This is a genomic window from Arthrobacter sp. UCD-GKA (assembly GCF_001863355.1).
Taxonomy (GTDB): Bacteria; Actinomycetota; Actinomycetes; order Actinomycetales; family Micrococcaceae; genus Paeniglutamicibacter.
In genome coordinates this window covers 681,664-739,334 of record NZ_MOLR01000004.1, presented here as the reverse complement: position 1 = coordinate 739,334, position 57,671 = coordinate 681,664, and the positions used below count along the sequence as shown (strand labels likewise).

At 63.7% G+C, this 57,671-nt stretch carries 50 protein-coding genes (1 of these 50 running past the window's edge); 35 read left to right on the top strand and 15 right to left on the bottom strand.

All coding sequences use genetic code 11. The annotated features are described in order from the left end of the window. Nucleotides 1–635, bottom strand: partial view of an ABC transporter ATP-binding protein gene (locus BLJ79_RS09585; protein ID WP_071214544.1) — the 5' portion only. 205 nt of this gene lie to the left of the window's left edge; 635 of the gene's 840 nt are visible here — the first part of the coding sequence; the start codon lies at nt 633–635; the stop codon falls past the left edge of the window. Nucleotides 636–1,033: 398 nt separating this feature from the next. On the opposite strand from BLJ79_RS09585, the gene BLJ79_RS09580 reads away from it, so the two are divergent. The 4 genes from BLJ79_RS09580 (at nt 1,034) to BLJ79_RS09565 (ending at nt 4,697) form a co-directional block, all read left to right on the top strand. After that, on the top strand, nt 1,034–1,852 hold the full coding sequence (locus tag BLJ79_RS09580; RefSeq protein ID WP_175475433.1) for an SDR family NAD(P)-dependent oxidoreductase: 819 nt from the start codon (nt 1,034–1,036) through the stop codon (nt 1,850–1,852). A gap of 57 nt (nt 1,853–1,909) precedes the next feature. Continuing rightward, nucleotides 1,910–2,752, top strand: coding sequence for an ABC transporter permease (locus tag BLJ79_RS09575; RefSeq protein ID WP_071214457.1), 843 nt, complete (start codon nt 1,910–1,912; stop codon nt 2,750–2,752). A 98-nt stretch (nt 2,753–2,850) separates the two neighbouring features. Continuing rightward, nucleotides 2,851–3,660: an SDR family NAD(P)-dependent oxidoreductase gene (locus BLJ79_RS09570; protein ID WP_175475432.1), complete on the top strand. Its 810-nt coding sequence runs from the start codon at nt 2,851–2,853 to the stop codon at nt 3,658–3,660. Nucleotides 3,661–3,794: 134 nt separating this feature from the next. Beyond that, nucleotides 3,795–4,697, top strand: a complete 903-nt coding sequence (locus BLJ79_RS09565) for a LysR family transcriptional regulator (RefSeq protein ID WP_071214455.1) — start codon at nt 3,795–3,797, stop codon at nt 4,695–4,697. A 356-nt stretch (nt 4,698–5,053) separates the two neighbouring features. Here the strand turns inward: BLJ79_RS09565 and BLJ79_RS09560 are convergent, their stop codons facing one another. After that, nucleotides 5,054–6,403 (bottom strand): MFS transporter, encoded by a 1,350-nt coding sequence (locus BLJ79_RS09560; protein ID WP_217641866.1) that lies wholly within the window; start codon nt 6,401–6,403, stop codon nt 5,054–5,056. Between the two features lie 715 nt (nt 6,404–7,118). Between BLJ79_RS09560 and BLJ79_RS09555 the strand changes: the two genes are divergently transcribed. The 11 genes from BLJ79_RS09555 to BLJ79_RS09505 all read left to right on the top strand — a co-directional run bounded on the left by BLJ79_RS09555 (nt 7,119) and on the right by BLJ79_RS09505 (nt 21,249). Beyond that, entirely contained in the window at nt 7,119–9,389 is a 2,271-nt protein-coding gene (locus tag BLJ79_RS09555; RefSeq protein ID WP_083411146.1) for an acetate--CoA ligase family protein, read from the top strand. Continuing rightward, nucleotides 9,386–10,960, top strand: a complete 1,575-nt coding sequence (locus tag BLJ79_RS09550; RefSeq protein ID WP_083411145.1) for an acyl-CoA carboxylase subunit beta — start codon at nt 9,386–9,388, stop codon at nt 10,958–10,960. Before BLJ79_RS09555 ends, BLJ79_RS09550 begins: the two co-directional genes overlap by 4 nt. A 10-nt stretch (nt 10,961–10,970) precedes the next feature. Beyond that, nucleotides 10,971–12,356, top strand: a complete 1,386-nt coding sequence (locus tag BLJ79_RS09545; protein WP_071214453.1) for an acetyl-CoA carboxylase biotin carboxylase subunit — start codon at nt 10,971–10,973, stop codon at nt 12,354–12,356. Between the two features lie 2 nt (nt 12,357–12,358). Continuing rightward, nucleotides 12,359–12,580, top strand: a complete 222-nt coding sequence (locus BLJ79_RS09540; protein ID WP_071214452.1) for a biotin/lipoyl-binding carrier protein — start codon at nt 12,359–12,361, stop codon at nt 12,578–12,580. Between the two features lie 2 nt (nt 12,581–12,582). Next, nucleotides 12,583–13,599: an NADPH:quinone oxidoreductase family protein gene (locus BLJ79_RS09535; RefSeq protein ID WP_217641865.1), complete on the top strand. Its 1,017-nt coding sequence runs from the start codon at nt 12,583–12,585 to the stop codon at nt 13,597–13,599. Between the two features lie 71 nt (nt 13,600–13,670). Further along, nucleotides 13,671–14,798 (top strand): ABC transporter substrate-binding protein, encoded by a 1,128-nt coding sequence (locus BLJ79_RS09530; RefSeq protein ID WP_071214451.1) that lies wholly within the window; start codon nt 13,671–13,673, stop codon nt 14,796–14,798. Then, on the top strand, nt 14,795–15,889 hold the full coding sequence (locus tag BLJ79_RS09525; protein WP_217641864.1) for a phosphotransferase family protein: 1,095 nt from the start codon (nt 14,795–14,797) through the stop codon (nt 15,887–15,889). Before BLJ79_RS09530 ends, BLJ79_RS09525 begins: the two co-directional genes overlap by 4 nt. After that, on the top strand, nt 15,890–17,131 hold the full coding sequence (locus tag BLJ79_RS09520) for an acyl-CoA dehydrogenase family protein (protein WP_071214449.1): 1,242 nt from the start codon (nt 15,890–15,892) through the stop codon (nt 17,129–17,131). Between the two features lie 559 nt (nt 17,132–17,690). Then, a complete protein-coding gene (locus BLJ79_RS09515) occupies nt 17,691–18,746 on the top strand; it encodes an ABC transporter substrate-binding protein (protein ID WP_175475431.1) in 1,056 nt (351 codons plus the stop codon). Between the two features lie 255 nt (nt 18,747–19,001). Then, nucleotides 19,002–20,018 carry a PDR/VanB family oxidoreductase gene (locus BLJ79_RS09510; protein ID WP_083411143.1) on the top strand — a complete coding sequence of 339 codons (1,017 nt, stop codon included), beginning with the start codon at nt 19,002–19,004 and terminating at the stop codon, nt 20,016–20,018. A gap of 13 nt (nt 20,019–20,031) precedes the next feature. Continuing rightward, nucleotides 20,032–21,249 (top strand): cytochrome P450, encoded by a 1,218-nt coding sequence (locus BLJ79_RS09505; protein WP_071214447.1) that lies wholly within the window; start codon nt 20,032–20,034, stop codon nt 21,247–21,249. Between the two features lie 168 nt (nt 21,250–21,417). Here the strand turns inward: BLJ79_RS09505 and BLJ79_RS09500 are convergent, their stop codons facing one another. The 4 genes from BLJ79_RS09500 to BLJ79_RS09485 all read right to left on the bottom strand — a co-directional run bounded on the left by BLJ79_RS09500 (nt 21,418) and on the right by BLJ79_RS09485 (nt 24,723). Next, a complete protein-coding gene (locus BLJ79_RS09500; protein ID WP_071214446.1) occupies nt 21,418–22,620 on the bottom strand; it encodes an acetyl-CoA C-acyltransferase in 1,203 nt (400 codons plus the stop codon). 47 nt (nt 22,621–22,667) lie between these two features. Beyond that, the gene (locus BLJ79_RS09495) at nt 22,668–23,153 is read right to left on the bottom strand and encodes a MaoC family dehydratase (RefSeq protein WP_071214445.1); all 486 of its coding nucleotides are present in this window, start codon (nt 23,151–23,153) and stop codon (nt 22,668–22,670) included. Next, nucleotides 23,150–23,908: a 3-oxoacyl-ACP reductase FabG gene (fabG, locus tag BLJ79_RS09490; RefSeq protein ID WP_071214444.1), complete on the bottom strand. Its 759-nt coding sequence runs from the start codon at nt 23,906–23,908 to the stop codon at nt 23,150–23,152. The genes BLJ79_RS09495 and fabG overlap by 4 nt, the downstream gene beginning before the upstream one ends. 65 nt (nt 23,909–23,973) lie before the next feature. Beyond that, the gene (locus BLJ79_RS09485; RefSeq protein WP_286135324.1) at nt 23,974–24,723 is read right to left on the bottom strand and encodes a histidine phosphatase family protein; all 750 of its coding nucleotides are present in this window, start codon (nt 24,721–24,723) and stop codon (nt 23,974–23,976) included. A gap of 123 nt (nt 24,724–24,846) precedes the next feature. On the opposite strand from BLJ79_RS09485, the gene BLJ79_RS09480 reads away from it, so the two are divergent. Both BLJ79_RS09480 and BLJ79_RS09475 read left to right on the top strand, forming a co-directional pair. Then, nucleotides 24,847–25,689 carry an oxepin-CoA hydrolase, alternative type gene (locus BLJ79_RS09480; protein WP_071214442.1) on the top strand — a complete coding sequence of 281 codons (843 nt, stop codon included), beginning with the start codon at nt 24,847–24,849 and terminating at the stop codon, nt 25,687–25,689. 475 nt (nt 25,690–26,164) lie between these two features. Next, nucleotides 26,165–27,373, top strand: coding sequence for an acyl-CoA dehydrogenase family protein (locus tag BLJ79_RS09475; protein WP_071214441.1), 1,209 nt, complete (start codon nt 26,165–26,167; stop codon nt 27,371–27,373). 570 nt (nt 27,374–27,943) lie between these two features. On the opposite strand, the gene BLJ79_RS09470 is transcribed toward BLJ79_RS09475, so the two are convergent. The 3 genes from BLJ79_RS09470 to BLJ79_RS09460 form a co-directional block, all read right to left on the bottom strand. Further along, nucleotides 27,944–29,380: an IS1380 family transposase gene (locus BLJ79_RS09470; protein ID WP_071214440.1), complete on the bottom strand. Its 1,437-nt coding sequence runs from the start codon at nt 29,378–29,380 to the stop codon at nt 27,944–27,946. A 184-nt stretch (nt 29,381–29,564) separates the two neighbouring features. After that, a complete protein-coding gene (locus BLJ79_RS09465; protein WP_071214439.1) occupies nt 29,565–30,179 on the bottom strand; it encodes a TMEM175 family protein in 615 nt (204 codons plus the stop codon). A gap of 138 nt (nt 30,180–30,317) precedes the next feature. Next, nucleotides 30,318–31,265, bottom strand: a complete 948-nt coding sequence (locus BLJ79_RS09460; RefSeq protein WP_071214438.1) for a CHAD domain-containing protein — start codon at nt 31,263–31,265, stop codon at nt 30,318–30,320. 192 nt (nt 31,266–31,457) lie between these two features. Between BLJ79_RS09460 and BLJ79_RS09455 the strand changes: the two genes are divergently transcribed. Genes BLJ79_RS09455 through BLJ79_RS23350 form a run of 3 tightly spaced genes read left to right on the top strand, consistent with a single transcriptional unit; the run spans nt 31,458 to nt 33,220 of the window. Next, the gene (locus tag BLJ79_RS09455) at nt 31,458–32,189 is read left to right on the top strand and encodes a tyrosine-protein phosphatase (protein ID WP_071214437.1); all 732 of its coding nucleotides are present in this window, start codon (nt 31,458–31,460) and stop codon (nt 32,187–32,189) included. Further along, complete coding sequence (locus BLJ79_RS09450; RefSeq protein ID WP_071214436.1) at nt 32,186–33,016, top strand: metallophosphoesterase family protein; 831 nt, start codon at nt 32,186–32,188, stop codon at nt 33,014–33,016. Before BLJ79_RS09455 ends, BLJ79_RS09450 begins: the two co-directional genes overlap by 4 nt. A 60-nt stretch (nt 33,017–33,076) precedes the next feature. Beyond that, complete coding sequence (locus BLJ79_RS23350) at nt 33,077–33,220, top strand: hypothetical protein (protein ID WP_175475430.1); 144 nt, start codon at nt 33,077–33,079, stop codon at nt 33,218–33,220. 763 nt (nt 33,221–33,983) lie between these two features. On the opposite strand, the gene BLJ79_RS09445 is transcribed toward BLJ79_RS23350, so the two are convergent. Beyond that, nucleotides 33,984–35,660, bottom strand: coding sequence for an IS200/IS605 family element transposase accessory protein TnpB (locus BLJ79_RS09445; RefSeq protein WP_071214435.1), 1,677 nt, complete (start codon nt 35,658–35,660; stop codon nt 33,984–33,986). A 156-nt stretch (nt 35,661–35,816) separates the two neighbouring features. On the opposite strand from BLJ79_RS09445, the gene BLJ79_RS09440 reads away from it, so the two are divergent. The 5 genes from BLJ79_RS09440 (at nt 35,817) to BLJ79_RS09420 (ending at nt 40,246) form a co-directional block, all read left to right on the top strand. After that, the gene (locus BLJ79_RS09440) at nt 35,817–36,995 is read left to right on the top strand and encodes an ABC transporter permease (protein ID WP_286135323.1); all 1,179 of its coding nucleotides are present in this window, start codon (nt 35,817–35,819) and stop codon (nt 36,993–36,995) included. A 25-nt stretch (nt 36,996–37,020) separates the two neighbouring features. Continuing rightward, complete coding sequence (locus tag BLJ79_RS09435) at nt 37,021–38,151, top strand: ABC transporter ATP-binding protein (RefSeq protein WP_071214434.1); 1,131 nt, start codon at nt 37,021–37,023, stop codon at nt 38,149–38,151. Then, nucleotides 38,148–38,708 carry a histidine phosphatase family protein gene (locus BLJ79_RS09430; protein ID WP_071214433.1) on the top strand — a complete coding sequence of 187 codons (561 nt, stop codon included), beginning with the start codon at nt 38,148–38,150 and terminating at the stop codon, nt 38,706–38,708. The genes BLJ79_RS09435 and BLJ79_RS09430 overlap by 4 nt, the downstream gene beginning before the upstream one ends. Before the next feature lie 66 nt (nt 38,709–38,774). Further along, entirely contained in the window at nt 38,775–39,164 is a 390-nt protein-coding gene (locus tag BLJ79_RS09425; protein ID WP_139194798.1) for a VOC family protein, read from the top strand. A gap of 134 nt (nt 39,165–39,298) precedes the next feature. Then, the gene (locus tag BLJ79_RS09420) at nt 39,299–40,246 is read left to right on the top strand and encodes an aldo/keto reductase (RefSeq protein ID WP_071214431.1); all 948 of its coding nucleotides are present in this window, start codon (nt 39,299–39,301) and stop codon (nt 40,244–40,246) included. Between the two features lie 90 nt (nt 40,247–40,336). On the opposite strand, the gene BLJ79_RS09415 is transcribed toward BLJ79_RS09420, so the two are convergent. Then, nucleotides 40,337–41,704 carry an MFS transporter gene (locus BLJ79_RS09415; protein ID WP_217641863.1) on the bottom strand — a complete coding sequence of 456 codons (1,368 nt, stop codon included), beginning with the start codon at nt 41,702–41,704 and terminating at the stop codon, nt 40,337–40,339. Between the two features lie 199 nt (nt 41,705–41,903). After that, a complete protein-coding gene (locus BLJ79_RS09410) occupies nt 41,904–42,401 on the bottom strand; it encodes a flavin reductase family protein (RefSeq protein WP_175475429.1) in 498 nt (165 codons plus the stop codon). Between the two features lie 230 nt (nt 42,402–42,631). Between BLJ79_RS09410 and BLJ79_RS09405 the strand changes: the two genes are divergently transcribed. From BLJ79_RS09405 to BLJ79_RS09390, 4 genes are read left to right on the top strand one after another with little or no spacing between them, the layout of a single operon-like run. Further along, the gene (locus BLJ79_RS09405) at nt 42,632–43,159 is read left to right on the top strand and encodes a cupin domain-containing protein (protein ID WP_071214430.1); all 528 of its coding nucleotides are present in this window, start codon (nt 42,632–42,634) and stop codon (nt 43,157–43,159) included. Next, complete coding sequence (locus tag BLJ79_RS09400; protein WP_139194797.1) at nt 43,156–43,617, top strand: nuclear transport factor 2 family protein; 462 nt, start codon at nt 43,156–43,158, stop codon at nt 43,615–43,617. Before BLJ79_RS09405 ends, BLJ79_RS09400 begins: the two co-directional genes overlap by 4 nt. 8 nt (nt 43,618–43,625) lie before the next feature. After that, on the top strand, nt 43,626–44,861 hold the full coding sequence (locus BLJ79_RS09395) for an acyl-CoA dehydrogenase family protein (protein WP_071214428.1): 1,236 nt from the start codon (nt 43,626–43,628) through the stop codon (nt 44,859–44,861). 13 nt (nt 44,862–44,874) lie between these two features. Further along, complete coding sequence (locus BLJ79_RS09390) at nt 44,875–46,224, top strand: carboxylesterase family protein (protein ID WP_071214427.1); 1,350 nt, start codon at nt 44,875–44,877, stop codon at nt 46,222–46,224. On the opposite strand, the gene BLJ79_RS09385 is transcribed toward BLJ79_RS09390, so the two are convergent. After that, nucleotides 46,148–47,077: a PaaX family transcriptional regulator gene (locus BLJ79_RS09385; RefSeq protein ID WP_083411140.1), complete on the bottom strand. Its 930-nt coding sequence runs from the start codon at nt 47,075–47,077 to the stop codon at nt 46,148–46,150. The two genes, BLJ79_RS09390 and BLJ79_RS09385, sit on opposite strands and share 77 nt — an antisense overlap. Nucleotides 47,078–47,288: 211 nt before the next feature. Between BLJ79_RS09385 and BLJ79_RS09380 the strand changes: the two genes are divergently transcribed. The 3 genes from BLJ79_RS09380 to BLJ79_RS23555 all read left to right on the top strand — a co-directional run bounded on the left by BLJ79_RS09380 (nt 47,289) and on the right by BLJ79_RS23555 (nt 48,825). Beyond that, nucleotides 47,289–47,735: a carbohydrate kinase family protein gene (locus BLJ79_RS09380; RefSeq protein WP_071214425.1), complete on the top strand. Its 447-nt coding sequence runs from the start codon at nt 47,289–47,291 to the stop codon at nt 47,733–47,735. A 136-nt stretch (nt 47,736–47,871) separates the two neighbouring features. Further along, complete coding sequence (locus BLJ79_RS23560) at nt 47,872–48,378, top strand: alcohol dehydrogenase catalytic domain-containing protein (RefSeq protein ID WP_286135322.1); 507 nt, start codon at nt 47,872–47,874, stop codon at nt 48,376–48,378. Nucleotides 48,379–48,393: 15 nt separating this feature from the next. Further along, on the top strand, nt 48,394–48,825 hold the full coding sequence (locus BLJ79_RS23555; protein ID WP_286135321.1) for a zinc-binding dehydrogenase: 432 nt from the start codon (nt 48,394–48,396) through the stop codon (nt 48,823–48,825). Nucleotides 48,826–49,230: 405 nt separating this feature from the next. On the opposite strand, the gene BLJ79_RS09370 is transcribed toward BLJ79_RS23555, so the two are convergent. Further along, entirely contained in the window at nt 49,231–49,458 is a 228-nt protein-coding gene (locus BLJ79_RS09370) for a DUF2188 domain-containing protein (protein ID WP_071214424.1), read from the bottom strand. Between the two features lie 702 nt (nt 49,459–50,160). Beyond that, nucleotides 50,161–51,348 carry a YDG/SRA domain-containing protein gene (locus BLJ79_RS09365; RefSeq protein ID WP_175475428.1) on the bottom strand — a complete coding sequence of 396 codons (1,188 nt, stop codon included), beginning with the start codon at nt 51,346–51,348 and terminating at the stop codon, nt 50,161–50,163. 491 nt (nt 51,349–51,839) lie between these two features. Here BLJ79_RS09365 and BLJ79_RS09355 point away from each other — a divergent pair, with 491 nt between their 5' ends. Genes BLJ79_RS09355 through BLJ79_RS09345 form a run of 3 tightly spaced genes read left to right on the top strand, consistent with a single transcriptional unit; the run spans nt 51,840 to nt 56,550 of the window. After that, nucleotides 51,840–52,451 carry a hypothetical protein gene (locus tag BLJ79_RS09355; protein ID WP_217641858.1) on the top strand — a complete coding sequence of 204 codons (612 nt, stop codon included), beginning with the start codon at nt 51,840–51,842 and terminating at the stop codon, nt 52,449–52,451. Continuing rightward, a complete protein-coding gene (locus BLJ79_RS09350) occupies nt 52,448–54,067 on the top strand; it encodes an Eco57I restriction-modification methylase domain-containing protein (RefSeq protein ID WP_071214421.1) in 1,620 nt (539 codons plus the stop codon). Before BLJ79_RS09355 ends, BLJ79_RS09350 begins: the two co-directional genes overlap by 4 nt. Continuing rightward, a complete protein-coding gene (locus BLJ79_RS09345) occupies nt 54,064–56,550 on the top strand; it encodes a GIY-YIG nuclease family protein (RefSeq protein WP_071214420.1) in 2,487 nt (828 codons plus the stop codon). The genes BLJ79_RS09350 and BLJ79_RS09345 overlap by 4 nt, the downstream gene beginning before the upstream one ends. Nucleotides 56,551–57,671 lie beyond the last annotated feature (1,121 nt).

Below are 57,671 nucleotides of genomic sequence, written 5' to 3'. Positions count from 1 at the left end.
AGGATGGCCTCTTCGAGGTCGTGGGTCACGAAGATGACGGTGGGACGCTCGGCTTCCCAGAGGCGCGTGAACTCCTCCTGCTGGATGGCGCGGGTCTGTGCGTCAAGGGCCGCAAAAGGTTCGTCCATCAACAGGACCTTGGGGTTCTGCACCAGTGTCCGGGCAATTGCCACGCGCTGGCGCATGCCCTGGGACAGGTGTAGGACGTCGGAGTCGGCGAATTCGTGCAGGCGGACCTTGCGCAACCACTCCTCGGCGCGCACGCGGCGCTCTTCCTTGGGAACCCCGCGGATCTCCATGCCGAGTTCCACGTTGCTGCGGACCCGGCGCCAGGGCAACAGGGCATCGCGGGCGAAGAGGAAGGCGGCCTCGTTGCTGTCGGGGCGCACCTTGTGGCCGTCGATGAGGACCTGTCCTGCGCGCGGCTTCAGGAGGTTGCCGACCATGCCCAGGGCAGTGGTCTTGCCGCAACCCGACGGGCCGACAATGCTGACGAACTCCGAGGGTTCGATGCGCAGGTTGAAATCGTTCAACACCCGCACCGGCCGGTTGCCGTGGAGGAAGCTGTGGTTCACCTGTTGGAACTCGACAGAGACCCCTCGGGCCGTGGAGGACGGGGCCGCCTTTTCGGTCATGGAAGTCTCGCTGTCGGAAGTTGCGCGGAGGGTTGTATTGGGCATTTTCGCTCCAGTCACTGGTTTGCGGGGCCGACCCGTTTGGCAGTTTGCGTTGGTCAAGGATTGCTGAGCCGGCGCCAGCGATGGTCACGCTGGAACAGCTATGAACACGAGGGAACCGGACGGCTTGTGCTTGTGGTGCACGTCACCAGCTGGTCCATGAATCGTTGAACACCCCGGCGGCAGAGTCAAGGAAAAGACGGGCAATCCGGGGCTATCGCATCGATAGCGATTAGTTCATTGCTACCGGGAACGAATGGATGGAAGCTTTCTCAAACGCACCATTTCCATGTGGGCCCGCCGTGTGCGATCCACCCCAGCACACCGGGCAGGCATCAATTCAGAAGGATTCCAGGATGACGAAAACAGACACCGCCAACAGCAAAAAAGTGGGACAGGCCACGTTCGATTTCACGGGCCAGGTCGTCATCGTGACGGGCGCTTCGGGCGGTATCGGTTCGGCACTTGCCGACAAGTTTGCCGCGGCGGGCGCGGACCTGATCCTGCACGGTCGCAAGGCCGAGACGCTCGAGGCCAAGGCCCAAGAGATCCGCGCACTCGGCCGAAGGGCCGAGGTCGTTACCGGCAACATCAAGGAGCCCGAAACCGCCGCACTGCTGGTGGCCACCGCCGTGGAAAAGTTCGGCCGCATCGACATCCTGATCAACAACGCCGGCGGCAACTTCGCAGCACGCCTCGAAGACCTGTCGACCAACGCCTGGAACGCCGTGATCGGCACCAACCTCACTGGCTCATTCCAGACCGCCGTGGCCTGCCTGCCCGTCTTCACCGAGCAGGGCGGCGGAAACATCATCAACGTCGGTTCCAGCTCGGCCAACCACGCCCACCCGATGCGTGGCGCCTACGCCGCCGCCAAGGCCGGCATCGCCTCGCTGACCAAGACCATGTCGTGGGAATGGGCAGACCGTGGCATCCGCGTCAACTGCGTGGAGCCCGGTGCCACCCTGACTCCCGCTTCCCGCTTCAATTCCCCCGAGGCCGAGAGGACCTTCGGCGAGAACATTGCCCTCGGGCGCGTGGGCCGGCCCGAAGAGGTCGCGGACGCCATCATGTTCCTGTGCTCCGGCGGTGCAAGCTTCATCACCGGAACCATCGTCCAGGCCACCGGCGGACCACACACCTCGTCACTCTCGGACATCAAGCTCATTCGTTGAGCATCGCACCGAATCATTCATCAAGCACCAAACCTTCCTGGAAGGAAAGGGCCCACCATGGAAACCATCGCTCAAGCCGCCACTGAGGCCGGACCCGTCGCCTACACGGACAGCACGATTCTTGCTGAACGCACCCGCACACGCCGCAAGGAAAAAGCAACCGTCTGGGCACTTCGGCTGGGCGCGCTCGCGGCCTTCGTCCTGGCGTGGTCGTTTGTCACCCGCCAAGGGATCATGGATTCGACCCTGGTTTCCACCCCGATCGATGTCGGGACATCCTTCATCAAGCAGTTGTCGGATGCCACGTTCTGGACGGACGTGTCCGCGACGTTCAGCGGTGCCATGGCCGGCCTGGTTTCCGGCGCGGTCCTCGGCATCCTGGCGGGCGTCACCTTTGTGCGGGTCCCTGTCCTGCACGTTGCGGCCAGGCCGTTCCTGACCCTGATGAACAGCCTTCCCCGCCCGGCGCTGGCACCGATTTTCATCCTCTGGTTCGGGCTCGGCTTCGGGCCAAAGGCCCTGGTCGCCTTCAGCGTCGTGTTCTTCGTCCTGATGACCAGCACCATGGGGGCCCTGCAGGCCCTGGACCACGACATCAAGCAGTTGACCCAGTCCCTGGGCATGTCCAAGGCGCAGCGATTCTTCAAGATCGAGCTGCCCTCGGCACTTCCGGCCATCGTCGGTGGTTTGCGGCTCGGTGCTGTCTACTCGGTGCTCGGGGCGGTGGTGTCGGAAATGGTCGGCGCCTACACCGGTCTGGGACAGCGACTGGTGGTGGTGACCAACAACTTCCAGGTCGCCGAGACCTTCGCGATCCTGCTGGCCATGGGCTTGCTGTCGATGGTTCTGGATCTTTCCATTTCGGGCCTACAAAAACTCGTGACCAAATGGACCCGCTAGAACAACACTGACTCGGCAAACCAAGGAATAGACATATGGCGGTCAGGGACGAGAAAACTTGTCCCTGGCCGTTCATGTGCATGCTGGAAGGAAACGCCATGCCCAGGGAACAACTCACCCGCCCACTTCCCGCCACGGAGGTTGACCACGCAAGGCTATTCAGGCTCGACGGCAATAAGTACGTGGTGCTGGGCGCGGGAGGCGGCATCGGGGAACATGTCACCCGGACGATCGTTGGCCTCGGCGGACGGGTCCTGGGCGCGGACATCGATGCGGAGGCCCTCGCCGGTGTTGCCGGCTCGGTGGGGATGCCCTCGGTGGTCGCGGACGCCACCACCGAGAGCGGCATGAAGCTGGTTGCCGAGGCTGCGCGCGCCGAATTCGGGACGATCAACGGATACATCGACGTCATCGGACAGATGCACAGACGGGGAATCGCCGAGTACTCACTGGCCGATTGGGATCTTGATTTCAGGACCAACCTTGGCCATGCCTTCTTCTCTGCCCTTGTCCTTGCACCCTTGGTGGAGCATGGATCGATAGTCCATGTCTCCAGCGTGGTGGCCTCGCGCGGGGGCCTGACGGCGCCGGGCTACGGTCCGGCCAAGGCGGCACTGCAGGTGTGGGTCAAGCAGTTGGCCGCCGAACACGGGTCCCGCGGCGTGCGTGTCAACGCGGTGGCGCCCGGGCTCTTCCTCTCGCCACGTTATGTCGCTGCGGGCCGAAGCACCGCCGATTCACGGGCGCATGCCTCAAGGCCCCTGCTCGGCCGGCTTGGGCAGCCCCATGAGATTGCCGCCGCGATCGTCTTCCTGCTGACACCGGCGGCCGGATACATCACCGGGACCACGATCCCCGTCGAAGGCGGGGCCCTGTCAAGGGATGCAACGGGAATCGATGGACCCTAGCGCCAACACCGGCCCGGCCCCCCAGGTCCAATGCTACGCCGCCATTAACGGGCGTTTCCCCACCGGGCATGTGATCGCGGTAACGTTGGCCACCGGTGGTCTGGAGCCGCAACAAAACATAAGGAGAGCACGCCATGAGATTTGCGCAATTGCGTTACCTGGAGGCTGCTTTGCGGACGGGTTCCTTCCGCCAGGCAGCCAAGGAACTGGGCATTTCCCAGCCCACGATCACCAACCAGGTGCAGCGTCTCGAAGAAGACCTCGGTGTCATCCTGGTGACCCGCGGCGCCAAGGGCGTGCGCCCGACCTATGCGGCCGAGCGGATCCTGCCCCACGTCGTCGCGGCGGTCCAGGCCGAGCGCATGCTGCGTGAGGAAGCCAGCGCCATCGGAGGCCTGAAGCTTGGAACGGTCCGGCTGGGCACGGTGCCCGCCGGATCCCAGACGATTCTTCCCGGGGTGGTCAAGCGACTGCTGACGGAATTCCCCAATGTCCGTTTCGAGGTTGACGAGGGTCCCTCGAAGATGGTGGCTCGGGGTGTCATTGCAGGGAACCTCGATGTTGGCTTGGTGACCCGGCTGCCGGGAATCGAGATGGCACCTGGCGCTGACGCCTTGCTGCACCACATCGACCTGCTTGCCGGCCGCCTGGTCCTGGCGGTGCCCGAGGGGCACCGGCTGGCCGAACAGGACGAGTTCAATCCCGCCGACCTGGAGGGCGAAGCGCTGATCTTTCCGGCGGAATCAAGCATCCTGGGGCAGGCCTGGGAACGGTTGCTCGACGGTGTTGAGGCCAAGGTCGTTTTCACCACGCCCAATGCCGAGGCCTCGCAGTCAATGGTGCGGGCCGGTGTCGGAATTTGCATGGCGAACACGCTGCTGGACTCCACGGTCAGCGGCAACGGCGTCTCCCTGGTGCCCCTGCCCTACGAGTGGGCACATGTCAGCACCTCGGCAATCGTCAGGAAGGACGAGGCCAGGTCCTCGGCGGTGCAAGCGTTCCTGCGCCTCCTGAAGGAAACCGCCAAGACACTCTAGGGGTTGTTTGGTTCCAACGCGCCCCGCCGGCAGTACCTGAGAACGTCTGCCGGCGGGGCGTTTGGCGTGCCGGTGCCCAAGCCCCGCCGGGGTCACCGGCGAGGTGGTGTCCCCGAGGCAGGCACCCCTGGCGGCATCCGCTCTTCACCTTCCGGCATCGGATGGCCCGGGGTTCCTGTTGGTGGCAAACGCGGGCCGGGCCAGGAATCCAACCTGGACCTGGCCTGCGTGGGGCCTGAAACGACTCGGCACATCCGCACGGTGCCACCCAAAGGGCGCTCCGCGAGCCGAATCCCACCGCCGTCCCGGCAACGCTTGGCTCCGGCCATGCGACCACGCCATGTCGTCCTGGGGGATCAGCGGGCGGCGTTCTGGCGGATGGCATGGATCACCGTGTAGTCAAGAAGCCTGGCCCGGGCGCGGGCCGGATTCAGCATCAGGCCGCCGGCCACGGCAAGGACGCAAATGATGATGCCGACGATCAGGAACCCGTTGGCATAGCCCTCCGCAGGTGTTGCCGCACGCTCAACAATGATCCCCAGTGCATAGGGTGCCACCATTCCGGCCACCGAGTAGGCGGCGACGATGCAGCCAAAGAACGCTGCGCGTTGGTGGGCGGGCAAGAAGTCCGAGGCCCCGGCGAAACCGATCGCGAAGGCGATCGAGTTGACGGAAAACGCGGCAACCACGAACACCAATTGAATCGGGCCGGCGGGGAGCTGGGTGAAGGCGATCATGCTCAGTCCCGCGAACACCAGGCAGGCCGTGGTCAGGAACGACCGTGCCACACGTGAGGAGAAGCCCCGCTTGAGCAGCCAGCCGGAAAGTGCGCCCGTGCCGAGGAGCAAGAACATGGCACAGACATAGGGGACCGCCACCAACGTGCCCACGGTTTGCATGGAATAGCCCAGGCCCTCATTCATGAAGGCAGGCAGCCACGTGACCTTGAGCGAGGTGATCAGGTAACCGGCAAAGGTCAGCAGGGCCAAGCCCCAGAAGCTGGGAAGCATCAGCAGCCGGTAGAACGGAACAACGATGTCGCCGTTGGGATCGACGATCGCTTCCCTTTCCTCGGTGGTTTGGGGACGCTTCTTGAACGGCAGGCGGTCCGCGAAAAAGAACCACACGACCGTCCAAACCACGCTGACGCCAACCAGGAAGATAAACGATGCATGCCAGTCCCACCTCATGATGATCCACGTCAGCGTCGGAGCTGCGAGCAACGGGCCGATCGAGGTTCCGGCGGTGACAATGGCACCGGCGGTGGCGCGCTTTTGGGCCGGGAAAAGCCCGTGGACGATTGACTGGCACAAGGCATGAGCCGGTCCCTCAAAGAATCCCAGGGCAATGCGGCTGGCCAGCAGGACACCGAAGGTGGTTTGCGTGGTCAACGGAAGCATCGTCAAAACCCAGGTGAACATCAGGATGCCGACGGCCCAGTTGTATGAAATCCTCCTGAACACCGCGGTCAAAACCACGGCACCCACGGCAAAGAGCCAGAAGAAGGCACTGGACAGCAGGCCATATTGGCTGGCGCCCAAGTCCATGGTTTCGCGGATCGGCTTGCTCGCCAGCCCGATTGCTGCCTTGTCGGCAAAATTGAGCATGGAGAAAATCAGAAGCATGAGGACAATGCCCCAGTTGCGCCGACTCGTGGGCGTGCTTGGCTGCATGACGCTGCCCCGCGGGCTCGTGGAAAGGGACACGCTGGTCTCCTGGCGTATTGGGTGTCGATGGACGGGAGGCCGAGTGTGACATGCCGCACACCGTGATCCTCATTCTACAAGTAGAGCCGGGGCACTGCTGCCGTTCAACGGCGCTTTGGCTATCGCGCTGATCGGGAATCATGCTGGACAACCGGGCCGATCTCCCGGCCCTTGGACGGCCACGGCGCCCAGGCCGTGAGGGAGTCCGCTTGGCAGCCATGGCGGCTCGGCGGTCCGGTTGCGAATTTCCGCATCCCGGATCGTGCCGGGGATCTCCCGTGGGTTCCCGCACCGGGACCGGAAGGCGACCATCGCGGGATCTTGCCTGTCCATCGCGTGGCGAGCCGCCGGATGCCTGAAGGGGGATTGCGGGCCATCGATCTGCCCCGCCCGGCCGGCCGACGGCATGGCATCCCCGGCGGCATCGGAAAACCGCGGCGTTTGCCTTCGGGAGTCCGTGTTTCCGGACGACCCTCGGGGTGGAGCCCACCGTGCCGGAGCCGCGCCGTCGGTCGGTGTCGCCCGATCGAGCCCACCTGCTTTCCTTCCCCGGGCAAGCGCCCCGGACTCCCCACCCGGCCGGGTTTTCCGTGACCGGAGGAGTTTGGAAGTGCGGGTGATAAGGATTTCCGATAGCGCACCGGTATCACCGTGCCAGCGCGGAAATGCTTCACAGATGTGAATTGGCTAACGAGACTGATCTCACGCCGGACGCATGCCATGCCGTCCGATCCAACGTTCAGTGAGGTGCCCCCAGTTGTTAGTCGAAACAGCCAAGCCTAGTAACTCCGACACCATCGTTGGGTTCATTGCCCAGGCGAAAAACAGGGAATCGGCCATGTTCACCGAAGCAGAAGGAAAATCCCTGCTCTCGGCCTTCGGCATCGACACCCCCCAGGGCGTGGAAATCCCCGTGGGAGGGGAACTTCCCGGACACCTTCGCGAGCCCCTGGTCGTCAAGGCGATTTCCACGACGCTTGTACACAAGTCGGATGCCGGCGGAGTCCGCGTCGGGGTGACCCGCGCCGAACTCCATGAGGTCGCAACGCAGATGCGTGACTCCCTCGCCGACTTCGGGCACCGGCTCGAGGGCCTGCTGGTCGAGGAAATGATTCCGGCCGGCCACGAAATCATCGTCGGCGCCGTGCGCGCCCCCGGACTGGGCTGGACCGTCATGGTCGGCCTGGGCGGAGTCATGGTCGAGGTCTTCGAAGACGTCGCCTTCGGCCTGGCCCCGCTGTCCGAGACCCGGATCAACGGCATGCTGCAGGAACTGCGCGGCCTGAAGATCCTCAACGGCGCACGCGGCGGCCTGAAGGCCGACGTTTCATCGCTGGTCACCCTGATTTCCCGGCTCGCCGGCCCGGACGGACTGCTGGCCTCGCTGCCCGCGGACGTCACGGAAATCGACCTGAACCCGGTCATCGTCTCCGACACCCGCGCGGTGGCCGTGGATGCCCGCTTCGTCGTCGGGGAAGCCGACCCGGCCGATACCGCCGCCATTCAACGTTCCGAGGTTGCGGCAACCGATTTCTCCGCACTGTTCGAACCCCGCCGCGTCGCCGTCGTCGGTGCCAGCGGCAAGCGCCCGAACATGGCCAACCGCTTCATCCTCAACATGCTCGCCAACGGCTTCACCGGAACCATCATCCCGGTGAACCCGACCGCCGACACCATCGAAGGCCTTCCGGCCATCGCTTCGCTGGCCGAGCTGGACGAGCCGGTCGACTACGCATTCGTGGCCATGCCCGGTGCACGCGTTGCCCAGGCGCTGGCCGCCGGCGCCGGCAAGGTGCGCTTCGCGCAGGTCATCTCCAGCGGCTTCGGAGAAGTCGAGGACGGCAAGGAGCTGGAAGCAGAACTGGTGCGCACCGTGCGCGAAGCCGGCATCCGCTTGATCGGCCCGAACTGCCTGGGCACCCACGCCTCGGCCTCACGCCTGTCCTTCCTGCCCGAGGCGCCGCTGACCCCGGGGTCGACGGCAGTGGTATCCCAGAGCGGCGGACTGAGCGTGGACATCCTGCGTGTGGGGGCCATGCGCGGCATCGACTTCCATTCCGTGGTCAGCATCGGCAACAGCGCCGACGTGAACGCGGCCGAACTGGTGAAGTCCCACCTGGCAAACGACGACGTGCAGGTCATCGGCCTGTACGTTGAATCCCTCGGGGTGGCCCGCGAGGTCATGGACGTGCTCGGGGCCGCAGCGACCCGCAAGCCGGTGGTGCTGCTGGCCGGCGGCCGGACGGCCGAAGGCTCGCGTGCAGCAACCAGCCACACCGGCGCCCTGTCCGGGAACCACCGGCTGTGGCCGGCCATTGCCCGGCAGGCAGGGATGACGCTGGTCGACTCGCTCGAGGACTTCGCCACGGCCCTGCACGCACTCTCGACGCTGGACCTCGGCGTGCAGACACGCGGCCGCGAGGCCGTCCTGTTCGGCAACGGCGGCGGCGCCAGCGTGCTGGGCGCCGACGCACTTGACCGCCAGGGCGTGGGATCCCCGCCCCTGCCCGACTCGGTGGTCAACCAGCTTGAATCCCTGGAGCTGCCACCGGGCAACGGCTTCCACAACCCGATCGACGTGCCGGCCGGGACGCTGGCGGTCAAGAACGGCGCTGTCGCGCAGGACATCCTCAAGACTGTTCTCGCCGGCAGCCACCCGGCCTTGCTGATCTCCCACCTGAATGTCGGGATCATCCAGCGCAACCTCGGGGAAACGCACGGCGACGTGACGGGCAACATCATCGACTCGATCGGCAAGGCCCGCGACGAATCGAAGCCCGGCACCCACCAGCTGCTGGTCCTGAAAACCGATGGCAGCGCCGAAACCGAGGAAATGATCAAGGCGTACGCACAACGTGCCCGCCGGATCGGCATCCCGGTATTCCCGACCTTTGAAGACGCGGCACTTGCCGCGCGGGCAGTGCTCGAACAGGGCCAGCAAATCCACCAGGCATCGCTTGGCGCAAACGGAAGGCAAGAAAGATGACAACCGAAGCAGTCAAGAAAGACGTGGCCGGCCTCGCAGAAGCCACGTGCACCCGCGAGCAGGAGCACGAAAAGAAGCGCGCTGCTGCATTGGCCATGGGCGGGGTCCGGAAGCTTGAGGCCCGCCGGGCCAAGGGCGAGCTGAACGCCCGCGAGCGCATCGCGCTGCTGCTGGACCCTGGAACCTTCCGCGAGTCCGGGCTGTTCGTGACCTCGGCCGTGCCGGCGGACCGCGACAAGACCCCCGCCGACGGCAAGATTACCGGTACCGGCGAGGTTGACGGCCGGCGCGCGAGCGTCGTGGCCTACGACTTCACCGTCAAGGGATCCTCTTCGTCCCCGATCAGCAACAAGAAGATGTCCCACTTCAAGGAATTGGTGGTCAAGACCGGCCAGCCACTGGTCTACCTTTGCGAATCCACTGGCGTGCGCATGCCCGACGCCATGGGCGGCACCGGCATGGGATCGGCCAACGGCAAGACCCGGTTCCTGCGCCAGCGGGAAAGCCCCTGGGTTTCGGCCGCCTTCGGCTACTGCTTCGGATCGGCGGCCTGGCACACCATGGCCTCTGACTTCGCGGTGTTCCGCAAGGGCGCCGTGCTTGCGGTCTCCAGCCCCAACTTGGTCTCCCGCGCCACCGGCCAGCAGGTCGACGCCCAGGAGCTCGGCGGCTGGAAGATGCACTCCGAGGTCACCGGCTTCGCCGACGCGGTGGCCGACTCCGACGAGGAAGCGATCGAACTGATCCGCCGCTTCCTTTCCTACCTGCCCTCGCACAACGGCCAGACCCCGCCGCTGGCCCCGGTCCCCAGCGGATCCGGGGACCGCGCCGAGGAAATCAAGAACATCGTTCCCGCCGAACGCACCAAGACCTACGACGTGCGCAAGGTCATCGACATCGTCGTGGACACCGGCTCGGTGTTCCCGATCAAGGCCCGCTACGGCAAGTCCCTGGTGACCTCGCTCGCCCGCATCGGCGGCCAGTCGGTCGGCATCATCGCCAACAACCCGATGTTCAAGGGAGGCGCCCTGGACGGCGCCGCCTGCGACAAGGCGACCAGCTTCCTGGTCCTGTGCGATTCGTACAACATCCCCGTGGTGATGCTCGTTGACCAGCCCGGCTTCCTGATCGGCCTCGAGGCCGAGCGGAGCAAGGTGGCCGGCAAGATAATCAACTGGATGAACGCTCTTTCACTGGTCACCGTGCCGAAGATCGCCGTCACCATGCGCAAGAACTACGGCCAGGCCCTGATCAACATGGGTGGCGGCGGCACCGCCGACGCCACCGCCGGCTGGTGGTCCTCCGAGGTGAGCTTCATGGATCCGACCTCGGCTGTATCGGTGGTGCACGGCATCGACAAGGAAACCGACCCGGAAATGTACGAACTGCGTCTCGCGGAGATGAACAAGGGCACCACCGCCTACGACGTGGCCCAGGTCTTCGGATTCGAGCAGGTCATCGATCCGGCCGAAACCCGCGAGTTCATCCTCGGCGCCCTCAAGGACCACTACCGTGCCCGGACCAACGGTGTCGGCGAACACCTGTTGCGCACCTGGCCCACGAGCTTCTAAGGAGCCCATAATGAATTCATTTCCCGAATGCCTGCTGGTCGCCAACCGCGGCGAAATCGCCCGGCGCATCATCAAGACGGCCAACCGCCTCGGTGTGCGCACCGTCGCCGTCTACCACAAGGTCGACGCCGCCCTGCCCTACGTGGCAGAGGCTTCAGTGGCCATCGAGCTCACCGGCGACATGCCGGTGCAGTCCTACCTCGACCGCGCACAGATCATTGCGATCGCCAAGGAAGCAGGGGCCACCGCCATCCACCCCGGCTACGGGTTCCTGGCCGAAAATGCCGGATTCGCCCGCGAGGTCGCCGAGGCCGGATTGATCTGGGTGGGTCCCTCGGCCGAGGTCATCGAGGTCATGGGGGACAAGGTCGAGTCCCGCCGCGCCGTGGCGGCAGCGGGCGTGCCGATCAGCGGCGACGCCGGTGCCGCACTGAAGACCGGCGATGAGGCCGTCGAGGAAGCCGACCGCATCGGATACCCGGTGATGGTCAAGGCCTCCGCCGGCGGCGGAGGCATCGGCATGGCCGTTGCGCACAACGCCGAGGAGCTTCGCAAGGCCTTCGAGAACACCAAGTCGATGTCCGAGCGCAGCTTCGGCTCCGACCGCGTCTTCGTCGAGCGCTTTGTCCAATCCGCGCGGCACATCGAAGTCCAGGTCTTGGGCCTGGACGACGGCACCGTGGTGGCCCTGGGCGAGCGCGACTGTTCCACCCAGCGCCGTCACCAGAAGCTGATCGAGGAATCCCCGGCGCCGCACCTGGACCCGGCGGTGCGCGAACGCCTCATCGAATGCGCCATCGCCTCCGCCGCAGCGGTCGGCTACCGCAATGCCGGCACCGTCGAGTTCCTGCTGGACACCGTGACCGGCGACTTCGTCTTCCTGGAGATGAACACCCGCATCCAGGTGGAGCACCCGATCACCGAGATGACCCACGGCGTCGACCTGGTCGAGCAGCAGCTTTCCATCGCGGCCACCGGCACCACCACGGAGGATTTCGCACCAGTGGCCCGCGGCCACGCGATCGAGTTGCGCATCTGCGCCGAGGACCCGAAGAAGTTCTTCCCGCGCCCCGGCCCGATCGACGGCTGGATCGAACCCACCGGCGAGGGCATCCGCGTCGACTCCGGCTACCAGGCGCACACCGAAGTCACCCCGCACTTCGACTCGCTGATCGCCAAGGTGTGTGCATTCGGTGCCACCCGCGCCGAAGCCCACGCCCGCGCCATCAAGGCGTGCGAGGAATTCGATATCCAGGGATTGGTCACCAACCAGCAATTCCTAGAGGAGATCCTCGCCTCCGGGGAATTCACCGAGGGACGCTACGACACCGGACTGGTGGAACGCATCCAACTACGACTTAAAGAAGAGGCCAAGCTGGCCAAAAGGAGTGCATGAAAATGGCAGAGACAATTGCGGCGGACATGGGCGCAAACGTGTGGAAGATCCTCGTTGCACCGGGTGACCACGTGGAGGAAGACGATGTTTTCATGATCCTCGAAGCCATGAAGATGGAAATTCCCGTCACGGCCGAGGAAGCCGGCACGGTGCTGTCCGTCGACGTGGCCGAGGGCGACGTGGTCGCCTCCGGCCAGGCCCTGATCCAGTTCGAGTCGGAGTAGCCATGTCGATCCCCAGCACCCTGAAGGCGTGGACGGTCACCCGGCTGGGCGAACCCGTCGATGCACTGCAACTGGCCGACATCGAGGTTCCCGAACCCGGGGCGGGGCAGGTGCTTGTGCGCGTCCTGGCTTCCGCGGCCAACTTCCCGGACGTCCTGATGTGCCGCGGCATCTACCAGGTCAAGCCGGAACTGCCGTTCACTCCCGGACGCGAAGTCTGCGCCGAGGTGATCGCCGTGGGCCCGGGAACCACCCGGGCGGCGGTCGGCGACCGGGTCCTGGGCCTGACCACCCTGCCGTACGGCGGGTTCGCCGAATACGCGCTGATGGACCAGGACAAGGTGCACCAGGCACCGGCCTCGCTGGATGACGCCCAGGCCTCCTGCCTGTTCATCGGCTACCAGACCGGCTGGTTCGCACTGCACCGCCTGGCCCGGATCCAGCCGGGGGAGACGCTGCTGGTCCACGCCGCCGCCGGCGGCGTGGGCAGCGCCGCGATCCAGCTCGGCAAGGCTGCCGGAGCGAGGGTCATCGGCGTGGTCGGTGGCGAGGCGAAGGCCGAATACGCCCGCAAGCTCGGCGCCGACCTGGTCATCGACCGGCGCAAGGACGACTTTGTCGAGCAGGTCAAGGTGTTCACCGGCGGCCAGGGAGCCGATGTCATCTACGACCCGGTGGGCGGGGAGACCTACCAGCGCTCGACCAAGTGCATCGCGTTCGAGGGCCGGATCATTGTCGTCGGCTTTGCCGGGGGAGAAATCCAGAGCGCGAAGCTGAACCACGCGCTGGTGAAGAACTACTCGATCATGGGCATCCACTGGGGCCTTTACAACACCAAGAACCCGGCACTCGTGGACCGGTGCCACCAGGAATTGACCAGGTTGGCGGACTCCGGGGCCATCGACCCCTTCGTCAGCGAAAGGTTCACCCTGGACGGCGTGCCCGCCGCACTCCAGCGGCTGGCAGATGGAAAGACCGTGGGCCGCGTGGTCATGGAACACGCCGAGAACCAACACTAGTCAGCTCACCGTCGCACCGGGCCACGGACGGCCGGGGCCGGCAGGTACGAATCAACCACAATGGAGTGAAGATGTTTGAGTCACAGAACGGCGGATCGCCCCTCGGGGCCCGGCGGATGTTGGACGGCGGCGTATCGCGCCGTTCGCTGTTGAAGTATCTCGGCCTTGGCACGGCCGCCCTTGGTTCGGCCTCGCTGCTGGCAGCCTGTGGTGGGCAGGCCGGGGGCGCGGCGGGCGCCTCCGGGGCCGCCCAGAAGTTCGGGGTGGCGTCCTTCCCCGGCGACGCGTACTTCCTGGACACCGTGAACCTGGCCAACAAGGACTACGCCCAGCACTCGCTGGAAGTGCCCAAGCTCCTGACCCCGCAGAGCGGCGTCCAGGCGTTCCAGCTCCTGGTCGCCGGTGCAGTTGACGGCTACGCCGCCGACACCGGGCTGCTGATGGCCACCCACGCGAACAGCTCCAAGGGCAAGCGCCCGGTGCTGGTGGGCTTCCGGACCATGGAGACCACCTACGGAATCGTTGGCAGCCCGGATGTCTCCTGGCCCGCGGCCGATGCCGGCTTCGAGGAGAAGATGCGCTCCCTGAAGGGCAAGAAGATCGGCGTCACGGCCGTTGGCGCCGGCGGCGACCTGCAACTGCGGCTGGCCCTGGAACTGGCGGGCATGAAGGCCGGCGACGTCACCGTCCTTGCCGTCGGGCCCACCGTCCAGGCGATCCCCAACATCAAGGCCAAGCGCATCGACGCCTACGTCTCGGTCCAATGGACCTCCACGCGCCTGATCGCGAAGGAAGCCGGCGGAAACATCCTGCTCGACTTCGCCGCGGCCAATGTCCCGGAATTGCTGCGCAACCAGGCGGTGGTGGCGATCGGCGTCCGCGAGGAATTGGCACAAAAGCAGCCCGAAGTCGTCCAGAACTGGCTGGTCGCCCAGGAAGATGCCAGCAATTGGATCCTCGCGAACAAGGCGGCGGCAGCGAAGTTGCTCAATGACAACGGCCTGGGCGGCAAGGCCCCGGAAATCGCGGCGGCCTATGTGGACCACTACGTCACGGCGGTCCAGCCAAAGATCAAGCCGATGTTCAAGGCCGACGAGGCAACGGTTGAGAACATGGCCGAGCTTGCACTGCGCTTCGGCAGCGTCAAGAAGGGCGACATCACCTTTGAGACGCTCGTTCCGGAGTTCGCACGGGCATGAGTGAAACGACAGACATCATGAAAACCGCACACGAATCCGGCGCAGCGGCGCCGGCCGGCTCACCCACCGGACTCGATCTTGGCCGGCTGAAGGCCTGGCTGGAGACGGAGAAGCCAGGCCTGGTGGCCGGGGACCTGAGGGCAACCCTGATCCAGGGCGGCCGTTCCAACCTGACCTACGCCATGGGCGACGGAACCCGGCAGTGGATCGTGCGCCGCCCGCCCCTGGGCGAGATCATGGCCACCGCGCATGACATGAACCGGGAATACGCCATGGCCTCGGCGCTGGAAGGCACCGACGTCCCGGTGGCGAAAATGATCGCCTACTGCGGTGACAAGGACGTGCTGGGCGCCGACTTCTACGTCATGGAACTCGTCGAGGGCGTGCCCTACCGATACGCGGACGAGTTGAAGCCGCTGGGCGAAAAGCGCACCCGCGCCATCGCGGACCAGCTGGTTTCCACCCTGGCCAAGCTGCATTCCGTGGATCCCGCCGAGGTTGGCCTGGGCGACTTCGGCCGCCCCGAGGGCTTTCTGGGTCGGCAGGTCAGCCGCTGGAAGAAGCAGCTGGATGCCTCCTTCACGCGGGAGCTGCCCGGGGCAGAGGAACTTTACCGGAAGCTGGCCGCGGCGGTGCCCGCCACGTCGGCCTCCGGCATCGTGCACGGCGACTTCCGCCTGGACAACGTGCTGATGGGGGCCGACGATGTGCCGGCCGCCGTCATCGACTGGGAAATGGCCACGCTCGGGGACCCGCTGCTCGACCTTGCGCTGATGCTCACCTACCAGCGCCGGGCGGAGGTCGTGGCCGGCTGGGAATCGACCGATCCCGCCACCCACGACGCAACCCTGGCGCCGGGATACCCCTCCCAGGAGGAGATCATGGCGCTGTACGCGAAGGAGAGCGGACGTTCCCTGGACGGATTCGGGTTCCACCTCGGGTTGGCCGCCTTCAAGCTGGCCGGCATCGCCGAGGGGGTCCGCTACAGATACATCAACCGCCAAACGGTTGGCGAAGGTTTCGAAAACGCCGGCAACACCGTACCGATGCTGCTGGAACTCGGGCTTGAATCACTGAAGGAGTACAAGTAAATGGATTTCTCGACGGATGAGCGGACGGAGCTGCTGAAAAAGGAGCTCGTCGATTTCATGTACGGCCACGTGTACCCGGCGGAAGCCGAGTACGAGCAGGAATTGGAGGCCATGGAGGACCCCTTTGCGTTCTCGCAGTCCCCGACCCTGCAGCGGCTTCGCGCCGAGGCCCGCAGCCGCGGGCTGTGGAACCTGTTCCTGCCGGGCGAGGAAGGAGCCGGGTTGACCAACCTGCAGTACGCGCCGCTGGCCGAGATCACCGGCCGCAGCCGGACGCTGGCTCCCGCCGCGCTGAACTGCGCGGCCCCGGACACCGGGAACATGGAGTTGCTGGCCGAGTTCGGCACCGAGGAACAGAAGGACAAGTGGCTCAAGCCGCTGCTTGCGGGCGAAATCCGGTCGGCCTTCGCCATGACCGAGCCGGCCGTGGCCTCCTCGGATGCGACCAACGTGGAGACCTCGATCGTGCGCGACGGGGACGACTACGTGATCAACGGTCGCAAGTGGTTCATCACCGGTGCGGTGAACCCGAACTGCGAGATCTTCATCGTGATGGGCAAGACCGACCCAAGCGCCCACCGCCACCGCCAGCAGAGCCAGATCCTGGTTCCGCGAGACACCCCCGGCCTGGTCGTCAAGCGGGCCATGACGGTCTTCGGGTACCAGGACCACTACAACGGCGGCCACGGCGAGATCGAGTTCAACGATGTGCGCGTCCCGGCAACGAACATCATTGGCGGGGAAGGCGAGGGCTTCGCCATCGCCCAGGCCCGGTTGGGTCCGGGCCGCATCCACCACTGCATGCGTGCCATCGGCATGGCCGAGCGTGCCATCAACTCGATGTGCGAGCGTGCCGACGAGCGCGTGCCCTTCGGCAAGCCGCTGTCGGACCAGGGAGTGGTCCGCGACTGGATCGCCGAATCCCGGGTTCGCGTGGAGCAGCTGCGCCTGATGGTGCTCAAGACGGCCTGGCTCATGGACACCGTGGGCAACAAGGGCGCCCACACCGAGATCCAGGCGATCAAGATCGCCACCCCCTCGACCGTGGAATGGATCCTTGACAAGGCCATCCAGGTCCACGGGGCCGCCGGGCTCTCGCAGGACACCTTCCTGGCTCCTGCCTTCGCCTATGTGCGCAGCCTGCGGTTCGCCGACGGTCCGGACGAGGTGCACAAGAACGCACTGGCCCGCAACGAGCTCAAGCGCCAGCGCGCCCGCCGTGAGGCCCGCGCCAACGCCTAAGTTGGTTCGGCTCAGCGCCGCTGACCCAGTCTGAATCGACGTCCCCCGCCACACCTCGTGGCGGGGGACGTTGTCATGTCCGGGGACAGGCGACGTTCCGATAGCGGATGCATATCACCCTGCCATGGGCCGTGCACTTCCTGCGGCCAGCTCCGCAAACGAGACTTGGCTCACACCGGGGGTGCGGGAGCGCGGGATCGACGTCCAGATCCGACGTCCAGTGAGGCGTCCCGGGTCGCCAATCGAAACCGCCCTGGCGGATGGCCCCGGAGCGCAAGGCAAAGCCGTGCATTGGCCACCAACACTCGACCACGGGGGTCAACCAGGACTGTGCATCACGAAGTTCCCGCCAACGGCCTATGTCCCCAGCAGGTGCGCGGTTCGCCGGTCAACGGGCGCCCGGCGAATGCCCATGGACCATGCCGGACCCAAGGAAATCGAATGCCGTACCCAACGCAACCACTGGCACGAAGCACGAATCAACCACTGAGGAGCAGGAATGTTTGAGTCACGGAACAGCGGATTGTCCATCGGAAGCCTGAGGCAGTTGGGAGGTGGCGTGTCGCGGCGTTCGCTGTTGAAGTATGCCGGACTCGGAGCGGCAGCACTTGGCTCGGCGTCCCTGCTGACGGCCTGCGGAGGCGGGGCAGGAGCCGCGGACGGCCTCACGACATTCGGGATCGGGGCGTTCCCGGGGGACTCGTTCTTCCTCGATACAGTCAATCTGGCCAACAAGGACTATTCCAGGCACGGCTTGGACGTTCCCAAGCACCTGACTCCGCAAAGCGGTGTCCAGTCCTTCCAGCTGATGGTTGCCGGAGCTCTTGATGGGCTGGGCGCCGACACGATGCTGTTGATGGCGACCCACGCGAACAGCTCCAAGGGCAAGCGCCCCGTGCTCATTGGCTTCCGAACGGCAGAGACCTCCTACGGAATCGTCGGAGGCAAGGACTTCCAGGGCCCGGGTTCCGATGCGGGTTTTGAGGAGAAGATGCGGTCGCTGAAGGGCAAGAAGGTGGGCGTGACGAGCGTTGGTTCGGGCAGTGACCTGCAACTGAAGCTGGCGCTCGAACTGGCCGGCATGAAGTACGGCGACGTCACCGCCCTGGCGGTCGGCACCACCGCCAACGCCATCCCGAACCTCAAGCAGGGGCGCGTCGATGCCTATGTCACCGTCCAGTGGACCTCGACCCGGTACGTGGCCAAGGAAGCCGGCGGTTCCATCATCATCGATTTCGCCGAACCGAGTGTTCCGGAGCTGCTGCGCAACCAGGCCGTGCTTGCGATCGCCGTCCGCGAGGAAATGGCCCAGAATCAGCCGGAGCTGGTCACGAACTGGCTGGCGTGCCAAGACGATGCCAAGAACTGGATCATTGACAACAAGAAGGCGGCGGCCGAGCTGCTCAACACCACCGGGCTCGGTGGCAACGCGCCGGAAATAGCCGAGGCGTACATCGAGCACTACGCCACCACGATGGCCCCGAATATCCAGCCGATGTTCAAGGCGAAGAAGGAAACCGTGGAACACATGGCCACACTCGCCGAGCGTTTCGGAAGCATCAAAAAGGGGGATATAACCTACGAAACCTTGGTACCCGAATTTGCGCGGGCGTAGGTGGCACGGGCATGAATGCGTGATGCACGCATTCGCCCACTGCGGTTGACCGGGAATCAATTGCCGGCGCCGGTCGGCCGCAGTGGGCGGACGGGGTGCACGGCAATGTCCCTCGCCACGGTGGCGGGGGACATTGCCGTGCCCGGACCAATTCCGGGCATTTGCTGTCAAGCGTTTCCCCTCTATCTCCCGGCTATCACGTCGATATGTCATGTGAGATTGATAACAAGCTTCTCCGGCGGGGATGATCGAGGTATGTCTACTCATGCCACTTCGCTCCCGGTCGACGTTCCGTCGGCAACCAGGCCCGCCGTTGGCCGCCCTGGAATCCAGTCCCTCCGGGTTGCCCGGAAGGACCTGCTGGCAGACGGTGTCGTCCGCTTACGGCTGGAGGAACCGAACCAGGGCCGAGTGCCGGACTGGACGCCCGGCGCGCACATCGAACTGGTGCTCCCGACCTCGGACGAGGGAACCGTGTCGCGGCACTACTCGTTGTGCGGCGACAGGTGGGACGCGCATGCCTACGAGGTGGCGGTCCTGAACGAGCCGAATTCCAGGGGCGGATCGCGCTACATCCACGAGGAGCTCGCGGTCGGGGACATGATCACCGTGGGCACCCCGCGCAACAACTTCTCCCTGTCACAGGCAAAGCGCTTTGAGTTCATTGCCGGCGGCATCGGGATCACCCCGATCATGACGATGATCGCGGCCGCCGAAAAGCTGGGCATCGACTGGCACCTGCACTACGGAGGCCGGACGCGCGCCTCGATGGCCTTCCTCGACGAGTTGGCGCAGTACGGCGACCGCGTCACCGTCTGGCCGCAGGACGAACTCGGCCACCTGAACCTGGGCTTCCTCCACGAAATGCCCGAAGACGGGCGGGTCTACTGCTGCGGTCCGGAACCGCTGTTGAACGCGGTTGCCGCAGCCGCGGCGTCATGGCCCACGTGGGCGGTGCGCTTTGAACGTTTCGTTGCCGCAAGCCTGGAGGAACCGGTGCGCACCGAGCCGTTCGAGCTGGAGCTGGCCGTGTCGAAGAAGACCGTCACCGTTGGAACCAACGAAACCGTGCTCTCCGCCCTGTCCTGCGCCGGGGTTCCGGTGCTGGCCTCGTGCATGGAGGGCGTGTGCGGCACCTGCGAGGTCGGGGTCCTCAAGGGCACCCCGGAACACCGCGACTCGCTGCTCAACGATGCCGAGCGTGCCAAGAACGACCGAATGTTTGTCTGCGTCTCACGCGCGATCTCCGATCGCCTCGTGCTGGATCTATAGAAGAGGTACTGCCATGTCGACCACGACGAAATGCCCGGCCCACCAGGGTGCCATCCCGGTCCTCGACGAAGACCCGTTCTCGCCGGAGATCCTTGAAGACCCGTTGCCGTTCCAGCGGCGCCTGCGCGAGGCCGGCCCGGTGGTTTTCCTGTCGAAATACAATGTCCATGCGATCGGACGCCACGAGGAGCTGGCCGGTTCGCTGGAGAACTGGCAGGAGCTGAACTCGGGTTCCGGCGTGGGCCTGAACGAGCCCTGGCGTGCACGGGGCCTGTTGCAGATGGATCCGCCGGAGCATGACGCCCCGCGCGAGGTGTTGCAGGAGATCATGTCCTCGCGCGCCCTGCGTGCACTGAGGGACACCTGCCTGTCGCACGCCGATCAGGTGCTGAACCCACTGCTGGCCGGCAAAGACTCCGGTACGCAGGTCGAGATTGACGGCTTCCGCGACATCGGCTCCGTCATGCCGGTGAACTTCTTCCCGGATGCCGCGGGCATTTCCGACGAGGGCCGCGAGAACCTCGTGCCCTACGCCGACCACATCTTCAATGCCGCCGGCCCGCACAACGAGCTGTACAAGCAAGGCGAATGCCAGGCCCCGGCACTGGCCGAGTGGGCAACCGCAAAGTGCCAGCGCGACTCCCTGAAGCCCGAGGGCTTCGGGGCTGACATCTGGGCCGCCGCCGACCGCGGGGACATCACCCATGACTTTGCGCCATTGCTGACCCGTTCGCTGCTCTCCGCCGGAGTGGATACGACCGTGTACGGCATCACCGGCCTGCTGTACGCGCTGGCCACCAACCCCGACCAGTGGGCCGCGCTGAAGGCCAACCCAGGCCTGGCCCGGGTGGCCTTCGACGAGTCGCTGCGCTGGATTTCCCCGGTGCAGCATCTCTTCCGCAAGGCCGCGAACGACGTGGAAATCGGTGGAACCGTCATTGCCGCCGGTACCCGTGTCATGCTGAACTTCGCCGCCGCGAACCGCGACCCGCGCCGCTGGGAGAACCCGGACAAGTTCGATTTGTCGCGCGACCCCTCCGGCCACCTGGCCTTCGGCATGGGCGTGCACCAGTGCGTGGGCCAGCATGCCGCCCGGCTGCAGGCCGCCTGCCTCCTGGAGAAACTGCTGCCGCTGGTCGAAAGCATCGAACTGGCTGCACCGGTCGAGTACCACCACAACAACGCGCTGCGTGGCTGGGGAGCCGTGCCGCTGCGCCTGACACTCGCCTAGGAAAACCCCTAGGCGTATCAACGCCGGCATCGAGGAAGAACCTTTGGTGCCGGCGCCCTGTTTTCGGAGATTAACTGTTTCACCTCCTGCAACATGAACACAGCACGGAGCAGATCGGTTATTCCGGCATGATGCCGGCGTAACCGATCTGCTCCGTGCTACTTGTTTTTAGCGCGCGACCTCGAAGAGGCCGGCGGCACCCTGGCCGCCGCCCACGCACATGGAGATGACGACAAATTGCTCGCCGCGGCGCCGGGCCTCGAGCAGTGCGGAGCCCACGGCCCGCGCACCGGTCATGCCGTAAGGGTGGCCCAGGGCGATCGCTCCTCCGTTGACGTTCATTTTCTCCGGATCGATCTCCAGGAAGTCGCGGCAGTAGACGGCCTGCGAGGCGAACGCCTCGTTCAGCTCCCATACCCCGATGTCGTCAACGGTGAGCCCGTGGTTCTTCAGCAACCGCGGGATCGCGGTGACAGGACCAATGCCCATCTCGTCGGGTTCGCACCCGGTCACGGCGATGCCGCAGTAGTAGCCCAGCGGTTCCAGGCCAAGAGCCGCGGTGTAGTCGCTGTTCATCAGCACGTTGGCCGAGGCCCCGTCGGAGAGCTGGGAAGCGTTGCCCGCGGTCACTGTCGGATTCGCCGTGAAGTCCCCGGGCTTCAGCACTGTTCGCAGCCCCGCCAGGGACTCGAACGTGGTCCCGGCCCGCACCCCCTCGTCCGCCGAGACCAACTGCTCGAACTCGGTGACTTCACCGCTCTCCTTGTCGGTCTTCAACGTGGTCACCCAGATCGGCGCGATCTCGTCGGCGAACCTGCCGCTTGCCTGCGCGTTGGCTGCCCGCTGCTGGGACAGCGCGCCCATTTCGTCCTGTGCCTCGCGGCCGATGCCATAGCGTTCGGCCACCAGCTCGGCGGTGCGCAACATGGGCATGTAGGTGCCGGGGATGTTGGCCTCAAGCCAGGGATCGCGGCTGCGGTGCTTGTTGTAGTGTTCGTTCTGCACGAGCGAAATGGATTCGACCCCGCCGCCGATGGCAACATCCATGGAATCGAAGAGGATCTGCTTGGCCGCCGTCGCGACGGCCATCAGCCCGGAGGAGCACTGCCTGTCGATGGTCTGCCCGGGAACCGTCACCGGCAGGCCCGCACGCAGTGCAGCCTGGCGGGCAACGTTGAAACTTTGGGTGCCCTGTTGCGCCGCGGCACCCATCACGACGTCTTCCACCAGCGACGGGTCGATTCCCGTCTTGGCCAGCGCCGCGGCTATCGCGTGCCCCGCCAGTTCGGGAGCGGTGGTGTTGTTGAAGGCCCCGCGGTGGGCCTTGCCGATGGGTGTGCGGGCGGTTGCAACGATGGCTGCTCTGGGCATGGCGGACTCCTTGGTTCGGAACTGGATGGGTGTTGTGTGCGGCTATGTCAGTTGCCCGTTGCCGGGGCCGGGGCCTCGTAGAGACGGGAGACGACCTCGGCGACGCAGCCGGGCTTCTTCGCCTCCCCGTTGTACTCCTGTTCGACGGTGACCTGGACCGTTGACTGGGCCCAGCCGTCCTGCCGGTCCAGTGCCACCAGCTTGACCCGGCCGCGCACGCGCGAGCCGACCAGGACCGGGGCCGGGTAGCGGACCTTGTTCGATCCGTAGTTCACGCCCATGGACAGCCCGTCGACGCGGTAGGTGTCGAACTTGAACCCGGAGACCAGTGCGAGGGTCAGGTAGCCGTGCACCAGGGTGGTGCCGAACGGCCCGGAGGCGGCACGCTCGGTGTCGACGTGGATCCACTGGTGGTCGTTGGTCACCTTGGCGAAGGCGTCGATGTCGTCCTGGGTGATGGTGCGCCAGGCGGTGACGCCGAGTTCTTCGCCGACGTGTTTTTCGAACTCGTCGATCCCGTTGAAGATCCTCATGCCTTCGGCCCGCCCGCCACGTACATCACCTGGCCGGAGACGAACCCGGCGTTCTCGGAGGCGAAGAAGGACACGGCGTTGGCAATGTCAGCGGGCTTTCCGGTGCGGCGCACCGGTATCGCGGCGGCGGTCTTGGCGGTGAATTCCTCGAAGGTGATGCCCAATCGCTCGGCGGTGGAAGCGGTCATCTCGGTTTCGATGAAGCCCGGTGCAATGGCGTTGGCGGTGACGCCGAAGGGGCCAAGCTCCAGCGCCAGGGTCTTGGTGAAGCCCTGCAGGCCGGCCTTGGCGGCCGAGTAGTTGGCCTGGCCGCGGTTACCCAGGGCCGAGGTGCTGGAGAGGTTCACGATGCGGCCCCACTTGGCCTCGACCATGTGCTTCTGGGCGGCGCGGGAGACCAGAAAGGACCCGCGCAGGTGTACGTTCATGACCAGGTCCCAGTCGGAAACCGACATCTTGAACAGCAGGTTGTCGCGGATGATGCCCGCGTTGTTGACCACCACGGTAGGTGCGCCCAGCTCGGTGGCGGTGCGCTCCACGGTAGCCTCGACGGCTGCCTCGTCGGCGATGTCGGCGACGATGCCGATGGCCCGGTGGCCGGCTGCGGTCAGCTCCTCGGTGAGGGTATCGAGGCCCTTCTGGTCTAGATCGATCGCAGCCACGTTGAATCCGTCGGATGCCAGGCGGCGGGCGATTTCGGCGCCAATGCCGCGTCCGGCTCCGGTGACGATTGCCGTGCGTAGTACTTCAGCCATGATGGGACCTTTCTACTGCTCGTGATGAGCAGGGGGGGGAAATGAAGCGGATAAAATATCAATGATTAGCGGTAGGTGATCCACGGCGTGGGCAGGTGGCTGTGGTCGTTGTAGCTGACAAGCGTGGTGCCTTGGGAACCGCTGACAATCTTGGATACTGCCGAGTTCACGGTGACCCGGTTCAGGGGGAGCCATTGGTCAAAACCGCCATTGAGCAGGTGGGATGCGGTCCATGCAATAGCTCCGGAGCTGGAAACCACAACCGCGCTTTCCCCGGAACCCAGGCCTGCAACAGCATCCCGCAGGGCTTGTTCAACACGCGAGGTGAAGGCGGCGAACGTTTCCAGGTATTTCGTATCATGTTCACCCGAGGACCAGGCCGTTGTTGCTTTTTCCAGCATGCGTTGGAAGACCCGGGTATCGGTCTTGGCACGGGGGTCTTGCTCCGGATACCCGTTGAGCAGGTCGGTGGCATTGAACTCATCCCACCCTGCATCGATTACCGGTTCCAGGCCCCAATTGGCCGCCTTGATGGCGCCTTGGGCTGTTTGCTTTTGCCTGAGCATTCCGCCAGTGATCACCCGGCTTGGGGTGATGTTGAACTTCGCCAGTGCCTTGCCCAAGGCGCGGCTTTGCTCGTGCCCACGATCCGACAATCTGTCGTAGTCGTCGGTGCCGAAGGATGCTTGTCCGTGACGGACCAGGTAGAGAACGCTCACACCACAGGACGCTATCGACAAATCCGTGCGTTCTGCAGATTTATTGGCTATCGCGGTGAAAGGGTGCAGCGGTACCCGTGATATCCCGATCTCCATGTGGTGTCCGGAACAATGGATACATTGGTTGACACAAGGCCGGGCGCGACCGCCGGGACGGCAACACGCCGAATGGACGGAACGCGAGGCCACAGCCAAAACGCCCCCTCAAGGAGTCGGCACGTGAGCAATGAAGCAGAAGATAATGTTCTATTGACCAGTACCCAAGGTGCGGTGCGCGTCTTGAAAATCAACGATCCCGCCACGCGGAACTCGATTGGCCCGGAATTTTTTGAAGCTGCCAGCCAAGCGATCAGCGAGGCAAACAGCCAAAGCGGCATTGGGGCCGTGGTGATCGCGGGGGCAGGGGACTTCTTTTCCTCGGGCGGGAACCTGAAGATGCTTGCCCAGGTCGGACAGCGCGCGCCGGAAGAGCGCCGCGCCCGCCTGGAGCTGCTCCACGACCTCATCAGGAATATCAGGAAAAGCCCCAAGCCGGTCATTGCCGCGGTTGAGGGTGGCGCCTCGGGAGCAGGGATGTCTTTGGCGTTAGCCGCAGACCTACTGGTTGCGGCCCATGATGCGTTCTTTTCGGCTGCCTATGTCAAGGCCGGGATGACCCCCGACGGAGGACTGACAGCATTGCTTGCCGAATCCCTGCCACGCCAATTTGCAACGCAACTCTGCCTGACCGGGGAACGGGTGGGTGCAGCGCGCCTGCATGAATTGGGCGTGGTCAATTCGTTGAGCGAACCTGGCCAGGCACTTGCTTCGGCCATCGAGCTGGGACAGCAATTGGCACTCGGCCCGGAACGGGCTATCGGAAGAATTCTCGGGTTATGTGCAAGCGCACCGCATCTGGATCTCAAGGAACAGATGGATTGCGAGGCCCAGTCGATGACCGACAGCCTGGGTGACGCCGAGGCTGCCGAAGGGATTGCTGCGGTGCTGGCACGCCGTTCCACCGATTTTGTCGTTTTGCGGCAAGCCGAATCCGAAGCGACGAATCGTATTGGCCGGGCCTAAACCGAGGGACCACAACTATCACGGTGATTCGTTGCGCCGTTCGGTTCATGATGATTTTGTCGTCTTTCCCAGCAGCCTCTGCGGGAACCCGATGCAGTGCAGCGAATCGGGAAAATAGCGGAATATTCATGGATATTGAGCGGTTTTTGGCGCCTTCCCCTATCCAATCTGGCTCCCCTGCCGAACCGGCGAAATCATGTCAAGAGTTGCCAAAAGGGATCGGCCAAACAGCGGGAACGAGCTTTTATATCCCATTCCTTGGCCTGTCAACGTTGTTAGTGTGGTGGACACTGCAAGGTGAAGTGACTCTCCTTAGGTGATATGACAAGGCGCAACCAGCAGTTGGGGCCTTGGACTCGGCGGGTTTTGATAAGCATTCCGGCTCCAGCGTTCCAACCGCTGGTTCTCCTTTCTTGCCACTGATCCCTTTTCGAGTACCCGCTTGCCTCGATGGATACGAAAAGAAAGACGGACCATGACCTCGGTTATCGACCACCCAGACTATTTCTTGCTTGATTCCGACCTCACCAATACTGAACGGGCGCTCCGTGACCGGGTTCGCGCCTTCGGGCAGACGAGCATCGAGCCAATCATCAATGATTACTGGGAACGCGCGGAATTTCCGCACGAGGTCATTCCGGGCCTGCGCAACCTCGGGATAGTTGGAACCTTCATCAAGGGCTACGACTGCCCAGGTCTCTCGCGGCACGCAGCAGGCATCGTGGCCCGCGAGATGGGACGCATCGACGGTTCGGTCAACACCTTCCTCGGTGTTCATTCAAACCTTTGCATGGGTTCCATCTACATGCTGGGCAACGAGGAGCAGCGGCAGCACTGGCTGCCGTCCATGGCGCGTCTCGAGAAGACCGGTGCATTCGCGTTGACCGAACCGCTGCACGGGTCGGACTCGGTGTCCCTGGAAACTTCGGCACGTCTCGAGGGCGATACTTGGGTGCTCAACGGCCACAAGCGCTGGATCGGCAATGGACACGAGGCGGACGTCATTGTTCTCTTCGCCCGTGACGAGGCCGACGGAAACGTGAAGGCGTTCATTGTCGAGCGCCAGGCCTCCGGGGAATACCCCGGCGGCTACCGTCCGACGCCCATCGTTGGCAAGATCGGAAAGCGGGCCATACTGCAGGCCGACATCATCATTGAAGACCTGCGAATCCCGACCGAAAACCGCCTGGAGAACTGCGAATCCTTTGAGGGGGTCAATCGCGTGCTGAAGGCGACCCGTGGCGGTGCTTCGTGGGAAGCGGTGGGCCACGGCATGGCAGCGTTCGAAATGGCTGCCACGTACGCGCTGCAGCGCGAGCAGTTCGGTGCCCCCATCGCTGGCTACCAGCTGGTTCAGGAGAAGCTGGCCACGATGCTCGCCGACCTGACCGGCATGCAGCTGATGTGCGCCCGCATGGCGGAGCTGCAGGAACGAGACGAGTTGACCGCGCCCATGGCTTCGCTGATCAAGATGACCACCTCGCGCAAGGCCCTGGCCATGTGCCGCGAGGCCCGCGACATGATGGCCGGCAACGGCATGCTGCTGGAAAATCACGTCGCGCGTCATTTGACGGACATGGAAGTCGTCTCCACCTACGAGGGCACCGATTCCATGCAGGCGTTGATCGTGGGCCGCGACATCACCGGCATCTCCGCGTTCACGCGCAAGCAATCAGTCAGGTAGCAATTCGGCAAGAGGCAACCCGGAGGAGCCCGGGGTCCATCGACTACTCTCTTCCGAAAAGTCCTTTCGCCTGGGCCTTGCCCGGCGGAGTCGAAGGCAACGAGCCCCGGGTGCCATCGCCGGCATGTCGGCGGTGGCGCTTTCACTCGCTCGTCCAAGACCTGAATCGCTCGGGCAGTGCCCTTCAATGGGCGGAGGATTATCGGGGTGAGTATCCAAAGGTGTCGACAGCCACAAGGCCGGTCGCCGATCGCTTCGGAGGTGCCTTTTGGCGAGAGTTCATCTGCCGCCAGTTCACCGTGGATTGCCTCGGGCAGGCCACGCGTTCGTGCCGGATGCTCTTGGTTGCCTCACCATCGCGCCGGACAGCATGCCTACTGGGGTTGAAGCTAACCTCGATTTTTCATCGACTTCCAGCAGGCCGTTGATTCCGTGATTTTTCCGGGATCGGCGGCCTGATTCGTTTTCGGGCATACCAAGTAGGGCCATGTCGCTGACCTTGGTGCCGGGTTCCATCTCCCGAAAAGGGTGTCTTTCGTATTGAAGGGAGCTCGTACGCGGCGCGAGTGTTTATGCCGCGAGGTGCCCGTTTCGCCACCGGTGCCGCAGATGCTTGGTTCCTTCGATGAGCGAGGCAAAGAGCTGCGATTCGGGTGCTGCCTTGGGGATCAGTAGTCGTTTCTGTCTGGCGCTGCTGATGAGTTTCCCCGCGATCGAAAACAGTCGATAGCGCCATCGCTTCATGTCCCAAACCCCGGCAGGATGGCCCGCAGGCAGTACCGTCAGCTGCATCCACGACACCAGATTTACGGCGAGCACGGCCAGATCGCACCACAGCTGGTTCGCTTCGAACGCCGTGAACGGCAGTTTCCCGAGCCCGGCATTCTTCAGCGTTTTGATGCGATTTTCGCACCTGGCCCGGGCGCGATGCCGAGCGTCAAGGAAGGCAACGTTGTAACGCGGGGCATTGGTGAGGAACGCGGTCACCCGGTGCCCATCAACGTCAAACAGCGAGGCTTTCGCCCCTGGATGCAGCGGTTCGGCCCGCAAGTACAGGCGAGTGTTTTGGGGGTAATCCTTCAGCTCGATGACCTTGGTCGCGTCGATGACCCACGCGTCATGGCGCTCGTTTCCGTGCTGGTCCAGGGCCAGTTCCCAGTGGTCCTTGTTGTTGATCCAGTGAATGAAGCGTTCGTTGGGGACCGGGAGTGCGAAAGAGGTGGAGAACTGCAGTCCCAAGGAGTGCAGGTGGCGCAGGAACTCGCGGGAGGCTCCGGCGCTGTCGGTGCGGATCAGGATCCGCTTGGTGTCCAGGTTTCCGTGTTCGTCGTGCATGGAGTCAGGTAGCTGAGAGAGCGCGTCGTCGAGGACTCGGATGTGGTCGGCCGCGGAATTGGCGCCCTTGTTTCCCGGCCGCAGCATGGCGGCCAGGATTTCCCCGGTGCCATTGTCTTTGCCGTAATCGATGCTCGCGATCATCGGGGAAAATCCATATCCGCCCTTGTATGTCCCTGCGCTTCCCTCTTTGTCGCTGTGCGTAGTAACGAGAGTGGCGTCGAGGTCGATCGTCAAGGGATCCAGCAGGGTGGCCAGCACGGAGGGGTTCCGTTTTCCTGCGGCCTCCCAGATCCGGGAACGCAGTCGCCGGCTCAGGGTGGTGAATCCGTGCGAGAAGGCCTCGGGCTGATCTGCGGCCCGAGCCACGAACCTAGACACTGTCGCATTCGAGGGAACGGCTCCGAAGAGTCCTGGGCTGTTGCGCAGGACATCCAGGTCCGAGACGTGTTCTCCACCGCCGGCGAGCATGAGTGCGAGGGATCCGATGATTCGTCCCGGTCGGTGGATGGCTTGTTCGGGAACGAATTGGGAGAAGCGGTCTTCACACAAGGCGGCGAAACCGGTCGCGTCCAGGAACGCGGTCAGGACGTTCAGTCCGGCATGGGAAATCAGTGACTGGTTGGTGAGGGCTGCCGGAAGGGACGGAAAAACTTGGGTATCATTAAGCATCGAAAAGGTGATTCCTGCTCTGGTGTGAAATTTTGTGTGGTAACTCTATTTTCCCAGATCAGGGCACCTTTTCGTCATTAACGACGCTTAATGACGGACGGCCTCATGAAAACGGCAGGCTAATGACGAGAAGAACATTTCCGGCGAGGCTCCCGAACGCTGCGGGAAGAGGAATCGAATGTGCTCAGTCGGTCCCGGGCTCTGCGCCGATGTTGCGTTCGATCCGACGGTCCGGGACCAGCCAGAGGATGGCGGCTGCGACGAAGAACGCAACGCCGAGGTAAGACCAGACTGCTTGGTGCGCTCCGCCCAGCAGCGCACTGAGCACCCCTGCGAGGTAAAGCGCCAGGGACGACTTGCCCTTGATGTCCCTGCCCATGGCCCGCCGCAGCGCAGAATCCGGGCCCTGCCCGCGAATGATCACGGCCTGCATGAGGAGGTAGGCGATGGCCGCGGCCAGGAGGTTCAGGCCATAGGCCACGACGGGTGTCTGCGCCAGGCCGCTTTCATCCATCCACGCGGTGGTGAACGGAAACAGGGAAAGCCAAAAGAGCAAGTGAAGGTTGGCCCAGAGGACCCCGCCTGAGATGGTTTCGGTGGCCTGGAACAAATGGTGGTGGTTGTTCCAATAGATGCCGACGTACACGAAGCTCAGCAGGTAGGTAAGCAAGCTGGAGCCGACGGCCGGGGTAAGCGCGGCCAGGTCGTGGCCTTCGGGGACCTTCAGCTCAAGGACCATGATCGTGATGATGATGGCCATGACGCCATCGCTGAACGCTTCCAAGCGGCTGGTTCGCATGCCCGGCCGCCTCCTTTCCCAACAACCAATTCGCGAGTGGAATTTCTGGTCCCGATACTTCCACACGGGTTGGGCGAAGGAGGGCCTTCGAAGACACCAATATTCGCCGGTCCGGACAGCGCGCCTCAGCCGAAGCTGTCAACGGCGCAGCCGAAGTGCTGGCAACTTCCGCCGTGCGCGGGAGTACTGCCGCGCCGCGGAGGCGGTGAGGTCTTCCTCCAATCCGCGCATCCGCTCGCAGGCGCACCGAACCTCCTCGGGCAGGGCGGGGTCGGCCAAGAGGGATTCGAGGAACTCGCGGGTCATTACGCTGTCCTGGTGGTTGCCCAGGATCCTTTGCAGCTGGTGGGCCGAGCTGATCAGGACCCGGACACGCTTCGGGTGGATGGGAGCGACGGATTCGGCGGCGTGCAGCAGCCGCTTGGTGTCCTTGCGCAACCGGTGCAGCGCAAGGTCGCGGGCATGCCCGGGTCCGGTTCGCAGCATGGCCCGATGCGCGCGATCCACGATCCGGGCCTGATTGTTGACCAAAGAGAAGGCCACGGTGCGGGCCTGCCGGCGGGCGAACCCGGTGACCGGGGGAGCCTGGCGGAATCGTGCGAGGTCTTCCAGCAGCCGGCGGTAGCGCGTGGATTCCAGGGCCTGAAGGACCTGGGAGTGGCCGGCGTTGCAGGCCGCATCGATCGCGTACTCGATGGGCCCGGACACGGATGCGGTCCGCCATTGCCCTGGAAGTTCCCCGAGTCGGGCCTGGAGGCGTTCGCGTACCACCTCGCCGTCCCGGGCACGGCCCAGCACCTTGGCCAGCCACTTCAGCTCATGACCGAGTTCCCGGCGGCGGCCGGCAGCAAAGAAGCGCCCATAGACATCCAGGCAGGATCGCAGCCGCCGAGTGGCCGAGCGCATTTGGTGAATGGCGTCGGGTTCCCCGGAGCGGACGCGGGATGCCTGGGTGAGGAGCTCGGCATATTGCCGGTCCAGATAGTCGATGGCCACGCGCAGCACCGGCGCCCTACCCGGATCAGCTGCGGCACGGAAGCCGCTCGCCCGCCGCATGCGGGGTGCCGGCAGCCGGACGTTGGCCATGGCACGCATCCTCTCCCTCGGCCTGTGGACGGCACGGGCGGCCGCGTTGCAGCGGCCGCCGAGGTCTTGGCCGGCCGGTCGCCCGCCGGTGGGCGCAAATTAACCTCTTGGCCACGTGAACGGGCTTGAATCAAGGGTGTCATTGACTTCCCCGTCGGGGAAGTGTGCCAAGCCCTTGAGGAATGTCCCGGTATGTCTCGCACCATGGAAACCGCCACGGCGGTGCCGAACCTGCGCCGGGTCCCCTCCGAATGCCAGGGTAGGTTGTTCCGCTCCGCCGCCCCCAGCGGACTTGAACCTGCGGGCCTCCGGGAACTGGACGCCCTGGGCGTGCAGCGGGTGGTGGACCTGCGCGAGCCCTTCGAACTGGCCGAACGACGGGGCTACGTCCCGCCGGGTGCGGTACACGTTTCCATCCCGCTGTACCGCGGAGCGCTGCCCGTGGCCACCGCCATCGAGGACGTCTACCGCGACCTGCTCAATACCCGCGGCACCGAAATCACCCGGGCCGTGGGTGCCATCGCCGCGGGTCTTCCCGGCGGCGTGCTGGTGCACTGCGCCGCAGGCAAGGACCGCACCGGCCTGGTGGTGGCCCTGGTGCTGGAGGTCGCGGGAGTGCCGCGCCAGCTGTTGCTGGACGACTACGCGCGCAGCGCCCGGGCGCTGCCGGCCAGCTACCGCGAGCGCGTGAGCCAGGAGCTGTCCTGTGCGCTGGGAGAAGGCGCGGAATTGCAGGCCGCGCTGCACCTGCACCTGGACAGCCCGTCCGCGGCCCTGGACCAGGCCCTGGACATGGTCGAGGCCCGCTTCGGCTCGGCCGCCTGCTACCTGCTGGCGCACGGGCTGGATCCCGCGGACCTCACGACCATCCGCGAGGAACTTGCCGGGCCCGGCGCCGCGGAGGAAGCCGGCCCCGACGTATGAGCGCCGGCAGCACCACCCTGGTGCAACTGACCGACACCCATCTGCCGGCCGGCGGCGCCTTGCTGCACGGGAAGATCGACACCTGGGCACGCACCTGGGCGGTGCTCGAGGCCGCGGCCCGGTTTGCCCCCGACGCGGTGCTGGTCACCGGGGATGTGTCCGAGCGCGGCGCACCGGTCCACGAGCGCGCCGCCAGGCTGTTCGCGCGGGCCGGGCGTGAACTGGGCTGCCCGGTCATCACGGTGCCGGGCAACCACGACCCGGCGGGTGCAGTGGGCGCGGCATTCAACCGCCGGCGCCTGGCCAGCGGCCCGAATCCGGCCGACACGGTTCACGTGGTTGCCGGGCTGCGGGTCATCGGGCTGGACACCCACGGATTCCGCGAGACCGGCGGCCGGCTTGAGGCCCGGCAGCTTGCCTGGCTGCGCGCCGTGCTCGCCACACCCGCGGCGCGCGGGAGCGTGCTGGCCATGCACCACCCGCCGATCGATTCCCTGCTGCCGGAACTTGCAGGCCGGGGCCTGGCCCGTCCTGGGGATCTGGCCGCGGCGCTCGCCGGCAGCGATGTCCGCGGCATCCTCTGCGGCCACTACCACCTGCCCTGCAGCGGAAACCTTGGCGGCATCCCGGTGTGGGTTTCGCCGGCGGTGTCCTACAACCACGACCTCTTCGCCGCCCAAGCCCCGCCGGGGGCGGACCCCAGCTGGTTCAGCGTCATCAAGGCCGGCGCCGGACAGCTCTCGGCCACGCCGGTCCGGGTGCCGGTGCCCGCCGCGGTCGCCTCCCGCGAGGCACCGATTCCGTTACGGCTTCCGGTACTGCTCTGAAGATCAGTTCCATCCAGCACCAACCATTCGCAAGCCGCACCGCCGGGGGACGTGCCCAGCGTGTTGGAAAGCAACGGTCCGGGCGGCGAAGCCGTGGCCGAGGGCAGCGCCGAGATCGACATCGTGGTGGACTTCGTGGCCCGCGAGTTGGCCACGAAGGGTTCGCCCATCGCCGTGAGCTACCCCAGCGACGGCGTCCCCTAAGTTTCGCAGCCCGTCGGTGTCTTTGCCGATTCCGAAAATCAGGAAGGCCAGGAACTGGCCGTTGAGCAGTCCCATATCTTCCGGTACGTGAGGATCCGGTGTTCCGGAAGGCGCCCCGGGGCTGGGCGAGATCAACCTGCTGGATTCGAACCAAGTGGAGATCGCCAACGGCCAGGCCGCGGCCGTTGGCTTCTACAACTCCCTGGTGAAGTAAGTTTTACCCACATGTCGACCCAAACTATCGAGCACAGAATCGCCGAACGTAAGCACGTGTCCGCTCTCGGCGGGCAAATCCAGACGCCGCAAGTGCGTGCAGGGAAGAAGTTTCCTTCGGGGTCTGGCTCGGTGTGCTGCGCGTGGTCGTGTCGGTCGCTGCAGCAGGACTCGTTGGACAGCCGCTAATAGCGCTGGCCCTGCAGGGGTCGTGCCCAAGGCGCTGCGCACGTCGATGGTCCGGTGGTGGCTACCGCCGCGCTGAACTCGGTAGTCAGTGCCAAGGTGTCGGCAACGCTGGACATCGTAATTGGGGCATTCACGCCAGTGGTGCTCGAACGCTGCAACGTGCCGTTCAAGGGAGTGCTGCGTTGGTTTGTGTTACTGCCCTTCCTTCATTGGCGCATGGACCTGGATGGCGCGGCTCGGCTCCAACTGCCCGGTGAACAAGACACTGCATATGGATGGCAAACGATGCCAAGGTGAGCATCGTCGGCGGGTGTTGAACCGTGTTCTTGTTCCCGCTGGCGGTGCATTCCTACCGTTCTGTTCAGATGCGTTTTAGCGACGCATGTGCTCCCCGAACGGTCTTGGGAGGCTGCCGCCGGCCGGTTCCCGGCGGGCCCGTGCGGCTCGTGGCCGCCGGGCGAACCGGGCCTGTGCCGGTGGCCGCACCCCCGGGTGCCCGACCGGGCCTGGGACTGGGTTTGCCCGCACCCGTCCACTGTCGGGTGCGGGGACCGTCCTCCCGTCGCCTAATCGGGCATCCGAGGGCGCGCCTGCCGATGGCCACGGACGCGGCGTGGTGCCGCGTCACCGTCCCACCGGAAGCTTCTTGGAGGGGTTTGTGCCAATGTTGGCCGCCCCACCGTGAGGTATACGCCGGGTCGACCGCGATCACGGACAGTCCGCGGTTGGCGGCCATCCCCACCAGGCGATCCCGGAATTTCCCGGTGGGGATCTCGTGCACGGTGCGCCGGAAGCGCTTGCCCCGTGCCCCGCGGCCCATGGTCTCCCGGCCGGTGTCTCGGGCGTCCTTGAAGTCCAGGTTCTCGATGGCGATCGCGGTCGCACCGGTGTCCCGGGCGAAATCCAGCAGCGCGGTGATCGCCGCCCGCAGCCGCCCGTCCCGGGTGCCGGCGTTCAGCCCGGCCAACCCCAGGGCGATGCTGATCGGTGTTCCGACCGGGTTGCCGGAGGCATCCAGCCGGGCCACGGCCAGGTGGTCGGCATTCAAATCCACCCCCACCACCCCCGATGCCTGCAAAACCTCGAGCGGCGGTGCCTGCACGTCGCCGTGGCCCCAAGAGGCATCCAGGTACCAGCGGCCCTTCCCGGGGTCGAAGCCGATGTCGTAGCGGATGCACCGCCGTGAGACGACCCGGTCAGCCCATTCATCACCGCGGTGGGCGAACGCGACGGGGACCGACAGCACCAGTCGGTCACCCAGGGCCGGGACCAACGGGGTGGGGACCTTGACGGACAAATTTCCGGGAAGCCCGGTCCCGGCAGCGGTCAGGCGGATGGTCTGGTTGCCGCCGATGCGCCCGGATTCCCCGTCCGCGGTCAAAAACATCCGGGAGGCCGACCACCGTTTCTCCCACTGCTCCCGGGTGAGGTTGGCATCGGCCAGGCGGTTGCGGGTCTTCCAGAGGCGCCTGCCGCCCAGCGTGATCGAGGGGCGGCCAACGGCCAGCGCCGCCTGTGCCGTCTCGAGGCGTTCTTGGAGCTGGGCCAGGCGGCGGGTTTTCTGGAACCGCTCCGCCTCGGTCCGATAACCGCGGCCGTTGCCGGAATCTTCGCCCACGGTGTTGGCGATGCGGCGGTGAAGGGCCTCGGTGGCCGCCCGCAGGTGAGAGACCTCCGCCACCAAGCACCGCAGACCCAGCTGGTATTGGTCCTCGGCGGACCGGGTGATAGACCCCGCCCACCGAGAAGAAGATGCGGCGGTGAGGTTCCGCTTGCGTTCGGTCCGGCCCCGCTCCGCGGCCGGCACCCGGCCCAGGGTCACGCGGCCGGCCACATCCGTGCGGTACAGATGCCCTAGGTGCTCACCAATCATCCTGAGCGCTTGGGCCTCGGTGTCGGTGGGGCGCAACCGGGTGCGGATCCGCACCCCGGACGGCGTAGCGACCACGAACGGGGCCGCGATCCTTCGCAACCCGCCCGCCTTGCGGGCCGGGCCCTGCCCGGCGGGTGCCTCGGATGCATGGATATTGTTGTCCATGCCTCCATCTTCCGCCCAGCCGCCGACGGTTTGGTTCCGACCCTGTAGGGGTGTGGAGAACTCTGACAAAGGCACGGTAACTGGATTGCCACGCCTGACCCGCGACCGTACACGTTTATTCAAAGACACCCTCGATGGCAATCCGTTGGTTACCCCGTGGCCTACCTGGTCATCGCCGCCGCCCTTCGGCGGATCCCGGGGAACCTGGAGGAGGCCGCGCGCATCTCCGGGCCGGGAACCGCCCGGGTGCTCGGCACCGTGACATTGCCGCTGCTGCGCCCCGGGCTGCTCGCCGCATTCGTGCTCACGCTGGTCGCCAACCTGTCCGACTTCGGCATCCCGGCGCTGATCGGGCTTCCCGAGCGATGCACCACCCTGACCACCCTGGTGTATCGCTACCTGGCCTCCAGCACCACCAGCAACCCGCTGCCCGCGGTTTCGGCCATCGGCCTGGTCCTGCTGGTGCTCGCGGTGCTCACGGTGCTGGCCCAGCGGAAACTGCCCACCGGCACCCAGCTGGGGAACGAGGGAACCAGCATGAAACTGGAACTGGGCGCCGCACGTATCCCCGTGCTGGTGCTGTTGTGGCTGTGGGTCGGTCTCATCTGCCTGGTGCCGCTGCTGGCACTGGCCACCCAGGCCCTGCTGCCTGCCCCGGGTGTGCCCTTGACGATCGAAAACCTGGCCCTGGACAACATCATCCGGGCGTCCACCTCGCCGGGTGCGGTCTCCGGGATTGCGAACTCGATCATGCTGGCCGGGGGAGCGGCGGCGTGCTGCACGGTGCTGGGACTAGGCATCGCGTTGCTGCTGACCCGTGGCACGCACCGCAGCAACGGTCCGCTCGACGTTGCGGCAACCTTGCCCCAGGCCCTGCCCGGATTGGTGGTCGCGGTGGGGTGGTTGCTCATTGCCCCGATGCTGGGGATCTTCAACACCTCGTGGGTGATCCTGGGGGCCTACGTCATGGCGTTCATGGCCCTGGTGGTCCAGGCCGTGCGTGCCCCGCTGGCCTCGGTGTCCTCCACGCTGGAGGAGGCCGCCCGCACCGCCGGGGCAACCCCCTTACGCGCCCTGCTCGATGTCACGGCACGCTTGGCGGTCCCGGCAGCCGTGACCGGCGGGGTGGTGGTGCTGCTGACCGCGGTGCGGGAACTGACCATCTCCATCCTGCTGGTCGCACCCGGAAGCCAGACCCTCGGCGTGGCCATCTTCAACCTGCAGCAGTCGGGCGACTACGGCGGGGCCTCGGCCCTGGCCCTGCTGGTCGCGTTGGTGGGGATCCTCGGCCTCTCGGCCACCGCCGCACTGGCCAACCGCCGTGTGGACAAGTAGAAAATCCAGTGAAAGGCAAATCCTCGTGGCAACCATTGAACTGAGCAAGCTGGGCCTTATCTACGGCAACGGGCACGTGGGCCTGGACGGGATCGAGATGGACGTGCGGGACGGCGAATTCCTGGCCCTGCTCGGTCCCTCCGGATCGGGCAAGACGACGTTGCTGCGCACCATTGCCGGTTTCCTGCACCCGAGTGCGGGCAGCCTCGCGATCGGCGGGCGCACCGTGGCAGGGGCCGGCAGCTGGGTGCCGCCCGAGAAGCGCGGGCTGGGCATCGTCTTCCAGGACCACGCGATCTGGCCGCACCTGAGCGTGGCAGGCAACATCGGCTATCCGCTGAAGCTGGCAGGTGTTCCACGGACACAGCTTGCCAAGCGCGTTGCAGCGGTGCTGGAGCAGGTCGGGCTGGCCGAATACGCGAACCGGAAACCCGCGGCACTCTCCGGCGGACAGCGCCAGCGCGTGGCCCTGGCCCGGGCGATCGTGGCCAAGCCGCAGGCGCTGCTGCTGGACGAGGCTCTGTCCGCACTGGACGAACCGCTGCGGGCCAGGCTCCGGCTGGAACTGCGGGCCCTGACCCGGGAAGAAGGACTGACGGCTGTGCACGTTACCCACGACCGCGCCGAGGCCCTCGGGTTGGCGGACCGGGTGGCGGTGCTGAACCACGGGAAGATCCAACAAATCGGAACGCCGAGGGACTTGCTGGAGAATCCGGTGAACTCCTTTGTCGCATCATTTGTCTCTGATGCCACGCTCTTCCCGGGCACCCTGGTTGACGGGCATTTCCATGGGGACCATCCCGGGCTGAAAGTCTCGGTCGGGAGCAGTGCCCACGGGAATCGGGTCGCGCACCTGGTCGGTGAATGGCCGCCGGCCGGCTCGCGCCCGCGGCGTGCGGTTGCTGCCGTCGCGCCAACCGCGGTGCGGCTGGAACCCGTTGCCGGCCAGGCACGAACCGATGCCCCGTTGGCGCGCGTCACCTCGGCGCTCTATGGCAGGCATGGGTATGAAACGAGCCTGGATTGGGCAGGCACGCCCTTGCGCGTGCTGGTGGGTGGCTGGATTCCGAAAGAGGGGGAGCTGGTGCGACCGGTGGTCGAGAAGGCACATGTGTTCTTCGAGGAATCCGGCACCACCGAAGTGCAAGCGGCATGATCCAGTACAGCTGGGCCCTGGTCCGCCACGGGGAAACGGAATGGAACCGCACGGGACGGTTGCAGGGGAGAGCTGACATCCCGCTGAACGACACCGGCAGGGCACAGGCCCTGGCCGCGGCCGAGGCGCTCGCCGAGAGCGGTCCATGGGATCTGGTGGTCAGTTCCACCCTGGGCCGGGCTCGTGAAACAGCGCGGATTATAGCGGAGCGGCTGGGCGCCGGTGCCGTGGTGGAGGTTCCCGCCCTGGTGGAAAAGGACTATGGCCATGCGGAGGGCGCACGCGTTGCGGGCCTGGACGAGCAGGCCAGGGCCGACCTGCTGGAGGGCGGGGAAAGTGCCGAATCGGTGGTGTTGCGGGGAACCGCCGCCTTGGCATGGTTGGCGGCTTACCACCGCGGGCGGCGCCTGGTCATCGTCACCCACGGCACGCTCATGCGCTCGGTGCTCTCCGCACTGCATGGACGGGAATTCGCACGCCTGGAAAACGGGGAAGTCATCGAGGTGGATGTCCATCTTGTCGAGGGGCGTGTGGAACTCTCACCGCAATCAAGGTGAGCGCTTCCGGATTCCCTGTCATTCAAGCTCCCGGACATGTCGGTTGTGCAAGCTATTCTTGCACCCGTGGCCAATCACCAGCTCGCCCTTGGAGCCATCAACCTTGAGGCCGAGGATCCCACCGCCCTGGCGAAGTTCTGGGCGGCGGCCACCGGTGCCGAATCCTCGATCGGCGAGGATAGCGTCTACCTGCCGCCCAACGGACCGGGTGGATTCGGGATGTTCTTCCAACAGGAAGCCGCGCCCCGTGCCGAACGCCAGGTGGCCCACTGGGGCCTCACCGTGCCGTGGGTTTCCCTGGCGGCGGAGGTCGAACGCCTGATCGGGCTGGGTGCCGTGCACCAGTGGGATGTCCTCGACGAGGTGCCGCACGTCCAATGGACCACCCTCGCCGATCCGGAAGGCAACCTGTTCTGCGTTGCCGAGCATCCGCCCGCAGACCTGCAGCGCTCATGACGGACTGGACGCTCGCCGGCGTGAAGAGCCAGCTGTCTAGTGACGGGGTGGAATAGGACGAAGAGCTGCGAGGTTGGCCCTAGTAGCGGCCAGTCGCCGCAGCATGACACCCCAATCTGCACATAGGAGCGCGCATGAGTATCCTCGGAACCTCGGACCTCGATGTCTTCGGACTGAACCTTGGAGGAAATACCTTCGGGTGGACCACGGACGAAGCCACCTCCCACGGTGTGCTTGACGAGTTTGTGGAAGCCGGTGGCAACTTCGTTGACTCCGCCGATTCCTACTCGGTGTGGGTCGAAGGCAACTCGGGTGGAGAGTCCGAGAGAATCATTGGCTCGTGGCTGGCCAAAGGTGATCGAGAACGTCTGGTGGTGGCCACCAAAGTCGCACAGCACCCCGAGTTCCCCGGGCTGTCTGCCAGAAACGTGGCAGCCGCCGCAGATGCCTCGCTCACGCGGTTGGGCACCGACTACATCGACCTGTATTACGCACACCAGTACGATCCGAACACGCCCATCGCTGAGAGTGCGGCAGCCTTCGACGTCCTGGTCCGCAGCGGCAAGATCCGCCACATTGGCCTCTCGAACTTCCCGGCAGAGCGGATCGATGAGTGGTTCGCCGTGGCCCGTGCCGAGGGTTTTGCCGCTCCGGTGGCATTGCAGCCGAAGTACAACCTGGTGGCGCGGGAGGACTTCGAAACCGAGTTGGCCGAGGTCTCGGCACGCCACCAGCTCGCGGTGCTGCCGTACTTCTCGCTGGCCAGTGGGTTCCTGACGGGCAAGTACCGCTCGGCCGCTGACCTCGAGGGCAAGGCACGCGGTGGCATGGCTGCGGGCTACCTCAACGACCACGGGCTCAGCGTGGTGGATGCCCTGGTGTCCGTGGCAGAAGAATTGAACGTGGAAGCCGCCACCGTGGCACTTGCCTGGCTTCGCAGCCGCGACAACGTGGTGGCACCGATCGCCAGTGCCAGCAGCGTTGAACAGCTGCCCGCGCTTATGGCCTCGGCAACGCTCGAGCTCTCGGATGAGCAGCTGCAGATCCTCAACGCCGTCTCGGAACCAGTGAAAGTCGGTTAACCTGTCCATGGAGTCGAGGAAAATGCCAAAAAACATGAGGAGTGAACGAACCAAAGCTCGTCCACCCCTCATGAGATTGTCTGAAACTCGCTAGACGACCTCGACCAGGGCGTCATCGTTGAGGTCCTTGCCTTTCGTCTCGGGAGATGCGATGGCGGCGATGAGGACGAATGCACAGAGCACGATCAGATAGATATCAAAGATCCGGGGGCTGCCTTGGGAATATAGCCACGTCTGCAGGTACGGTGCCGTGCCACCTGCCAGTGCCCCAGCAATGGAGTAAGGAAGTCCCATGCCCACGGCTCTTACATGCGTGGGGAACTGCTCCGGAAAGGTGGCTGGCATAATTGCTGTTGGCGCTGAAATCAGGACCATGCCGATACCCATGTAGAAGGCAAGCCGCCAGAGCTCCGGGCCGCCGTTGAGGACTAGCGTCAGCGGAATGATCAATAACATGGCGCCGATGGCAAAGAAATACCAGTTGAATTTACGACCAATACGGTCCGAGAGCCACCCCCAAAATACCAAGCAAATCATAAAGAAGACGTTTGCTCCGGTGCTGACCCACAAGACGTGCGTCGGGTTCATTCCCAGCGGACCCATTGCGAACGCGGGGGCCATGATCGACCAAACATAGAACATAACCGTGCCACCCGCAGCCAGCCCAACAATCCGCAGGCAGGCGCGGCGGTAGCGCCAGATCTCACGCATCAACCCACGTGTGCGGGGAACAGTGATGCCTGCGGCCTTGGCCGCCTCTGCCTCTTCCACCTTGGCGCGGAACATCGGGGTTTCATCCAACTTACGGCGCAGGTGGAGAGCATAGATCCCCAAGACGCCTCCTAGAATGAATGGAATCCGCCAGGCCCACTCACGCACGGCGTCCGTGCCAAGCGTCGAGGAGAGGATGGCTCCGAGCAGCGTTGCAGCAATGACGCCGAGGGTGACAAATACAAACACCGAGGAAGACCACAGGCCACGAGATTTTCGTGGGGCCATTTCCGTGACGTATGTAAACGAGGAAACCACTTCACCACCGTGTCCCAGGCCTTGGAGCATGCGACCTACAAGTAGGAAGACGGCCGCGGCAGCGCCGATCATTTGGTAGTTCGGCGAGATTCCGATGAGCAGGCTGCCTCCGGCGGTGATGATCATCGAAATCGACATAGCCTGACGGCGACCAAATCGATCGGCGAACCACCCGAAGAATAAGCCGCCCAGAGGCCTCATGAAGAAGCCTGCACCGAAAATTGCGAGCGTCCCAAGAAGTGCGGTGACCGGATCTTTGGCGTGGAAGAACTGGCCGGCAAAATACGCGGCAAAGATGGAATAGGCGGTCCAGTCGTACCATTCGAGGGCATTTCCAATGCCCACACCAAGGATGATCTTGCGTTTTTCCTTCCGATCCATAGGGAGGCTGGACTCGGTTGGTAAGGCAGTCGTTGTCGATTCACTCATGTTGGAAACCTTCGCGAGTAGATGTCGGAGAGGGGAAGTGGTGATTCCGTGGAAAGGCCACGGCTTTGAACTCTCAGAACATGCGCGGACGGCATGCTCAATATTTCGGTCATCGCACCTGCGGTGCGATTGAGTGCTACTGGAGAACTAACGATCGTCATGGATCTGATAGATGCCATGATGCTTGTCAGTTGAGTGGTTATGCCACCAGTTGTCGAAATGTGGAATCGTGGAAGACTAACGGGCTGGTCTCTTTATCGACGTGAAGAGCGTGGATTTCCAGTAACACCACGTCATGGTCGCCTGCGGGGTGCTCGTCGTAAATACTGCATTCAAACCAGAGTGAGGCATTGGGAAGCAGCAAAGCGCCGGAATCTAGTTGATGAACGTCTACGCCGGCGAACCGCGCATTCTTGTCGCGATTGGCCAGCTGCCGGCAGAGGGGGCCTTGGTCCTGGCCGAGGATGGAGACGCCTACGCGTGGGGCGTTGCGCAGAATTGGCCATGTTCCTGAGCGCTTTTGCACCGCGAACATCACAAGCGCCGGCTCAAGTGAGACACCGACGGTGAACGACGATGCAACCAGTGCATGGGCGGATCCGTCGACCTCGGCGGCCATTGCGGCAACCCCTGACGGGAAGTGGGCAAAGGTCTCGCGGAGGAGCTGCGAGTCCAGGGATTCGGATGTCAAGATCATTTTTCTGCTCCTTGGCTGGTTCTTCTGCGGCTGGCGAGCATCCGCAGAACTTCCTGTGAGCAGTAGCCTGCCAGACAAATACCATCTTGTATAGCTCTTTTTGCACGTCCGTCCATATTGTTGCAATATGACGCACTTCACAAACTGTTGTTGCAGATGCATTGCGACCGTAGTAGCTTCGGTCATATCGTTCGGTGCCAATGCACCGCCACTCTTGAAGGAGCATCCAGTTGACACAGCAAATTGAGCAGCAGACCAGCCGTCTGAGCGTTGTCCGCCAGTCCGAACGCGAAAACCTCTGGTTCCTGGGTGACTTGATCCAGCCGATCATCACCAGTGAAATGACCGACGGGCGATTCATGATGGCGTTGACCCACTCGAAGCTTGCCTCGGAGCCGCCATTACACGAACACGACGGTGAGGATGAGATCTTTTACATCCTTGAAGGCACCGTGACATTCTGGGCTGCCGAGGCAGACGGGGTGACGTTGGGACCTGGCGACTGCATCCTGATGCCCAAGGACGTGCCGCACACCTTCCAAGCGAGTCCCGATGTTGAAGCCAAATGGCTGGTCATGTCGGCTCCCGGCGACCTCGAGAAGTTCTTCCGTGCCGTCGCGATTCCCGCCGACTACGCCGGGCCACAGCGCGGATGGGAAATGGACGAAGAGACTGAACAGCGCCTGCAAAATGCCTGCGACGACTTCAATATCACGCTTTTGGCCGCTCCCGGTGTGACAACGGGTACCGGAGCATGACAGAACAATCGCCGCGACCGCAGCTGGAGGTTGTCCGGCGGTTCTGGGAGGCCCAGGCCGCCGGGGATGGACAATCTGCTCGCGCGGTGATTACGGACGACATGGAATGGACGGTCGTTGGACAGCACTCTTCCTTGGCGCGCACCTACTACGGCGCCGACGCGTTTTTCAATGAATTGATCGGAACGCTCGCCTCAACGTTTGTTCCGGGCAGCGCGGCCATGGAAATGCGGGGCATGTACCTGGATGCCGAGCAATCGATGGTCGTGACACACCTGCGCGAAACCGCCCGCACCCATGATGGCCTGTTCTTTGACAACGACATCGTCACCATCATGAACGTCACCGACGGACGCATTACCCGGTGCCAGGAATTCATGGATCTCCATGAGGTCCGCCGAACCTTCGGCGAGGAAAACCTGCGCACGCCCCTGGCAACACTCAACTTAGAAGGTTAGGCAGAACAATGACCCAAGTAGCAGTAGACCCGTCCAGCAAAACAGCCCGTCTGGTCGTAAGAGACGCCCCATCTCAGGAAACCATTGCCGAGATCGTCAAGCGCGTCCACGAGATTGGCCCGCTGCTGCGTAAGAACGCAGTGCTTGCAGATCAGCAGCGCGTGATGTCCGATGAATCCATTGCGGCGCTAGACTCAATTGGGGCCATGCGCATCGCGGCTATGCGGCGCTATGGGGGATATGAAGGCGGAGCCTCGATGCTCCTGGAGGTGGCACGCGCCATTGCGTTCTACGATCCGGCCGCTGCCTGGTGCACCGTGATCTCCAACGGTTCCGTCATGCTTGCTAATCGGTATTCCGATGCGGTTCTCGACGAGGTGTTCGCCGATGGCCCGGTGCGCATGGCTTCGATCTTCGCCAGCCCGCAGGGCACCGCGACTCCCGACGCCGGCGGTTGGCGCGTTAGCGGCGAATGGCCGTTTGCCTCGAACTCCTCGCACTCCGAGTGGGCCATTGGCATTCTCTTTATCAAGGACGGGGCAAGCGAAACCCCGCAGATCGGTTTTGCGTTGATGCGCCGGGGCGAATACGAAGTCAAGGACACCTGGTACACCATTGGCATGCGCGGCTCCGGCTCCAACACCATGGCCACCGAAGACCTGTGGGTGCCAAAGGACCGGGTCATCACCTTCACCCAGCTGATGGGAGATGCGAACGAGAAGGACCCGGATGCAACGTTCGCACGGCGCCTCACCCCGCACCTGACGATGTCAACCACCATCCAGGCAGCGTCCCTGGGGGCCGCTGCGGCGGCCCTGGACTACGTCACGGAAAAGGCCCAGACCCGCGGGATCACCTACACCCACTACAAGCGCCAAATCGATTCCGGCGCTTTCGTGCAAAACCTGGGGCAAACGAGTATGAAGATCGACTCGGCCTTGTTGCTGCTCCAGCGTTCCGCCGCCGACATCGACGCCGCTGCTGCCAGCACCACTCCGATCCCGCTGGCCGACCGTGCGCGGAACCGCGGCGGAATCGGGCATGCGGGCCATGAACTGGTGGAGGCTGTCAATGAACTTTGCTGGCTCCACGGCACCGCTGCCTTTGCCGAGAACAGCCTGCTTGGACGAATGTGGCGGGACATCAATACTGGAACCCGTCACGCCTCGATCGCCGCCCCCATGGGCTATGAACTCCATGGCAACGGGTTGACCGAGACCGACTACATTTCTACCAAGCTCTAGGAAACGGAAAAAGATGGGAACCTCGACGTCTCTGGCCCCCGGCGGGTTTAAGAAAACGATCAACGAAGTGGGAATTCGTTCGGTGCTCGGCATCCGGTATGCGCAGCTTTCCAACGGTGAACGGTTTGCTGCCCCGGTTGCCGCCAACGGCCAATTGGTGGTCGGACGACTGGCCGAGGTTCCTGTCTTCCCCCAACTTCCCAGTCGGCTGGCTGCTGCCATGGGGACCGGTAACGAAAACCCACAAACCGATGATGCCTTCTTCCTCAACGTGTGGGCACCCGAAAACGCCGTTGGATTGCCCGTCATGGTCTTCGTCCATGGGGGCGCCTGGATGAGCGGCGGCGGATCGAACGAGTGGTATGACGGCTCGTTGCTCGCCGCTGAGGGCATGGTGGTGGTGACGGTTAACTACCGGATCGGCCCGGTGGCTCACCTGGCGCCTCCTGGAACACCGGACCGTCCGCTGCAGGATCTGGCCCTAGCTCTTGAATGGGTCCAGGAGAATATCGGTGCATTCGGCGGGAACCCGGACGAGGTCACGTTGGCCGGCCAATCCGCAGGAGCCTGGTACGTGCACCTGCTCAGCCTGGATCCGGCCGCGCGAGGGCTCATGCGCCGCGTGGCGTTGCTGAGCATGGCGACGCGTGAACCCTGGACCCGCGAGCGGCTGAACAGCGTGCGGGATGAAGCCGCACGACGACTGCATCCCCGGACGCTTGAGAACGCCGAGACCCAAGACTTGCTTAAGGCAGGCGTCGACGCTCTGCAGGAAACCGCGGAGCCTCGTCCTCTGGGCCATGCAGCCTCCGGGTACTTGCCCAGCCAAGCTGAGAACATCCCGGATAATTTCTTGCAGGCCCGATGGTGTGCGCAGAATGTCCACGTCGAGGAGGTTCTGTTCAGTTTCACGGCACAGGAAACGGGGATGTTCTTTTTTGGGTCACCCGAGGAGAGGACTGTGACCCATGAAGAGGTCGATGGGTGGATCTCAATGTTGGATGAAGGAGAGCTGTCACCCGGCACGGAAACCCTTGATCGATCGAAAGACCCATATGAACGACTCGTGGATATTTCGTCATGGATCCAGTTCCAGCGATTCCCGACAGAGCTTACGACGGCCTACACCGAACAGGGGTTGAAGACCGAGCTTGTGCGGCTCAACCTGCGTAGCTCCCAGCCCGGGGTATTGAGCGGACATTGCTTCGACCTGCCGTTTTGGTTCGGGAACTTCGGAGCATGGGCGGATGCACCAATGCTCCGCGGCATTGACCCCGAGCAGTTCGCTACGGAGTCTTTGCAGTTGCGCCGTGGCCTTGCCCGATTTGTCCTGGGTCGCCAGGGTTGCCCGCTCCGTGGATGACCTGCTGGGCATGCCATCCGGCCAGCGGACCAAGTAGGGCCCGAAGGTCAAGGAAAAGGGAGCGCGCCGCGCCGCCCTTCCAGGTTTCGGGCAACGCCTCGAGAGGAAGTCCCGGATCGAGGTACGGTAAGGTGCGCCAATCGGTCACCAACCGGATGAAGTCGCCAAACGCTTCCCGGGAGCCGGCTTCCGTCTGCTGGGCTGGCTTGCCCCAGCGGGAGAGAAGAGGCGAGTACTTGTCAATGAATTCTTGGTAGTGCGACTCCAGAGAATCCAGATCCCACCATTGGGCAACCTTGGTGCGCAATTCCTCAGGTCCGCCGTGATTGGCGTGGAAGAAGTCTACGAACTGGAGCAGGTCGTTGTCCTGAAGATACTCGAGGGCCTCATTGTAGACATGCCCGGGTGCAACGCAGAGACCTGCACTAACCACGCCAAATCCCATGCGCGAGAGCCCGCTGCGGATTTTGTGCCGCTGGCCGCGTTGGGCCTCCGGAACCGAGAACGACACCAACAGCCACGGATCGGAGGCCCGTGCCGGGTGGGGTGAGAAGATGCGTTCATCACCCACACGCATGTGTTCTTCCAAAGCGGTGGAAAGTGCGTAACCGGCTTCTCCATTGATCCGTTCACTGGTGAGAACTTCACGTTTCTTCAGCCTGGAGATCGATGAACGAACGCTGGCAGGTTCAGCACCAAGATCTTGGAGAAGTTGAACAATGGCTGCCACAGCGATCGGTATGCCGGCTGGGCGTGCATATAGACCGAACACCGTCAGAATGTGGCGGTGATGGGCCGCTTGCCCACGGTCACCGGTCAGTCGACCGGCAATGATTTCTTCAATTGCACGCATGCATTGAGCGTATCAACCAGCTGGCCAAGACAAGATGCACATTCACGATGTGAATCGTTCCTCCCGGTGGAGATCTGGGATGTGGTGCTTGGGAAGACGCCCACTCGCTTCCTGATCATCCCGATTACAATCCAAAGATCGTTGCCGCCGCGGTGACTGCGAACATTCCGGTCTACCCGGGCGGCATGACCCCTACCCAGCTCTTCGCGGGTTGGAAGGCCTGTGGAGCGAGGAAGAGGCGGGGGCGGCCTACCGGGCCATCCTGGCCAAGGTCGACGTGGTCTTTGCCGGGGACGAGGAAGCAGCCATTGCCGTGGGTCGCAGCGAGGACCCTATGGAGCTGGCCCACCGGATCGCCGAGCTGGGCCCGCGGCAGGTCATCATCAAGCTGGATGATGCGGGCGCCGTGGCGCTGATCGACTGCAAAGAGTATCGGCGCGATGCGATCAGGTTGCCGGTGGTTGACACCGCGGGCGCCGGGGATGCACTTGTTGCCGGCTACATTGCCGAACTGCTCAACGGCCTAGATCCGCTGGCCCGTTTGGAAACAGCCGTGCGCACAGGCGCCTTTGCCTGCATGGTCCCGGGCGACTGGGAAGGCATGCCGCGCCGCGACGAACTCGGGATGCTTGAGCAAAGCGAGCCCGTGGCCCGCTAGAGATTGCCCGCACCGGCGGGCTTGCAAGACAAGAGTGAAGAGAATCCAAGGAGTTGCAGTGAAGGCAGTAGTGGTACACGGACCCAAGGACCTGCGCGTGGAAGATTTGTAGGAAACTCCGGTCGGTCCCGGGGAGGTGGCGGTGGATATCGCCTATGGCGGGATCTGCGGATCCGACCTACATTATTGGCAGCATGGCCGCAACGGCTCCTTCGAGGTCAAGGAGCCGCTGGTCCTGGGCCACGAGGTGGTGGGCCGGGTGCGCGAGCTCGGTGAGGGCGTCACCGGATGGCGCGTCGGGGATGCCATGGCGATCCACCCGGCAACACCCTTCCCGGAACCCGGGGCCAGCCCATTGGGCATGCACCTGACCCAGGGCGGCACCTATCTGGGTAGCGCCAGCACCATGCCTCACACCCAGGGCGGATTGGTCGAGGTGCTGCATGTCCAAGCCCGGCAGCTGCTCCGCTTGCCCAAGGGGCTGGACCTGCGCACCGCGGCGTTGGCCGAACCGCTGGCAATCGCCCTGCATGGGATCGATCGCGCTGCGGGCCGCATTGAGGGTGCTCGTTGCTTTGTCAGCGGCGCCGGGCCGATCGGTCTGTTGGCCGCGGCGGTGCTGAAGCTGCGCGGTGCGGTCTAAGTTGCGATCTCGGACTTGCAGCCCTGCGCGCTGGATGTGGCCAGCTCCATGGGCGTCGATGAGACCTTCAACATCCGGCAAGGGGAAGGCCCTGAATCGCTCGGCTGTGACGAGAGCGTGGAGGCTGCAGGAGCGGTGGCGAGCCTGCAGGTCGTGCTGGATGCGACTCGTCGCGGCGGAGCGGTGGTGCAGCTGGGGATCCTGCCCCGAGACGCCGTGTCGATCTCGCTCTCGGAACTCGGTCTGCGCGAGCTGACGGTTTTTGGTTCGCAGCGCTTCGAGACGGAGCTGGACGAGGCGGTGGAATTGTTGGCAGAGCACAAGTTCTTGGCTGAGGTCATTAGGCACGACCTCCCACTGGCCGAGGCGGGGGCAGCCTTCGCTATGGCGCTGGATTCGGCTGCGTCCTCGAAGGTATTGATCAAGGTCGGCGCGCTCGAGGCATGAAAGCGGCGGCGGCGCCTCGTTCGCACAGGTGCACCCCGGCCGCCAATGATTCCTGTAACCACGGGGCTTTCTGAAACAAAGCGCCTATCGACGCGGACGCCATATCACCGAGTCCTATTCTGCAGATTCTGCAATAGGATCACTTCAAGATTTCATATGTGCTGTTATCGGCGGCAATGATGCCTGGAGATTGGAGCAGGAACCCTGATGAAGGGATCCATCGAGGTAGGCGGCCACCGTCAGGACGCAATCAGCGAGTACCGAGCACACCTGGGCAGGCAATACTACGAGCGAAGCGCTGACCAATCCCAAAGTCACCGCCGAGCATGTCCCCTGTTTCCCTTCCAGAAAGGAGGCAGAGGACATGCTGCTGGACCGTGTTCAGAACCTCCTAAAAAGCCCGGGTTACCCTCGGATGTGCCGGGGATCGTTGGCAGGGGAAATGGTGTTCTTTTCCCGAATGCGACCATCTTTCCCGTGAATGGAGATCTCTCCACCGCCGACCATCAGGGCATGATGCCGCGCAGCATCGTAGGCCTGGTCTTGGGAGAAATGGGTTCCAAGGTTGACGCCGTTGTAGGTAAGCTTCCACCACAGGCCGGCCGGGACAATGTCGTAGCGATTGATGTGCATGGTAAATCCTTAAGAAAGAAGTTGGGTTGAACGGGTTGGGTGGGTCACAAGTAAGCTGCGAGCAACCCAACCCCGGTTTTTAGCCCGGTCTATCGGCGAATCGGCTTGATTCGGATGGTGCGACGAATGCGAATTCGTATGGTGGCCATGACCTTGACCTTTCCCGAAACGGGTACCCAATAGCCCGGGCTGGCGTCTTTGACACCGGCCCAGCTCACTTCTAAGCTTGAGGAACTTCAAACCAGAAGATCCATCGACTTATTGAGCGTGCCGCTTCGTAGTTGTTGGAGTGAGAGCGTGGACCTGCCAGTCTGCGCTTTCTTTTTATCTCACGTGTGTTGACGAGACATTCCAATACTACATGTTGTGGTTTAGGTTAGCCTGGACCACAACATGATGTGGTCAACCCTGAGTATTGAACATTGAAATCACCCACACCCCTTGTGGATAAAAAGGGTTCTTAGAACCCCGGAAATCCAATGAAATCGCATATCTATCCACACTGCGGGAATTGTTTTGGCGCAGAAAAACAGTTCGGCGTGTCGTTCCGTACGGCGTGTCGAAAGGAAATGACCGATGACCTGAAACTTAGGAACGGTTCGAGCGTTGGGCGGTTGAACGAAACAGTTCGAGCACTCATCCGCTCGAGGTCGCTGAAAGAGGTGGACTGTCCTGGGCCCAGGGACTGTTTCGAACGGAGACCTAAGAGGATGGAACTCCGCAGAGTTCACGGTGGTAGGTGAGGTGTGAAAAATCCAGGGAGTGCCCGGGCTTGACCCGTAGTGTTCCGCATGGACCGGCCGTGTTGTGGATGGCGCCCTGGTCGTCGACCCACAAGGCTCGGCCATCGAACATGGTGTGGCAGTTCGGGCACAGGCACAACATGTTGGCCAGTGAATCCGGTCCGTGGTGTGGTGCCCCCAGCGGGCGGATGTGGGCGCCCTCGGAATACGGGCCGGCTGCGGTGAACAGTCGGGTTTCGCATATCTGACATTGGTCATCGTAGAGTTTTTTGAGGGAAAGCTTCACCTTGGGATCCCGAATGATCCTGTGCACGGTGACGACCGTCCTGCCCGGCGGAATCAGGGAACCGGCGGCGAGCGAAATGAACGGTTCTGGGTCGGGCATGCGGCTGCCGGATACGGCTTGCAGTTGGTATACCAAGATCTTGAAGCCCTCGGTTTCGTCCCATCCCCAGCTGATGACGTCGTACAGACCTAAGTAGACGTAGTTGCTGTCCCTGGCATTGCCGGTGATCACGGATTGGCGCGCCAGCACGCGGATGGGCTGGCCATTTTCATGGTTCCTGACTAACCCCAAGTTCCACTTCGTAAGGGTTTGGTCGGAGATGTGTCGTTTCGTGTTTCGGTCCGTTCCCCCAGCGCCGGTGTAGGTAATCAGGTCGCCATCGAATTTGTCGTGGGCGTAGCCGGAAGACATGCAGATCGAATACACCCCGGTGTCGGGACCAGCAATCCCCGCTTGGGTGGTGGGGTGAATGCCTGCCGCATAGGCGGTCTGCCGGTCCTTGAATATTGCCCCGGCCAGATAGCCCGGGATCTCCCCATACCGGGGGCCATGGTCTGCGGTCCGGGGTGGGAGAGCACCAGCCAGTGCTGCAGCTTTGCCTGCGTCTGTCAATTTCCATACCCCGCGCTGGGGGTGTTCAAGAAGTCCCCGGTTCACCATGTATCCACTGGTGCTCCTTGCGCGGGTTTCCCACTTCTCGCGTCCATTTGCATGGACTTCGAGATCAGTTTCGTTGAACTGATCCAAGTATTCGGCGCGCATCACCGAGATGACATCCCCGGCCGGCATCTCGGCGTTCGGGGACGTCATCAGCGTCCGTAGGATGCGGTGTTCATGGACATCTTTTTGGGTACGCAGCATGTTCATATGCTTTCACGGCAGGACACCGACCGAGGTCCGGCCATGTGTGGTCAGCCCCGGACTTCGTGGTCCGGTGGACTTGTGCTCACAGGGCCGACTACCCGAGCGCGCTGTTCGTGTCCAGCAAGATCGTGTCGGCACGTTTCTCCCAGAATCTCTTCAGACGATCCGCCTCTGTGGCACTGTCCCACTCACCGGCACATTCCCAGCCCTTGCCTTTCCAAAAGTTGTAGTGGACGTGGAATCGTTTTTCGTTCTTGCACACAGCTCTCCAATGTTGAGCGACAGTCCTGGCCAAGCGGATCAGTTGATGTTTCATATGAGCACTTTGCCAGATGGGTTCCTTAGCGCCAAGAAACTGCCTGAAACCGGCATACGGGTGCCTGGTGGCTTTGCGCCGGTGATCTGGTGCGTCGTACTTGACTGACACAATGGACTAGTGAACCCACTGTGGCCTGAGGAGAAACATGCAGATTAAGACTCGACAGCGAGTGCGTGACCTCGCTGAGGTCTACACCCACACCCGCGAGGTGACGGCCATGCTTGATTTGGTTCCCGACATGTTTCCCACCGCGGAGGACCCGGGCAACACTGACCGAAAGTTCTTCGAGCCGGCAGCAGGCTCCGGCAACTTCCTCGAGGAGATCCTCCGCCGCAAGATCGCCTTCGTGACTGCGGAGCATTACCGCTCCACCGTGTTGTACGAACACCGGCTGCTGCGTGGACTTGCCTCGATCTACGCCGTGGACATCGACCCCGAGAACGTCGACGAGTCGAAGGACCGGATGAAACACGTGCTGCAGTCCCACCTGGACAACGACCTCAACACCAAGGTTCCGACCCCCGGCTTCGCCAGTGCGGTCGACGCCATCTTGGAAACAAATATCGTCCTGGCCAACACCCTGACCGACCTTCACTCCATCGAGTGGGTCGACTACCGCGCCAGCCGCAATGGAACCTTCCAGCGAGAGTGGTCGATGGCAGGCGAGGCTGACCAGCTTGACCTGTTCTCGGTGGCGAAAGCCGACGAGGTGCCGATCCACTACTCCCTTCTGACCAGCAACCCCGAGCCCGTGATGGCCCCCATGAAGGTCCGATCATGACCACGACGCGTTTTGGGCAGCACGTTCCCGATATTCTCGACTGCCTTGCACAGCTCTCCAACGACGAGGTGCCCACCCCGCCTAAGCTCGCCCGAGCGATGCTCGACCTGCTCCCCGACGAGGTGTGGAGTAGGCCAGATTTCGTGTGGCTCGATCCGTTCAGCAAGTCAGGTGTCTTTCTCCGCGAGATCGCGACCAGGCTGTTCGAAGGCCTGGCTGACTGGGAGCCAGACTTTGCTGCACGCCGCGAGCACATCCTGTGCAACATGCTCCACGGGGCCTCGATTACCGAGATGACCGGGATCATCTCGCGTCGCAGCCTCTACTGCTCCGCGAACGCCTCCGGCCCGCACAGCATCGTCCGATTCGCAGCGCCGCAGGGCAATCTCCCGTTCATCCCCGCAGCGCACGACTTCCAGTCCAACGGCCGTTGCGGTCTGTGTAACGCGCCCGAGGAACTCGAACGCGGCGAGGGTCGCGAAAACTACGCCTATTCGTTTATCCACGGCACCTACCCCACGCAGGAGATGGCCAACATGAAGTTCGACGTCATTGTCGGTAACCCGCCCTACCAGATTGACTCCGACGGCAACACACGAACCATGCCGATCTACCAGAAGTTCGTGGACCAGGCCATCGCCCTCGACCCCCGTTACGTCCTGATGATCACCCCATCGCGCTGGTTCGCTGGTGGTCTCGGCCTAGACGACTTCCGCACGCGGATGATCGCAGACCGCCGTCTGGCCAAGCTTGTCGACAACCCCAAGATCTTTGACTGTTTTCCCGGAGTGAAGATCCGCGGGGGTGTGAGCTATTTCCTCTGGGACCGGGAGCACCATGACGATACCGAGTTCTCCACGAGGATTGACGGCACTATCCGATCGACCACGCGAAGGGACTTGCGCAAGGGTGAGGGCGTTCTTGTCCGTGATAACCGCGCCGCTGTGATCATCGAGCGGGTCGCGCAGCTCGGCTACCCGTCGGTCGAAGAAACCTTCGGCCCCCAGGTCCCCTTCGGGTTGAGGACTAACTTCGCCGGATCCTTGGAATCGCCCTTCCCCAACTCCATCCCCCTTATCTACGGGACGCGCGTCGGTTACGTCCGGGACGACCAGCTTGAACGAAACCATGCCTTGGTAGACCGGTGGAAAGTACTGCTCCCGAAGGCAAGCAGCGGTGACACCCCGCTCGACGGTGAGGGCAATATCGTTGACGTGGTAACTGGTGCACCGATCGCGCTTGCCCCCGGTTCTGCGTGTACCCAGACGTACTTCGTCGCAGGCGTCTTCAACTCCGCCGCCGAGACGGAGAACTACGCCAACTACCTGGCCACCAAGTTCGTCCGCTTCCTCGTGCTGCAACGAAAGGTCACTCAGGACATCACGCCGGATCGCTTCCGGTTTGCTCCCATGCTCGATATGACTCGGAGCTGGACCGACGAGGAGCTGTATGACCACTTCCATCTCACCCACGAAGAGCGCGACTACATTAACTTGACCATCAAGCCGCGTTCGGTGAACCTCTCTCTCGACTCGCCCATCCCAGCCAGTCACCTGTCAGGCGGATCGAAGTACCGACCTGGTGCAGGAGTCGATGCCCCGGAGACCGACAAGTGACCAAGCGCCTTTACGTCTACACGGTTGTCGGCAAGGACACCGAGCCTTGGGAACGCACCGAGGGCTCGACACTTGTCACGGGCGCCGGTCTGCTGAAGGTCGGGCAGACAACCAAGGGCACGGCCCGTGCTCGCATCAAGCAGCAGCTCAACACCGCATACCCCGGTCTCAAGGGCGTGACCATCCTCCAGGACGAGCCCGCGACCAACGTGTACGGCGAGGACTTTTCTGACCACGATGTGCACGCTGCCCTGGTCGCGGCCGGTATCAACCGCACCGGCGGTGAGTGGTTCGAGGCGACCCTTGACGAGGTCAAGGCCGCGATCCAGACAGTGCGCTCCGGCATCGCCTACCAGCCCAAGCGGACCCAGTCCTTCGACATGCGCCCTGAGCAACGAGCCGCCGTCGAGACCACTGCGGCCTACTTCCGCAACCACGCAGGCAACAAGGCGCCAAAGTTCCTGTGGAACGCAAAGATGCGTTTCGGCAAGACCTTTTCGACCTACCAGCTCGCTAAGGAGATGGGCTGGCAGCGGATGCTTGTGCTCACCTTCAAGCCTGCGGTGGCCACAGCCTGGAACGACGACCTGATCTCCCACGTCGACTTCGACGGCTGGCGCTACATCGATAAGGAGGCCAGCGAAGTAGAGCGCGACGACGCCGCCGATTTTGACGGCCCGGTGGTTTGGTTCGCCTCTCTGCAGGACCTCGGTGGCCGCGACGCCGACGGCAGCATCAAGGCCAAGAACGAGGCCATCCACCTGATCGACTGGGATGCCATCGTCCTGGACGAGTACCACTTCGGTGCCTGGCGTGACTCCGCCCGGGCCCTCTACGACCCCGCTGACAATGCCGAGGCTGAACTGGAGGAGCCCGATGAGCAGGTGACCGTCGAAGGCCTCGCCGAGGAACTGGCGGTCAAGGCTAGCCACTACCTGTATCTGTCGGGCACTCCGTTCCGCGCGATCACCGACGGCGAGTTCACCGAGGACGCTATCTTCAACTGGACCTACGTCGACGAGCAGCGCGAGAAGGCCCAATGGGACAACGCCAAGGGTCCCAACCCATACATCGCGCTGCCCCAGATGCAGATGTACTCCTACGATATGGGCAAGAACGCCGAGAGCTACGCCGAGGACGGTGAGTTCAACGGCTTCAGCCTCAACGAGTTCTTCAAGGCCACCAAGACCAACGACGGCTTCGAGTTCGAGCGCCCCGACGAGGTGGGCGAGTTCCTGGAGATGTTCCGCGGCAAGCTCTCGGACCAGATGAAGCTCCAGGTGCTCACCCAGGACAAGCCGCCGTTCCCCTACGAGGCCGTTCGGTTCAAATCTGCCGTCAAGCACTCGGTTTGGTACATGAATAACGTGGCCGCCTGCTTCGCGATGGCCGAGATGCTGCGCAATCATCCGTTCTTTTCCCAGTTCGAGGTCGTGGTCGCCGCCGGTAACAAGGCCGGCCAGGGCATAGCCGCGCTGCCGCCCGTGGAGCGTGCCATCGAGGACGTCAAGAAGGGCGACGCGGTCGGCTCGATTACCTTGTCGGTCGGCAAGCTGATGACCGGCGTCACCGTCCGCGAATGGGGCGCGATCTTCATGCTCCGGTCGTTGAAGAGCCCTGAGTCATACTTCCAGGCCGCGTTCCGCGTCCAGTCCCCGTGGGCCTACCGTGACGCCGAGGGCAACCTCGACCTGCGCAAGCCGGTCTGCTTCGTCTTCGAGTTCGACCCCAACCGCGCCCTGTCGCTGGTCGCCGAGTACGGCTCCAAGCTCGCCACCACCGGCGACACGACCCCGTCGCAGGCCATCGGCGAGCTGATTAACTACCTGCCGATCTTCGGCTTCACCGGGGGAGCGATGACCCAGCTCGACGCCACCGCGGTGCTGGACTGGGCCAGCGCTGGAGTCGGAGCTGCCGCGCTGGCTCGTCGCTGGAACTCTCCTCTGCTCGTCGATGTCAACGAGCACACCCTCTCCGCAGTCCTGGCCCAGCCGGCCCTGATGGAGGCCCTGGAGAACGTCGAGGACTTCCGCGCGTTGGTCGACAACGCCCAGCAGGTCATCACCAACACCAAGGACCTCAAGAAGGCCAAACGCGACCAGGGCGGTAAACTCACCCCCGACCAGAAAAACCAGCAGTCCGAGACCGCCAAGAGGCGTGCCGAGATCCGCGAGAAGCTCCAGAAGTTCCTGGCTAAGATCCCGGTGTTCATGTACACCACCGACTACCGCGAGGAATCCCTCAAGCACGTCATCGAGTCGCTCGACTCGGAGCTGTTCGAACGCGTCACCGGCCTGTCAGTGGCCGACTTCAAGACGCTCAACCACCTCGGCCTGTTCAATGCCCAGCACATGAACCACGCCATCTACCAGTTCAAGCGCTTCGAGTCCGCCAGCCTCGACTACGCCCTCACCGACGAGGAGCGCGAACGCCGTCACCAGCACGAGCAGATCGGCCTGTGGGACACCGTGGCTGTCGAGTAAAGCCATGCCTGTGAACAGGCATCGTCCGATCTATCTCCCCGACCTCATTGAAGCCCCGAGGGACGCACCAGACCGTCCCGCGGGTCTCCTCCGCCTTCCTCGTTGAGAGGGACGCCGAGGGTTTGCACCACTGACCTGATGGCGTTTCTAGGCAATTTTCGCCGTCACTTCAAAGGATCGTTTTATGCTTCATGCTTAAAGTGGGATGGGGAGCCGGTGTGGCCATCATATTCAGCAAAGTGCGTAGGCAGTGAATAACTTTCATCGCCAAACCTTGCTCTGCTTCAACGCCGCCGCACAGACCGCACCTTGCACGACGATCCCTCTCGAATCGGTAATCAAGTTGATCCAGGTTCCACCGGCCAACCCCGGCGGACTGGAGTTCGTCGCCCGGCAGAACGATGCCTGATGACCCGTTGGTCTTGGATACACGCATATACCGATCAGCATGGTTGGTCCCCTGTCTCCTATGCACTCGTTTTGTAATACAAGACCGTTGACACCGCGTTTCCGGAAAGTGTTATTTGACTTGACCACCATGACTATTACCTCATGAATATCAGGCCGCAATGCGGTCCGGTAGAGTCATTCTGACATTGGAATATTGGAATATTGGGAGTACCTGGGGGATCACATGAACGTTAATGCGCCTACGAACCGTCGCATGGGAGCGAAGGCCATGGTGGCGGCTTTGACCATGGCATTGTGTGGTTCAGGCCTGGCTATCCCAGCTTCGGCGCTCGAGCCGTATCCCGAGCCGCCAAGAGTTGTCGAGTCGTCAATCTCCAGCACTGACATCGACGTAGTCGACGGGCCGAGAGATGTCACGGTCAGAGTCGAACTGGAGCATCTAGGCGCTGGCTTGGCAAAGGTTGCGTTTGACCCACAGCCGGATGACTACCGAGGAACGGATGCAGTCGCCGGCGAAGAGTTCACACTTATCTCAGGCGATAGCCGCCGCGGCGTCTATGAAGCCACTTTCACCTTCCCGGAAGGAGCCGAGGGCGGGCGTTGGATGTTCGGTGGCTACCTGGTCGACACCGCGGGAGTGGAGTACCACGAAGCCGAATTCAGTGTCGGACTCTATCCCGTGGTGCATTCCATTCCAGATCGGACCGCAC

Excerpts from the sequence above, each read along its gene's own strand:
- BLJ79_RS09545 (WP_071214453.1), top strand. The coding sequence starts at position 10,971 with ATGAATTCATTTCCCGAATGCCTGCTGGTCGCCAACCGCGGCGAAATC.
- BLJ79_RS09390 (WP_071214427.1), top strand. The coding sequence starts at position 44,875 with ATGGGAACCTCGACGTCTCTGGCCCCCGGCGGGTTTAAGAAAACGATC.
- BLJ79_RS09410 (WP_175475429.1), bottom strand. The coding sequence starts at position 42,401 with ATGATCTTGACATCCGAATCCCTGGACTCGCAGCTCCTCCGCGAGACC.
- BLJ79_RS09415 (WP_217641863.1), bottom strand. The coding sequence starts at position 41,704 with ATGAGTGAATCGACAACGACTGCCTTACCAACCGAGTCCAGCCTCCCT.
- BLJ79_RS09395 (WP_071214428.1), top strand. The coding sequence starts at position 43,626 with ATGACCCAAGTAGCAGTAGACCCGTCCAGCAAAACAGCCCGTCTGGTC.
- BLJ79_RS09495 (WP_071214445.1), bottom strand. The coding sequence starts at position 23,153 with ATGAGGATCTTCAACGGGATCGACGAGTTCGAAAAACACGTCGGCGAA.
- BLJ79_RS09530 (WP_071214451.1), top strand. The coding sequence starts at position 13,671 with ATGTTTGAGTCACAGAACGGCGGATCGCCCCTCGGGGCCCGGCGGATG.
- BLJ79_RS09555 (WP_083411146.1), top strand. The coding sequence starts at position 7,119 with ATGCCATGCCGTCCGATCCAACGTTCAGTGAGGTGCCCCCAGTTGTTA.
- BLJ79_RS09570 (WP_175475432.1), top strand. The coding sequence starts at position 2,851 with ATGCCCAGGGAACAACTCACCCGCCCACTTCCCGCCACGGAGGTTGAC.
- BLJ79_RS09475 (WP_071214441.1), top strand. The coding sequence starts at position 26,165 with ATGACCTCGGTTATCGACCACCCAGACTATTTCTTGCTTGATTCCGAC.
- BLJ79_RS09385 (WP_083411140.1), bottom strand. The coding sequence starts at position 47,077 with ATGCGTGCAATTGAAGAAATCATTGCCGGTCGACTGACCGGTGACCGT.
- fabG (WP_071214444.1), bottom strand. The coding sequence starts at position 23,908 with ATGGCTGAAGTACTACGCACGGCAATCGTCACCGGAGCCGGACGCGGC.
- BLJ79_RS09430 (WP_071214433.1), top strand. The coding sequence starts at position 38,148 with ATGATCCAGTACAGCTGGGCCCTGGTCCGCCACGGGGAAACGGAATGG.
- BLJ79_RS09505 (WP_071214447.1), top strand. The coding sequence starts at position 20,032 with ATGTCGACCACGACGAAATGCCCGGCCCACCAGGGTGCCATCCCGGTC.
- BLJ79_RS09510 (WP_083411143.1), top strand. The coding sequence starts at position 19,002 with ATGTCTACTCATGCCACTTCGCTCCCGGTCGACGTTCCGTCGGCAACC.
- BLJ79_RS09470 (WP_071214440.1), bottom strand. The coding sequence starts at position 29,380 with ATGCTTAATGATACCCAAGTTTTTCCGTCCCTTCCGGCAGCCCTCACC.
- BLJ79_RS09525 (WP_217641864.1), top strand. The coding sequence starts at position 14,795 with ATGAGTGAAACGACAGACATCATGAAAACCGCACACGAATCCGGCGCA.
- BLJ79_RS09365 (WP_175475428.1), bottom strand. The coding sequence starts at position 51,348 with ATGCTGCGTACCCAAAAAGATGTCCATGAACACCGCATCCTACGGACG.
- BLJ79_RS09520 (WP_071214449.1), top strand. The coding sequence starts at position 15,890 with ATGGATTTCTCGACGGATGAGCGGACGGAGCTGCTGAAAAAGGAGCTC.
- BLJ79_RS09460 (WP_071214438.1), bottom strand. The coding sequence starts at position 31,265 with ATGGCCAACGTCCGGCTGCCGGCACCCCGCATGCGGCGGGCGAGCGGC.
- BLJ79_RS09485 (WP_286135324.1), bottom strand. The coding sequence starts at position 24,723 with ATGGAGATCGGGATATCACGGGTACCGCTGCACCCTTTCACCGCGATA.
- BLJ79_RS09575 (WP_071214457.1), top strand. The coding sequence starts at position 1,910 with ATGGAAACCATCGCTCAAGCCGCCACTGAGGCCGGACCCGTCGCCTAC.
- BLJ79_RS09540 (WP_071214452.1), top strand. The coding sequence starts at position 12,359 with ATGGCAGAGACAATTGCGGCGGACATGGGCGCAAACGTGTGGAAGATC.
- BLJ79_RS09535 (WP_217641865.1), top strand. The coding sequence starts at position 12,583 with ATGTCGATCCCCAGCACCCTGAAGGCGTGGACGGTCACCCGGCTGGGC.
- BLJ79_RS09455 (WP_071214437.1), top strand. The coding sequence starts at position 31,458 with ATGTCTCGCACCATGGAAACCGCCACGGCGGTGCCGAACCTGCGCCGG.
- BLJ79_RS09400 (WP_139194797.1), top strand. The coding sequence starts at position 43,156 with ATGACAGAACAATCGCCGCGACCGCAGCTGGAGGTTGTCCGGCGGTTC.
- BLJ79_RS09565 (WP_071214455.1), top strand. The coding sequence starts at position 3,795 with ATGAGATTTGCGCAATTGCGTTACCTGGAGGCTGCTTTGCGGACGGGT.
- BLJ79_RS09500 (WP_071214446.1), bottom strand. The coding sequence starts at position 22,620 with ATGCCCAGAGCAGCCATCGTTGCAACCGCCCGCACACCCATCGGCAAG.
- BLJ79_RS09465 (WP_071214439.1), bottom strand. The coding sequence starts at position 30,179 with ATGCGAACCAGCCGCTTGGAAGCGTTCAGCGATGGCGTCATGGCCATC.
- BLJ79_RS09370 (WP_071214424.1), bottom strand. The coding sequence starts at position 49,458 with ATGCACATCAATCGCTACGACATTGTCCCGGCCGGCCTGTGGTGGAAG.
- BLJ79_RS09420 (WP_071214431.1), top strand. The coding sequence starts at position 39,299 with ATGAGTATCCTCGGAACCTCGGACCTCGATGTCTTCGGACTGAACCTT.
- BLJ79_RS09350 (WP_071214421.1), top strand. The coding sequence starts at position 52,448 with ATGACCACGACGCGTTTTGGGCAGCACGTTCCCGATATTCTCGACTGC.
- BLJ79_RS09550 (WP_083411145.1), top strand. The coding sequence starts at position 9,386 with ATGACAACCGAAGCAGTCAAGAAAGACGTGGCCGGCCTCGCAGAAGCC.
- BLJ79_RS09450 (WP_071214436.1), top strand. The coding sequence starts at position 32,186 with ATGAGCGCCGGCAGCACCACCCTGGTGCAACTGACCGACACCCATCTG.
- BLJ79_RS09445 (WP_071214435.1), bottom strand. The coding sequence starts at position 35,660 with ATGGACAACAATATCCATGCATCCGAGGCACCCGCCGGGCAGGGCCCG.
- BLJ79_RS09580 (WP_175475433.1), top strand. The coding sequence starts at position 1,034 with ATGACGAAAACAGACACCGCCAACAGCAAAAAAGTGGGACAGGCCACG.